Below are 57671 nucleotides of genomic sequence, written 5' to 3'. Positions count from 1 at the left end.
GCGGCGAGTTCGTGCTGACCGAGCAGCGCCCGCGCATGCAATCGCGCGCAGAGGTGGTGCCGCTCGCGCAGGGCGACGCGGTCGCCTTCGCTGTGCATCACCGCCCGGTGCAGGGGACACGCGGCGCCTATCGCGTTAATCTGCGCCATGGCGTCAGCCGGATCAGGTCCGGTCAGCGCCACACGCTGGGTGTGATCTTTCACGACGCGAAATGAGCGGAGCCATTGACGGCTGATTTGTTCGACAGCGTTGCCGAGGCGCAGCCGTCGCGCGAGGAGATCGCGGACGGCGCCGTACTGTTGCGCGGCTTCGTCACGCCGATCGAGAGCGAGCTGATCGACGCCGTGCGCGCCATCGTGGCGCAATCGCCGTTCCGCCGCATGACCACGCCCGGCGGCCATCTGATGTCGGTGGCGATGACCAATTGCGGCGAGCGCGGCTGGATCACCGATCACACCGGCTATCGCTACGATCCCATCGATCCCAGAACCGGCGCGCCCTGGCCGGCGATGCCGCCGGTGCTGCGCGATCTCGCTCGCCGCGCGGCGGAGCAGGGCGGTTTTACGGGCTTCGCGCCCGATGCCTGCCTCGTCAACCGCTACGAGCCCGGCACGCGGCTGTCGCTGCATCAGGACAAGGACGAGCTGGATTATGCGGCGCCAATCGTCTCGGTCTCGCTCGGGCTGCCCGCGACCTTCCTGTTCGGCGGCCTCGCCCGCGCCGACAGGCCGCGCCGTTTCCGGCTGGTCCACGGCGATGTCGTGGTCTGGGGCGGCCCGTCCAGGCTCGCCTATCACGGCGTCGCGCCGCTCGCCGACGGCGAGCATGCGTTGCTCGGGCGGAAGCGGATCAATTTGACCTTCCGCAGAACGCGCTGACGCGTTTCCTCGCCCGCTTGGCTCGTCTAAGCTCGGGACTGGGGAGGCGGGCTGACATGACGACCATCGAGCACACGGCGGATGCCGGGACGGCTAATCGCACCGGCCTTTATCTGGCCGCGCTGCAATTGGTGTTCACGCTGGGCTGGACAACTTACGTCATCTACCTGCCGAAGCTCGCCGCTGAGGTCGGCATCGCACCGGGCGCCGTCATCCTCATCCTGATGCTGGACCAGGCCATCTTCACCATTGCCGACACCGCGATGGGAATCGCCGCCGACAAGCTCTCGCCTTACGTCGGCCGGCTCGGCCTGTTCGTCGGGATCGTCACCGCGATCTCCTGCGCCGCGTTCGTGGCGCTGCCCTTCGTCGCCGGAACCGGTGCTGCGGCGCAGGGCTGGTTCATCGCCCTGATCGTGGTCTGGTCGGCGACCTCCTCGGCGCTGCGTGCGCCGCCGCTGACCTTGCTCGGCAAGCACCGCGCCAAGCCACAGGTGCCGTTCCTCGCGGCGCTGGCGATGCTCGGCTACGGCATCGCCGGTGCGGTCTCGCCCTATCTCGGCGTGGTGCTGCGCGAGCACGACGCGCGGCTGCCCTTCGTCATCTCCAGCGTGGTGCTGCTGCTCACGGCACTCGGGCTGTCGCGGATCGAGCACGACGTGGCGCGCGACACCATCCCGCCGAGGCCCGACGAGGCGGCAAAGCCGCTCGGTCTCGTGCCGATCGCCTTCATCGTCGCGATGGTCGCGCTGGCGCTCGGCTACCAGCTGCATTTTGCCATGAACAGCGCGCCGGCCTATCTGCGGTTCGCGGCATCCGGCGAACTGCAATGGCTGATGCCGGTGTTCTGGATCGGCTTCAACATCGCGATGTTTCCGGCGAGTCTCGTCGTCAAGCATCGCGGCGGCCTGATCGTGATGGGCGCCGCAGGACTGCTCGGCGCGGTCGCGATCGCGGCGGCCGAGCTCGCCGGCAACCTCAATACGCTGATCGCGGCGCAGTTTCTCGCCGGCGCCGCATGGGGCTGCATGCTGATGAGCGCGATCTCGGCTGCGCTCGCGATCGGCTCGACGGGTGCGGAGGGCAGGGTCACGGGCCTGGTCTTCTCCGCACTCGCCCTCGGCACCTTCGCGCGGATGGCGGCCGTCGCGGGCGGCCTGCAGAAGATGCCCGAGTACGCGCCGCTGCTGCACTGGGCCCCGGTCGCCTGCTGGTCGGTCGCAGGCGCGGGCTTGCTGGTGATCGCGGCGGCGCGGCTACAGGGCGGCGGTGCTCAGATCAAGGCTTCGGCGGGTGGATGAACGCCCACGGGCTGACTTCGGAATCCCGCGTCACTTCCACCGAAATCAAATACGGCCCGCCATGGCTAAGCGCCTTCTCCATCGCCGCCTTGAACTGGTCCGGTGCCGTAACGCGCGCCGCCGCGACGCCAAAGGACTCCGCGAGCTTGACGAAATCCGGATTGACCAGATCCGACGCCACCACGCGGCCGTCGAAGCGTTCGCGCTGGTCACGGCGGACATTGCCGTAGGCGTTGTTGTTGAACACCAGCGTCACCACGCCGATGTTGAACTGCACCGCGGTGGCAAGCTCCTGCACGCCGAACATGAAGCCGCCGTCGCCGGTGATGGCGACCACCGGCTTATCGGGATTGGCGACCTTGGCGCCAAGCGCGGTCGGGAAGCCCGAGCCGAGCGTGCCCTGGTAGCCCGACGTGATGAAGGTGCGCGGCTGGTAGATCGGAAAACCGTACCAGGAGGCGAAGCCGAACTGCGACAATTCATCGGTCACGATCGCATTCGCCGGCAGCACCTCGCGCAAAATGTTGAGATAGGCCATCTGCGGCTGGATGCGCTGGATCTCGGCCTGCGCGGCCGCGGTGGCCTCGCGGATCTCCTCCCGCCGCCCACGCGTCCGCGCAAAGCCGGCTTTCTTCACCGCCGTGACCAGGTCGGCCGTGCCGGCTTTGGCATCGGCGACGATGGCGGTATTGACGGCGAGACGGCGCATCTCTGCCGGGTCGATGTCGATGCGAATGGATTTGAGGCCGCTCGGCTGATAGGGCCAGCGGAAACCGGACGCCGGCAGCTCGGCGCGCGTGCCGATCGCGATCATCAAATCGGTCGTGGGCCACAGCTTGTAGGCCGCGGCCATGGTCAGGCCGAGCTCATGCGCGTTGGAGACGATGCCCCGCCCGCTGCGGAAGGCGACGACGGGCGCATCGATCATCTCGGCGAGCTCGAGGATTTCCTCGCCGGCCTCGATCGCGCCGCTGCCGACGAAGATCATCGGCGCCTTGCTGGCCTTGATCAGCGCAGCCGCCTGCTTGACCAGATCGGGATCGGGTTGCGGGGAGGGCAGCGGCTCCAGCACCCGGGCCGCCGAAGTTGCGGCGCGCTGCGTGAAGACGTCCCAGGGCATCTCGACCGAGGCGGGGCCACGCCGTCCCGAATTCATCTCCTGGAAGGCGCGCGCCACGATTGTCGGCGCGTTGGCTGGATATTCGATCCGGTCGGCCCATTTCACATAGGTGCGCAAGGTCGCGAGTTGGTCCGGCATCTCGTGCAGATGGCCGCGGCCCTTGCCCAGAAATTGCGTCGGCACCTGTCCGGTGACGCACAGCACCGGCTCGTTGCAGCCGAACGCGGTGAGCAGCGCCGCGCTGGCATTGAGCACGCCGGGGCCGGGCACCACGCTGAACACGCCGGGCCTGCCGCTGGAGCGCGCATAACCGAATGCCATGTAACCGCAGGCCTGTTCGTGCCGCGCGCCGATCACCTTGAGCTGGGCCTGGTGGAAGGCGTCGAACAGGCCGTAGACCTGGGCGCCGGGCAGGCCGAACACGGTGTCGACGCCGTGGGCGACCAGGCCGCTTACGATTGCTTCGCCGCCGGTGAGGGTGGTCATTGCGCTAAATCCAATTCAATTGACGGTCGGGTATTCTCGACACTGCCATTTTGACAGAACTCGGACGCCCGCGGCTTCGAAAAACATCAACCCGCTTGTGCATCCGCTTTCAGGGCGTCGTGGATGTTGTTGCGCTTCCAGCTGGTGTCCTTGTCGTTGATCTGCATGTCGAATGACAAAGCGAACTTGCTGGCGGCGAAGACGGGATCGAGATGGCGCGAGAGCGCCTGGAAGACGTGCTCGCCGGCCTGCTGTCGCGTCTTGAGGTCGCGGCCCTCGCCGATGCGGAGCACCATGTCCAGAAAGCCGTAATCCTGCCTGGCGTCGGCGATCGCATAATGCTCGCAGCGGATGGCGCGGACGCGGATGCCGCCGAGCGGGAAGATGCCGGTCTCGACCGCCGCCTTGCGCACGACTTCGCACACCAGCTTCATGTCGAGACGGCCGTCGAGATTAGCCGAGTATTCGATCGTGAAATGCGGCATCGCGTTTTCACTCCCTGTCGTCTTGTTGCCTTACGCGAAGTAGCAGCTCACCGAGCCATAGGCGCCATAATCGGCCTGAATTGTGTCGCCCTTGCGGGTCTCGATCGGACGGATGAAGGAGCCCGCGAGCACGATTTGGCCCGGTTCGAGCGCGAGCCCAAGCGGCGCGATCTTGGTGGCGAGCCACGCCACCGCGGTCGCCGGATGATTGAGCACGCCGGCGGCAAGGCCGGTCTCCTCGAGCTGGCCGTTCTTGAAACACAGCGCACCGATCCAGCGCAGGTCCGCGTCGAGCGGGCGGATCGGCCGGCCGCCGAGCACGATGCCGGCATTCGCCGCATTGTCGGCGATGGTGTCGAAAATCTTCCGCGTCGCTTTCGTGGCGGGATCGACGCGCTCGATCCGGGTGTCGAGGATCTCCAGCGCCGGCACGACGAAGTCGGTGGCGTTGAGCACGTCGAACAGCGTGCAGTCTGGGCCTGAGAGGCGCTTGCTCATGACGAAGGCGAGCTCGGCTTCGACCCGCGTCGCGATGAAGCGCTCGGTCGGCACCAAGCCGCCATCGGCAAAGAACATGTCGTCGAGCAGCACGCCCGAATCCGGCTCGTCGATGTTGAGTGCGCTCTGCATCGCCTTCGAGGTCAGGCCGATCTTGTGGCCCTTGACGGTGCGCCCCTCCGCGATCTTGACGTCGACCCAGGCCTTTTGAATCGCGTAGGCATCGGCAATGGTAATGCCGGGGAAATCCTGCGAGAGCTGCCGGATCTGCGTACGGGTCTTCTCCGCCTGGTGCAGACGCCTCGCGCAAGCTTGGATATCGTCGTCGGAAAGCGCCATTTGCGATCTTACAAATTGAGGTGCCGCGAGATGCTTAACATGTTAAATGAATGCGTCAAACCCCATTTCGGCTTGCTGCACCGCAAACTTCCTGCGGTTTGAAAGGGCATCATGGTGAAGAAACCGGCTGATCCAGCGAACGGAAGCGTGTCCGCCACACGTCAGGTGCCGATGCGCGATTTCTCGCGCTCGCTGCCGATGTCGCTGCTGCGGGCCCGCGAAGCGGTGATGCGGCAGTTTCGTCCCTCGCTGCGCGAGCACGGCTTGACCGAGCAGCAATGGCGTATCCTGCGCGCGCTGGCGGCGATCGAAGCGGTCGAGGTCACGGAACTCGCGCGCACGGCGTTCCTGCTCGGACCGAGCCTGTCACGCATCCTGCGCGATCTCGAGGCGCGCAATCTGATCGAGCGCAGAATCGCGAAAGCCGACCAACGCCGCAGCATGGTCTCGATCTCCAAAGAGGGGGTGAAGCTGATGGCCGCCGTGGCGCCGAATTCCGAGGCAATCTATGCCGAGATCACGCGACGCTTTGGCGCACGCAAGCTCGCCGAATTGCAGGACATGCTGAGCGAACTCGAACACAGTCTTGCCGGGCTCGGAAGCGCGGATGACACCCTCGCGGAGGGGTGAACCCAGATATGCGCGCGTGCGCGGCGAGAGCCATGGACATTCACGCTTTTTTTCGCTCAAAGTGCGGCCGAACCCGATCCGCGGCGAGTGAAAGCAACAGGGAAGGAAAGCAACGTGGGCAATAAGGTCAAGGACATCTGGAAGTCGGGCAAGGCCGTGGTCAACGCGTGGCTGGCTATTCCCTCCGGCTTCTCGGCCGAGATGATCGCGCAATGCGGCTTCGACAGCGTCACCGTCGACATGCAGCATGGCGTGCAGGACTATCTGTCGATGGTGCAATGCTTCCAGGCGATGGACAAGCATCCGGTCACCCCGATGGTCCGCGTGCCCTGGAACGAGCCCGGCATCATCGGCAAGGTGCTCGACGGCGGCGCCTATGGCGTGATCTGCCCGATGGTCAACACGCCGCAGGAAGCAAGGAATCTCGTCTCCTATTCGAAATATCCGCCGCAGGGCGTCCGCTCCAACGGCCCGATCCGAGCCGGCATGTACGGCACCGCGGGCTCGTACCAGAAGACCGCCAACGCCGACACCATCCTGCTGCCGATGATGGAGACCAAGACCGCGGTCGAGAACATGGAAGCGATCCTCGACGTCGAGGGCATCGACGGCGTCTATATCGGCCCGTCCGATCTCGGCTTCTCCTACGGCCTCGAGCCCAAGCTCGACCGCTCGGAGCCCGAGATCCTCGCGATCTACGAGAAGATCATCAAGGAGTGCGGCAAGCGCGGCCTCAATCCGGGCATCCATTGCAGCGGAGCCGAAGGCGCAGCGCGCGCCATCAACATGGGCTTCAAGCTGGTGACGCTGTCGAATGAGGTCGGCCTGATGACGACCTACGCCAAGATGCAGGTCAACGCGACCCGCAAGGATTCCGGCGGCAAGGCCTGAGCTTATGTGTCCCGGACGCGGCGCAGCACGAAGTGATGCGCCGCAGAGCCGGGACCCAGTAACTAACATCACGGATGGGCCCCGGATCTGCAGCGCACCGCTGTCGCGCTGCGCAGCGTCCGGGGCACGATACTTGAAGACCCAAGGAGACCTCCCATGACCATCAGCCCCGTCATCCGCCTGCATCCAGATGATGGCGTGCTGATCGCGCGCGCCAGCCTGCCGCCGGGGACATTGGTGGCCGACGGCGTGACTACGGTCGAGCGCATTCCCTCCGGCCACAAGGTCGCTATCAAGCCGTTCGCTGTGGGCGAACCCGTGATCCGCTACGGCCAGATCATCGGCTTTGCAACCCAAGCCATCGCACCGGGCCAGCACGTGCACGTGCAGAACATCGGCATGGGCGATTTCGCCAAGGACTATGCCTACTGCGCCGACGTCAAGCCGACACCGAATTTCGACCTGCCGGCAACGTTCGAAGGCATTCGCCGTCCGGACGGCCGCGTCGCCACCCGCAACTATATCGGCATCCTCACATCGGTGAATTGCAGCGCGCATGTCGCAAGCCTCGTCGCCGACGTCTTCAAGAAAAATCCCTTCACCGGCGACAATCCGCTGGTCGATTTCCCCAATGTCGACGGCGTGGTCGCGCTGACCCACAAGACCGGCTGCGGCATGACCCAGAACGAGCCGCTCGCGCTGCTCCGCCGCACGCTCGGCGGCTATGCGCGGCACGTCAATTTCTCCCACGTCATCGTGCTCGGCCTCGGCTGCGAGGTGAACCAGATCGGCGGACTCATGGAAGAGCAGAAGCTCGCCGGCCGCCTGCGCGCGATGGACATCCAGGAGGTCGGCGGCACCCGCAAGACGGTGGAGGCGGGCATCGCCTTCGTGCGCGAGGCGCTGGCGGATTCCAACAAGGTCAGGCGCGAAACCGTGCCGGCAAGCGAACTCACCGTGGCTCTGCAATGCGGCGGCTCAGATGGCTATTCCGGCGTGTCGGCCAATCCGGCGCTGGGTGCTGCCAGCGATCTCATCGTGCGCCACGGAGGCACCGTGATCCTGTCGGAGACGCCGGAAACCTACGGTGCCGAGCATCTCTTGACGCGCCGTGCCGTCAGCCGCGAGGTCGGCGAGAAGCTGGTCGATCTCATGCGCTGGTGGGACGACTACACCGCGCGCGAAGGCGCCGAGATGAACGCCAATCCGAGTCCCGGCAACAAGGCCGGCGGCCTCACCACCATTTTGGAGAAGTCGCTCGGCGCGATGGCGAAGGCCGGCACCACCAATCTCGTCGAGGTGTTGCGCTATGCCGAGCCCATCACCAAGAAGGGCTTTGTGTTCATGGACACGCCCGGTTACGACCCGGTCGCGGCGACAGGCCAGGTTGCGGGCGGCGCCAACCTCGTCTGCTTCACGACCGGTCGCGGCAGCGTGTTCGGCTGCAAGCCGGCGCCCTCGATCAAGCTCGCCACCAACACGCCGATGTACAAGCGCATGGAAGAGGACATGGATGTCAATTGCGGCACCATCCTCGAAGGCGAGGAGAGCGTGCAGGAATGCGGCCAGCGCATCTTCGATCTCATCCTGAAGACGGCCTCGGGCCAGCCGACCAAGAGCGAGAGTTTTGATTTCGGCGGCGCCGAGTTCGCGCCCTGGGTGCTCGGCGCGACGATGTAGTCGCGCTACGCACGGATGCAATCGCGATGCAGTCGCAATTGAATCAAGTGATAACGGCGGCGGGTGCAGTTGCGCCAGACGCAACGATCGCTCGCTAAGTAATGATACGGAGGCGCGTATCGCGCCCGCAAGTTCCCAAGCTTACACCTGATTAACACTGTTGCCGTAGACAGGGCGTGATGCGGCTCCACAGCGTGGTGGGGCCGGCCTTTGTTTAAGGATCAGACGATGCAAGCGATACGTCCTACTGGGGTGGAGAATCTCCTCGGTGAGGAGGAGCTGATCGTATCGAAGACCGATCTCAAGGGACGCATCACCTACGCCAATGACGTGTTCCTCCGCATGGCGAAATATCCCTGGAAGCAGCTGATGGGCGCGCCCCACAGCCTGATCCGCCATCCGGACATGCCGCGCTGCGTCTTCAAGCTGCTGTGGGATACGCTCCAAGCCAAGCAGGAAATCTTCGCCTACGTCGTCAATCTCGCCGGGGATGGCAGCCATTATTGGGTGTTCGCCCATGTCACCCCGACGCTGGACGATCGCGGCAACCTCATCGGCTATCATTCCAACCGGCGCAGGCCCGATCCGGCGCCGGTCGAGAAAATCAAGCCGATCTACAAGGCGCTCTGCGCCGAAGAGGCGCGCCACGCCAATGCCAAGGACGGCATGCGCGCGAGCTTCGACGTGATGGTCGGTCTGCTCAAGCAAAACGGTGTCGGTTACGATGAATTCGTGCTCTCTCTCTAAGGCGCAGGGAGCGACCGCGCTCGCGTGTGTTGTTGCCGTCGTTGCTTTCGTTCTCTCTGTTATCGGTGTGACCGGAGTGGCCAGCGCCGCATTGCTCGGCGCGACGATCGCGCTGCTCGGCTATGGGCTTTGGTGCCAGCATCGCGCGGCACTGGCCGTCGACGAAGTTGCAGATGTCTGCCGCAAGGCGGCGCGTGGCGATCTCGAAGCGCGGATCCTGACCGAGCGCCAGGCCGGGCGGATCGGCGCCATCCAGAAATCCGTCAACGACATGCTCGACATCACCGATGCCTTCGTGCGCGAGGCTTCGGCGTCGATGGACTATGCCAGCCGCGGCAAGTATTTCCGCAAGATCCTGGCGCGCGGATTGCCCGGCTCGTTCCGCCGCTCGGCCACCGTGATCAATGCCGGCACCGACAGCCTCGGCCGCCGCGTGGTCGAGATCGCGGGCCTCGCCCAGCAGTTCGGCACGCATCTCGACGACGTCGCAGGCAGCCTCATGAGCGCCGCGACAGATCTCGAATCCGACGCCGGCCAGATGGCGGCCGCGGCGGAGATGACGAGCCGCCAGACCTCCGGCATGCGCAACGCATCCGATCAGGCCTCGAGCAACGTCGCGACGGTGGCGAGCGCCGCGGATCAACTCACATCCTCGATCGCGGAGATCAGCCGCCAAGTGGCGGGCTCGACCACCAGCACCGGCCGCGCCGTCGATGAGGCTAATCGTGCCGGCAGCGAGATCCGCATCCTTGCGGATGCCGCGCTGCGGATCGGCGACGTCGTCAAGCTGATCAGCGAGATCGCCGAGCAGACCAACCTGCTGGCGCTCAACGCCACGATCGAGGCGGCGCGGGCGGGCGAGGCCGGCCGCGGCTTCGCGGTCGTCGCCTCCGAGGTCAAGAGCCTCGCCAACCAGACCGCGAAGGCGACCGAGGAGATCAGCGCCAAGGTCGGCGAGATGCAGCAATCGACGACCAATTCGGTCGCAGCCGTCGAGGCGATCGCACAGACCATCGCCGAGATCGACGGCATCACCGCGAGCATTGCGGCCTCGATCGAGCAGCAGGGCTCCGCGACCCGCGAGATCGCCCGCAACGTCCAGGAGGCCTCCGCCGGCACCTCGCAGGTCTCCTCCAACGTGACAGGCATCAGCGAAGCCGCCGCCGACACCGGCCGCGTCGCCAGCCGCGTCAACAACGCCTCCGAGCGCGTCCACGGCGAGGTCGAGACGCTCCGCCGCGAGGTGACGCAGTTTTTGCAAAGGCTGACCTCGGCGGCGTAGGCTTTCGCGGAGAGGACGGCGCCGTCTTTCCCTCCCTTCTTGTGGGAGAAGGGTGGCTCGCCGCGTAGCGGCGAGACGGGTGAGGGGTTCTATCCGCAAGTGATCCTGCACCGAGTCTGCAGAGACAGTCCCCTCATCCGGCGCCATAGCGGAAGCTTCGCTTCGGCGTTCTTAGGAACGGCGGCTGAGGGCCGCCTATGCCACCTTCTCCCGCAAGGGAAGCAGGAAGGGAGCACCAGGCCGCAACTTACCTAGGCACCCGCTGCCCGTTGTTAGTGCTTGATCGCACCCACATCAGGTGTTCTGCTCAAAAAAGCTGCTGGAGCACCGCACCCCGTGTCGATCTACGTCGCTTTGCATCATGTCACGCACTACAAATACGACCGCCCGATCGACCTTGGTCCGCAGACGATCCGCCTGCGCCCGGCGCCGCATACGCGTACGCCGATCCTGAGCTATTCGCTCAAGGTCACGCCATCCAACCATTTCGTGAACTGGCAGCAGGATCCACTGGGCAATTGGATCGCGCGTTACGTCTTCCCGGAGAAGACGACCGAATTGAAGATCGAGGTCGATTTCACGGCGCAGATGACCACGGTCAACCCGTTCGACTTCTTCGTCGAGCCCTATGCCGACAGCTTTCCGTTCGAATATCCCAGGGATCTCAAGACCGAGCTCGCGCCCTATCTCGAGACCATCAAGCCCGATCGCCTGTTTGCGAAATATCTCGATACGATCCCGCAGGACGCTCCGAACACCGTCAACTTCCTGGTCGAGCTCAATCGCGAGCTGCAGAAGAAGATCCGCTACATTATCCGGATGGAGCCGGGCGTGCAGACGCCGGAGGAGACGCTCGCCTCGGGTGCGGGATCATGCCGCGACTCCGCCTGGCTGCTGATCCAGATCTTCCGCCATCTCGGGCTCGCCGCGCGCTTCGTCTCCGGCTATCTGATCCAGATCCGCCCCGACATCGATCCGATCGAGGGTCCGCCGGAAGTGGAGAACGATTTCACCGACCTTCACGCCTGGGTCGAGGTCTATCTGCCCGGCGCCGGCTGGATCGGCTTCGATGCTACCTCCGGCATGCTGGCGGGCGAGGGCCACATCCCGGTTGCCGCCACGCCGCATTATCGCTCGGCCGCGCCGATTTCGGGCGGCGCCGGCTTTGCCGAGGTCGAGTTCGCCTTCGACATGAGCGTGAAGCGCATCCGCGAGGCGCCGCGCATCACAAAGCCGTTCTCCGACGAATCCTGGGCGCGGCTCAACGATCTCGGCGAGCAGGTCGACGGTGATCTCGCGAGCGCCGACGTGCGGCTCACCATGGGCGGCGAGCCGACCTTCGTCTCGGTCGACGATCTTGAAGCTGCGGAGTGGAATACGGAAGCCGTCGGCCCGACCAAGCGCGCGCTCGGCGATGATCTGATCCGCCGCTTGCGCACGCGCTTCGCGCCCGGCGGTCTGCTGCATTACGGCCAGGGCAAATGGTATCCGGGCGAGAGCCTGCCGCGCTGGGCCTTCGGCCTGTACTGGCGCAAGGACGGCGTGCCGATCTGGAAGAATGCGGACCTGATCGCCAGGATCGAACATCCGCGCCGCGCGGAGGTGAAAGACGCCGAGGCCTTCATGGAAGGCACCGCGGCCCGGCTCGGCCTCGATCCCGGCTACATCATGCCGGCCTATGAGGACACCGCCTACTGGCTGCAGAAGGAGGCCGAGCTTCCTTTCAATGTCGATCCCTCCGACGCCAAATTGTCCGATCCGGAAGCGCGCGCACGGATGGCGCGCGTGTTCGACGAGGGCCTCAACACGCCGCGCGGCTTCGTGCTGCCGGTGCAGCGCTGGAACGCGCCGCCGCGCTGGCGCAGCGAGCGCTGGCAATTGCGACGCAATCATCTGTTCCTGATGCCGGGCGATTCACCGTTGGGCTTGCGCCTGCCGATCGGCTCGCTCGGCTACGTCCCGCCGAACCAATATCCCTACATCGTCGAGCAGGACCCGATGGAGTCCCGCGGCAAGCTGCCGGTGTTCACGCTCGCGGCGCGTCCGGAATTACCACCGCGGGCCGCCCCTGAAAACCTCAATACGGCCGTCCCGGTGCGCACCGCGATGTCGGTGGAAGTTCGCGACGGCGTCATCTGCGCGTTCATGCCGCCGGTCGAGCGCATCGAGGATTATCTAGAGCTGGTCGCCGTGCTCGAAGCCACCGCCGAGGAGATGCAGCTCCCGGTTCACGTCGAAGGCTATCCGCCGCCGTTCGATCCGCGCATCGAGGTGATCAAGGTGACGCCCGATCCTGGCGTGATCGAGATCAACATTCAGCCGGCGAAGAATTGGCGCGAAGCGGTCGAGATCACCTCCGGTCTCTATGAAGACGCCGGCAAGGTGCGTCTCGGCGCTAACCGCTTCCTGGTCGACGGCCGCCACACCGGCACCGGCGGCGGCAATCACGTCGTGATCGGCGGCTCGAGCCCGCAGGACTCGCCGTTCCTGCGTCGGCCGGATCTGCTGAGGAGTCTCGTGCTGTATTGGCAGCGGCATCCCTCGTTGTCCTATTTCTTCTCCGGCCTGTTCATCGGCCCGACCAGCCAGGCGCCGCGCATCGACGAAGCCCGCCACGACAGCATCTACGAGCTCGAGATCGCGCTCTCGCACGTGCCGCCGCCGGGGTACCAGACGCCGCTGTGGCTGGTGGACCGGCTGTTCCGGCACCTGCTCGTCGACATCACCGGCAACACCCACCGCGCCGAGATCTGCATCGACAAGCTCTACTCGCCGGAGGGGCCGACCGGCCGGCTCGGCCTCGTCGAATTCCGCGCGCTCGAAATGCCGCCCGATCCGCGCATGTCGCTGGCGCAGCAGCTATTGATCCGCGCGCTGATCGCGAAGATGTGGCGCGAGCCGCAAGCTGGCAAGTTCGTGCGCTGGGGCACTGCGCTGCATGACCGCTTCATGCTGCCGCATTTCATCTGGGAAGACTTCCTCGACGTGCTCGGCGAGCTCAAGCAATTCGGCTACCCCTTCGAGCCGGAATGGTATCTGGCCCAGCTCGAATTCCGCTTTCCCGCCTTCGGCCGCGTCCATCACGGCGGCGTCACGCTGGAATTGCGCCAGGCGCTGGAGCCCTGGCACGTGCTGGGCGAGGAGGGTTCGGCCGGCGGCACCGTGCGCTATGTCGATAGCTCGGTCGAGCGGCTTCAGGTCAAGGCGGAGGGCTTCGTCGAGGGCCGCCACATCGTCACCTGCAACGGCCGCCGCCTGCCGATGACCTCGACCGGCCGCTCGGCCGAGGCCGTCGCGGGCGTCCGCTTCAAGGCCTGGCAGCCGGCCTCCGGCCTGCACCCGACCATTCCGGTCCACGCACCGCTGACGTTTGACCTTATTGATACCTGGAACGGCCGCTCGCTCGGCGGCTGCGTCTACCACGTCGCCCATCCGGGCGGGCGAAGCTACGATACCAAGCCGGTCAACACCTATGAGGCCGAGGCGCGGCGGCTGGCGCGCTTCCAGGACCACGGCCATACCCCGGGACCGGTCCAGCCGCCGCCCGAGGAACGCACAAATGAGTTCCCGCTGACCCTCGACTTGCGGACTCCGCTCCTGCAATGAGTATGATGGTGGGGCAGGGAGAGGCGCATGGCCGAGGGCGCAGCCGAAGAGAACGACAAGGCGGGTAGGGCGCCAAGTCAACGTGATGGCCAACGTGAGAGCCAGCGCCGCCTCGCGCAATGGGTCCGCGACTATCGCCGGCTGCCCGGCATTCCCGACGAGTTCTTGGGGTCGGACGGCGCCCCGCGCGGGGTCTGGAGCCGCTTCTTCGACGCCTTCGGCGCGCTCGCGCCCGACGAGATCGAGCGGCGATTCGGCATGGCCGACCGCCACCTCCGCGAGGCCGGCGTCACCTACCGCGCCCCCGGCGACAGCGCCGACCGGCCCTGGGCGATCAGCCATCTGCCGCTCCTGATCGACGAGACCGACTGGCGGCAGCTTTGCGCCGGCATCACCCAGCGCGCCGAGCTGCTCGAGCGCGTGCTGGCCGATATCTATGGCGAGGGCCGGCTGGTCGCCGAGGGCGCGCTGCCGGCGGCCGCGATCGCCGGCAGCCCGGAATACCTCCGCCCCGTCTGTGGCGTGCCGCCGCCGGGCGGGCGCTATCTCTCGCTCTATGCCGCCGATGTCGGCCGCGGTCCCGACGGCCGCTGGTGGGTGCTCAGCGACCGCACCCAGGCCCCATCGGGCGCGGGCTACGCGCTGGAGAACCGCCTGGTGCTGTCGCGCGCCTTCTCCGATCTCTACAAGTCGATGAACGTGCCGCGCGTCGCGCCGTTCTTCGAGGCCTTTCGCGACTCTCTTCGCGCACGCGCCGACCGCGACGAGCCGCGCATCGGCGTGCTCACCCCCGGCAGCTTCAGCGAGACCTATTTCGAGCACGCCACGCTGGCGCGCTATCTCGGCTTCCTCCTGGTCGAGGGCGACGATCTCGCCGTCAGCGACAACCGCATCCACATCCGCACCGTTGCCGGCCTCAAGCGGCTCGACGTGCTCTTGCGCCGGGTCGATTCCAATTCGCTCGATCCGCTCGAGCTCGATGCGTCCTCGCATCTCGGCGTGCCCGGCCTGATCGACGTGCTGCGCAAGGACGGCGTCGTCGTCGCCAACATGCCGGGTTCGGGCGTCCTGGAGGCGCGGGCGCTGCTCGGCTTCCTGCCGGCGCTGAGCCGGCGCCTGCTCGGCGAAGAGCTGAAGATGCCGCATATCGCGACCTGGTGGTGCGGCCAGCGCAGCGCGCGCGAGGAGGTGCTGGCGCGGCTCGACGAGGTCGCGATCGAAGGCGCCTATCGGCGCGGCGTGCCCGGTTTCGACCGCGCAGGGCCGGTGCTCGCGAGCGAGCTCGATGCAAGCGACCGCCAGCGCCTGGTCGACGCCATCACCACGCGCGGCATGGACTATGTCGGCCAGGAGGTGGTGCGGCTTTCGACCATGCCGGTGTGGGAGCAGGGCCAGATCACGCCGCGTCCTTTCGTGCTGCGCGTGTTCGCCGCCGCAACGCCCGACGGCTGGGCCATCATGCCCGGCGGCTTCTGCCGGATCGCCGAACAGCCGGACGCGCGCGCGGTGTCGATGGGCGACGGTGCGCGCGCCGCCGATGTCTGGATCGTCTCCGACAAGCAGGTCTCGACCGCGACCTTGCTGCCGGCGACCGACAAGGTCCGCATCCGCCGCATCGCCGGCGTGCTGCCGAGCCGGGCCGCCGACAATCTGTTCTGGCTCGGCCGTTATCTCGAACGCGCCGAGGCGACGCTGCGCCTGGTGCGCGCTTTGGGCTCGCCGAGCGGACCCAACAAGGGCACCGCGGCCTCGCTGCAATCGGCCGAGCGCATCCAGCGCCTGCTGGTGGCCTGGGGCGCGGTCTCGCAGACATCGCGCACCGCGTCCGGGCGCATCGTGGCGGAAGCGCTGCAGAGCCCTGATCGTTTCGGCTCGGCCCTGTCACTGGTCCGCGCGGCGCAGCGCACGGCGACCTCCTTGCGCGAGCGGCTGTCGCCCGATGCCTGGCAGGTCATCACCGAGATGGCCGAGCGTCTGGCTTACGAAGTCGAGGACGACGACAGCGTGCTGAGCGCGGCCGAACTGACCTTGCAGGAGCTCGCGAGCTTCGCTGGCCTCGCGCAGGAGAACATGAACCGCGCCGCCGGCTGGCGCTTCCTCGACATCGGCCGCCGCACCGAGCGCGCCATCAACACCACGCGCTTCACGCGCCAATTCGCCTATGACGAGGCCGGCGACGAAGACCTCGACATCCTGCTCACCCTGGTGGATTGCCAGATCACCTACCGCTCGCGTTATCTGCTGGCGCCGATCCTGGCGCCGGTGCGAGACCTCGCCGTGCTCGACGGCTACAATCCCCGGTCGGTGGCGTTCCAGGTGACGACGCTGAACGACCACATCGCCGCGCTGCCGAGCCTGAGGGAGCATGGCCTGATCGAGAAGCCGGAGCGGCTTGCGGTGGCGATGCAGGCGATGCTTGCGACGGCGGAGGCCGAGAAGCTCGAGGTCAAGACGCTGTTCGCGCTGGAGCAGGACCTGCTCAGCCTTGCGGATGCGATCGGGCAGCACTACTTCCCGCATGGTCCCAATGCCGCCCGGCCGGAAAAGCTGACGGGGCTGGCGTGATCTACGACATTCGTCACGTCACCACCTACGAATACGAGAGTCCGGTCAGCTTCGCCCGCTGCACGCTGCGGCTCGAGCCCAGAAGCGGCGCCGGCCAGGAGCTGATCTCCCACAGCGTCGAGATCCGTCCGGGTCCTGCCGAGCGCAATGTGCGGCGCGATTTCTTCGGCACGCTGACCGAGAGCGTGGTGATCGAAGCCGCGCATCGCAATCTGCGGATCGATTCACGGTCGCGTGTCTCTGTCTCGCGGCAGCCGCCGGCGCGCGATGCAGCGAGCCCCGCCTGGGAGAGCATTCGCGACATTGCCTTCGAGGCGACCAGCCTCGGGCCGTCCTCTCCGATCGGTTATGTCTTTGCGAGCCCGCTGGTGCCGGTGCTCCGTCCAGTCAGCGCTTATGCGGCGGAAAGCTTTCCGCCCGGCGCGGCCATCCTCGAATGTGCCGTCGATCTGATGCACCGCATCCGCGGCGAATTTCGTTACGACCCGAAGGCGACGGTGATCTCGACGCCGCTGACCGAGGTCTTCGACAAGCGCCACGGCGTCTGTCAGGATTTTGCCCATGTGATGATCGCAGGGCTGCGCGGGCTCGGTCTGCCGGCGGCCTATGTCAGCGGCTATCTGCGCACCATTCCGCCGCCGGGCCAGCCGCGCCTGCAGGGCGCCGACGCCACCCACGCCTGGGTCTCGCTGTGGTGCGGTGCGGTGCTGGGCTGGGTGGATTTCGACCCGACCAACGACCTCTTGATCGGCAACGACCATATCGTGCTCGCGGTCGGGCGCGACTTCTCCGACGTCTCGCCAATCGACGGCATCATCGTCGGCTCGCCCAAGCAGAAGCTCGGCGTCGCCGTCGACGTGTTGCTGGTGGAATGACCGCGATCACCGTCCCGCAGCCCGCTCCCGGGGTGTAGCGAGCCGTTAGCGCAACCGTGATGTCGCACAGCACAACTGCAACATTTTTTCGTGTTCTCGTTCCGGCATTTGGTTACTCGGCCCAAGATGGGCTATGCTGGCGTCGCGTCGAGAACAATAGAGACTTCGGGAGATGGCATGGGACACCAGCGGCGGACGGGGCTGCATCCATGATAACCTTACCGAGACTAGCGGCTGAATCCCTCGAGAACTTTCTCGGTAAGTTCATGCGTCGCCGGTACGATGAGACTTCTGCCAATATCGTCGAGAGCGCGACCCGCACCGCGATGGAATGTATCGGCAACAGCGATGCGCTCTATCACAATATCGAGCATACGATGCTGGTGACGCTGGCGGCCCAGGCGATCCTCGGCGGCCGAAGCCTTCATGCCCATCTGTCGGCCGAGGATTACGTCCACGTGCTGATCGCCTGCCTCGCCCACGACATCGGTTATGTGCGCGGACTGTTCGAGGAGGACGATGCCGAGGGCTTCGTGATCGACGCGGCCGACACCAAGATCTCGCTGCCGCGCGGTGCATCGGATGCCAGCCTGATGATGTATCACGTCGATCGTTCGAAGCTGTATGTGACTCGGCGGTTGCGGCATATTCCCGGAGTCGATCCGGAGCGCGTTGCCCGCGCCATCGAGGGCACACGCTTCCCGGCGCGCGAAGGGCAGGAATATGACGACGAAGCCTCGATCCTGCGCGCCGCCGACTTCATCGGCCAGCTCGGCGATCCCAACTATCTGCGCAAGGCCAACGCGCTCTACTACGAGTTCGAGGAGGTCGGCATCAACCGCCAACTCGGCTACGATTCGCCCGCCGATATCGTGAACCGCTATCCACAGTTCTACTGGAACAGCGTCGCACCGTACATCCAGACCGAGATCGGCTATCTCAACAAGACCGAGATCGGCCGGCAGTGGATCGCCAATCTCTACAGCAACGTGTTCCGCGCCGAGCGCGACATCTCGTTGTCGGGACCGCAGAAGTAGGGGTGCCTCATCCGGGCTACGCCCCCGCAAGCTCCGTGAGAACCATGCAACAAAAAACCGTCACCGCGGACATCCTCGACATCGCCTATCGCGAATACGGGGCGCCCGACGGCTGGCCCTGCATCATGGGCCACGGCTTTCCCTACGACGTGAACGCCTATGCCGAGACGGCGCCTGTCATCGCCGAGGCCGGTGCGCGGGTGCTGGTGCCCTGGTTGCGCGGCTACGGGCCGACGCGGTTTCGCTCTCCCGACACGCTGCGCTCCGGCGAGCAGGCGGCGCTCGGCGCCGATCTCCTGGCCTTCATGGATGCGCTTGGTATCGAACGCGCGGTTGTCGGCGGCTACGATTGGGGCGGGCGCGCCGCCTGCGTGGTCTCGGCGCTCCATCCCGAGCGCGTGATCGGGTTGGTCAGCGGCAATTCCTATAACATCCAGAACATCGCCCGCGCCATGGAGCCGGCCTCGCCGCCGGAAGAGGCGGCGCTGTGGTATCAATATCTCTTCCACAATGATCGCGGCCGCCGCGCGCTGGAGCGCAACCGGCGCGGCTTTGCGCGACAGCTCTGGGCCATGTGGTCGCCGACATGGAGCTTCGACGATGCCACGTTCGAGACCAGCGCGGCGTCGTTCGACAATCCTGATTTCGTCGACGTCGTGATCCATTCCTATCGCCACCGTTACGCGCTGGTCGCGGGCGATCCCGCCTATGCGGACATCGAGGCGAAGCTCGCCGCGCAGCCGGCAATCCGCGTCCCCACGATTGCGATCGACGGCGACAGCGACGGCGTCAATCCCGGCACGGCCCATCACGCCCGCAAGTTCGAGGCCTTCTTCGAGCGGCGCGTGTTCGCTGGCGCCGGCCATAATCTGCCGCAGGAGCGCCCGGCCGAATGGGCGCAGGCCGTGGTCGACGTGCGGAAGGCGTCCACCTCGCAATCCGCCTGACCGCCGTCCCCTTCCCAAATTTCCCTCACCTGCGGGAACCTTTTCCGATCGCAGCCGTCCAAGCTTTGGGCCCGCTTCTGGATCCGGGCTCGCTGCAGGGGAGGATCTCGATGAAGTCGCACGTGCGTAAGCTGGAACGGGTCGCGGTGGCGCAGGCGCCGGTCGAACGGCCCGACAGGGCGGAAGTCGAGCAGGCGATCCGGACCATGATCCGCTGGGCCGGCGATGATCCCGCGCGCGATGGTCTGCGCGAGACCCCTGATCGCGTTGCGCGGGCTTTCGAGGAGTATTTTTCCGGATACGCGCAGGACCCGACCGAAATCCTGCAAAAGACCTTCGAGGAGATCGAAGGCTATGACGAGATGATCGTGCTGCGCGGCGTTCGCTTCGAGAGCCATTGCGAGCACCACATGGCACCGATCGTCGGCCGCGCCTGGGTGGCCTATATCCCGCAGGGGCGCGTCGTCGGCATCTCCAAGCTCGCGCGCGTGGTCGACGTCTACGCCAAGCGGCTCCAGATCCAGGAGAAGATGACCGCGCAGATCGCCAACACCATCAACGACGTGCTCAAGCCCGAAGGCGTCGGCGTCATCATCAAGGCGACGCATCATTGCATGACCACGCGCGGCGCGCACAAGCCCGGCACCGATCTCGTCACCAGCCGCATGCTGGGCGTGTTCCGCGACAATGCGCTGACGCGCCAGGAATTGCTGGGGCTCGCCAATTCGAACGATTGATCTGCGCGCATGAAGGAGGCGTTGCCATGGCCGAGGACAAGAAGCCTAGCGGACCGGACCTGAGCAAAGGCGTGCCGCTGACCGCGTTCAAGGACGGCAAATTGCTCGGTCATGTCGGGGAGGACGACGTCCTGCTGGTGCAGGCCGGCGGCGAGATCTTTGCGATCGAGCCGGCCTGCAGCCATTATCACGGCCCGCTCGCCGAGGGCCTGGTGGTGGGCGATACCATCCGCTGTCCCTGGCATCATGCCTGCTTCTCCTTGCGCACGGGTGAAGCCAGCCGTCCGCCGGCTTTGAACGCGCTGGCGGTCTGGGAGGTCGAGCGCGATCGCGACAACATCATCGTCCGGCGCAAGCGCGAGGCACCGAAGCCGCCGACCGCGCATCGCAGCGCGCCGGCTCGGGAAAGATTCGTCATTGTCGGCGGCGGTGCCGCCGGCTTCACCGCCGCCGAGACGCTCCGGCGCGAGGGCTTTGCCGGCGCCATCACCATGCTCAGCAATGACGGCGCGATGCCGGTCGACCGGCCGAACCTCTCCAAGGATTACCTTGCGGGTAACGCGCCGGAGGATTGGCTGCCGCTGCGCGGCGAGGACTATTATGGAGATGCAGGCATCGATCTCAGGCTCAACACCGAGGTCGCCGCCATCGATGTCAAGTCGCGCAGCGTCACGCTCGGCAATGGCGACAAGCTGCCGTTCGACCGGCTGCTGCTCGCGACCGGCGCCGAGCCGGTCAAGCTACGGATTCCGGGCGCGGACCAGCCGCATGTTCACACCTTGCGCTCCCTCGCGGACAGCCGCGCCATCATCAAGGCTGCAGGCAGTGCCAGGCGTGCGCTGGTGATCGGCGCCAGCTTCATCGGCCTCGAGGTCGCGGCCTCCTTGCGGGCGCGCAAGATCGAGGTGCATGTCGTCGCGCCTGACGAGCGGCCGATGCAGAAGGTGCTGGGCGCCGAGATGGGCGATTTCGTCCGCTCCCTGCATGAGGAGAACGGTGTCATCTTTCACCTGAAGGACACGGTGGAGAAGCTCGACGGCATGCGTGCGACGCTGAAGAGCGGCGCGGTCATCGAGGCCGACCTCGTCGTCGTCGGCATCGGCGTCAAGCCGCGTCTCGCGCTTGCCGAGCAGGCGGGACTGGCGGCCGATCGTGGCGTCAGCGTCAGCGAATATCTGGAGACCAGCGTCGCGGGCATCTTCGCGGCCGGCGACATCGCGCGCTGGCCCGATCCGCATTCCCGGCAGACCATCCGCGTCGAGCATTGGGTGGTGGCGGAGCGGCAAGGCCAGACCGCGGCGCGCAACATGCTCGGCAGGCGCGAGCGCTTCGACGCCGTGCCGTTCTTCTGGAGCCAGCACTACGACGTGCCGATCAACTATATCGGCCACGCCGAGAGCTTCGACGACATCGCCATCGACGGCAGCATTTCCGGAAAGGACTGCCTGCTGAAGTACCGCAAGGACGGCCGCGTGCTCGCGGTCGCTTCAATTTATCGCGATCTCGACAATCTCAAGGCCGAATGGGAGATGGAGCGCTCGCAGGGCTGAAGCTGCCCGCTCGATCTTGATTTGCGTCAACGTTGCAGCAGGTGCGGGCTGCTCTGATCGCTGTGGTCCCGGTGCGGCGCGTGCTATCCTGGCGTGTGCCCCGGGCTTCGCATGCAGGAGTGGCCCATGACCAGTGCTTCAGATGCATCTCATCCTTCCAGTCTCGGCTCGGGTATCTCGGCGCTCCATGGCAAATGGGGCTGGATCGTTGCGCTTGGCGTCGTGTACCTCATCGCCGGCTTCGTCGCGCTCGGCAGCATGGTGATGGCGACGGTGGCGAGCGTGATCGTTGTCGGCGCGATGATGATCGTCGCCGGCGTGACCGAGGTCATAGGCGCCTTCCAGATGAAGACCTGGGGCAAGTTTCTGATCTGGGCCTTGCTGGGCGTGCTTTACATCATTGCCGGCTTCCTCACCTTCGAGAACCCGCTCTTTGCCGCGGTTCTGCTGACGCTGTTCCTCGGCGCCTCGCTGCTGGCCTCCGGGGCAGTCAGGCTGTTCCTCGCCTTCAGCATGAAGCGGGAAAGCCCGTGGGTCTGGGTGGCGCTGTCGGCGGTCGTCACCCTGCTGCTCGGGCTGCTGATCCTGGCGCGCTGGCCGGTGAACAGCGTCTACGTTCTCGGCCTGTTTCTCGGCATCGACCTGATCATGGCGGGTGCCGGCTGGGTCAGCCTTGGCCTCAGCCTGAAGCAGCGCCGCTAGGCGAAATGAGAGCAAACTGAATCGCTACGCGGCCAAGGGTTCGGCTTATCTCTCACCGATGGGAGAGGTGAAGCGCCGCCTCATGGTGCGAACGCATCATCAGCAACTCGACGCAAGACCGTCTGGCGGAACTCCGCTGATCTGACGTGCTGACTATAAAGCAGCACGCCGCGCGCCTCTTCGCGCGGACGATGATCATCGGGGAGAAACCATGAAAGCTGCCTTGGTCCTGGCCGCAGCATTGGCTGCCGCCTGCCTGTCGACGCCTGTCTCCGCGCAAAAATCCTATGGTCCCGGTGTCAGCGACACCGAGATCAAGATCGGCAACACCATGCCCTATAGCGGGCCGGCTTCGCCGCTCAGCATCACGGGCCGGGTCATTGCGGCCTATTTCGACGAGGTCAACGAGAAAGGCGGGGTCAATGGCCGCAAGCTCAATCTGATCTCGCTGGACGACGCATTCTCGCCGCCCAAGACCATGGAGGCGGCGCGGCGCCTCGTCGAGGGCGACGGCGTCGCCTTCATCTTCGCGACCATGGGCACGGCGCCGAGCTCGGCGATCGCAAAATATCTCAACAGCAACAAGGTGCCGCAGCTGTTCTTGATCAGCTCGGCCTCGAAGTGGAACGATCCCGCCAACATGCCTTGGTCGATGGCGCTGCCCTGGGCGCCGAACTACACCAGCGAGGCCGCGATCGACGTCGCCTATGCCCGCGCCAAGAACCCGAATGCGCGCTTTGCGGTGCTCTATCAGAACGACGATGCCGGCAAGGAATATCTGCGCGGGGTCAAGGAGGCGCTCGGCGCCGATGCCGACAAGGCGATCGCGATGGCCTCGAGCTTCGAGGTCACCGACCCCACCGTCGATTCCCAGGTGCTGACGCTGGCGAACACCAAGGCGGACGTGTTCATGATCTATTCGGTGACGCCGCGCGCCTGCGCGCAGGCGATCCGGAAAGCGCACGAGGTCGGCTGGCAGCCGACGCGCTTCCTCGCCAGCGGCTGCGCCAACAAGGCGACCGTGATGGTGCCTGCGGGGCTCGATGCCGGCAAGGGCGTGCTGTCGCTCGGTTCGCTCAAGCCCTTCGTCGAGCAGCCGAAGGACGATCCGGCGATGACGGCCTATATCGACTTCATGAAGAAGCGCCTGCCCAATGCCGACGTCAACAACGTCGCCGGTCTTTACGGCTACACCGTCGCCGAGGCCCTCGTGGTGCTGCTGAAACAATGCAAGGACAATCTGACGCGCGAGAACATCATGGCGCAGGCCGCGAATTTGAAGAACGTGCCGCTGTCGCTGCTGATGCCCGGCATTACGCTGAACACCACGCCGCAGGATTTCCGCCCGATCAAGGACGGTTACATGCTGCAGTTCGACGGCAACGACTGGGTGGTGGCGAGCGAGCTCTTGAAGGGGACGTGAGGGTCGAGATAGCGGCCCACGGGCGCTGTACCCTCTCCCCTTGCGGGAGAGGGTGGATCGCATCGAAGATCCGAGCCGGGTGAGGGGTATCTATCCTCACGAACGGTATCGCTAGCGGAGAGAACCCCTCATCCGGCGCATCGCGCCACCTTCTCCCGCAAGAGAAGGAAAGAGGAGACCACCATGGACTTTCAACACTCCGCCCGTTCGCTGGAGCTGCAGGAGCGCGTTCGGCAGTTCATGCGGACGCATGTCGAGCCGGTCGAGGAGCTCTATTACGAGCAGGTGAAGCCGGAAGCTGCGCGCTACAGGACGCCGCCGGTGCTGCAGGACCTGAAGAAGATGGCGCGCGAGCAGGGGCTCTGGAACCTGTTCCTGTCAGGTGAGCACGGACCGGGCCTGACCAATCTCGAATACGCGCCCGTGAAGGAGATCATGGGCCGCATCCTCTGGGCGCCCGAGGTGTTCAACTGCTCGGCGCCCGACGTCGGCAACATGGAGGTGCTGGCAAGCTACGGCACCAAAGCGCAGCAGGAGCGCTGGTTGAAGCCGCTCCTGGAGGGGCGCATCCGCTCCGGCTTCTCGATGACGGAGCCGCAGGTCGCATCCAGCGACGCCACCAACATCCAGTGCGCCATCACGCGCGACGGCGACGACTACGTCATCAACGGCCGGAAGTGGTTCACGTCAGGCGCGATGAACGAGGATTGCGAGATCCTGATCGTGATGGGCAAGACCGCCCCTGATGACCCCGACCGCCACCGCCAGCAATCCATGATCCTGGTGCCCCGGAACACGCCGGGCGTGCGCGTCGTCCGCGACATGCTGACCTACGGCTATGACGATGCCCCCAGCGGCCACCCCGAGATTTCTTACGACAACGTCCGCGTGCCCGCCGAAAACATCCTGCTCGGCGAGGGCCGCGGCTTCGAGATCGCGCAGGGCCGGCTCGGTCCCGGCCGCATCCACCATTGCATGCGGCTGATCGGCTGTGCCCAGCGCGCGCTGGAATTGATGTGCCAGCGCGCGGTGTCGCGTGTCGCCTTCGGCAAGCCGCTCGCCGAGCAGGGCTCGGTGCGCGAGGACATCGCACACTCCTTCTGCGAGATCGCGCAGGCGCGCCTACTGACGCTGCAAGCCGCCGACAAGATGGACCGCGAAGGCAACAAGGCCGCGCGCGACCTGATCGCCGCCGCCAAGATCGTCGTGCCCGGTATGGCCGCCCGCGTCATCGACCGCGCCATCCAGATCCATGGCGCCGCCGGCGTCTCGCAGGACACCTTCCTCGCCCGCGCCTATGTCTACGCCCGCTTCATCCGCATCGGCGACGGCCCGGACCAGGTGCACCTCGCTGCGGTCGGCAAGGAGCTGATCAAGCGGGGCGGGGTGATGGGATAGGCAGACAGATTTTCGGGCGCTCGCGCAAAAATTGGTGGTGGCATCTGGTCAGGCGGTAGCACGGTATGCTTTGATGAACCAGATGATTGGTGCGTCACTGCCGACGTTGTTGCGCTCGGCACTTGAGCGAGCAGGTCAACAATGTACAGTTTCGTCCCGATCAGCCGGGCGTCAGGCGTGCGAATCATCGCGGCCGTTCTCGTCTCCATCCTGATCCTCTTGAGCGGCCGAACCGCATTTGCGGCGATCGAGCCCTTTCCCGCGGATTTCAAAATCCAGCGCATCTCGGTCAACGGCGTCACGCTGCATGTCCGCGTGGGCGGACAAGGGCCGGCCGTCGTCCTCCTGCACGGCTTCGGCGACACCGGCGACATGTGGGCGCCGCTCGCCAAGGCGCTCTACAAGAACCACACCGTGATCGTTCCGGACCTGCGCGGCATGGGGCTGTCGTCGCAGGCCCCAGCTGGTTACGACAAGAAGACCCAGGGCGTCGACATCGCCATGGTCATGGACAAGCTCAACGTCCAGAAAGCCGATCTGGTCACGCACGACATCGGCAACATGGTGGGCTATGCACTCGCGGCGCAATACCCTGATCGCATCACCAAATGGGTCGTCATCGACGCGCCGCTGCCCGGCATCGGGCCCTGGGACGAAATCCTCAAGAGCCCCATGCTGTGGCATTTCAATTTCCGCGGTCCCGATGTCGATCGCCTGGTCAAGGGCCGCGAGCGCATCTATCTCGACCGCTTCTACAACGAGCTATCGGCCGATCCCAAGACCATCGACGAAGCGACGCGCAATCATTATGCGAAACTGTACGCTCGGCCCGGCAACATGCATTACGCCTTCGAGCAGTTCGCCGCGTTCGGGAAGGACGCCACGGACAACAAGGCCTTTGCCGCGACCAAGCTGAACATGCCGATCCTCGCCCTTGGCGCCGAAAAGTCTTTTGGCAATCAGCAGGCCGCGATCATGCGCGAGGTCGGCACCAAGGTCGAGGGCGGCATCATCACCGGCTCCGGACATTGGATCATGGAAGAGCAGCCGGCGCAGACCGTGAGCAAGGTGCGCGCGTTTCTCGATCGGAAGTGACGAGGAGGGCGATGGGGTGGGGCGGCGCCCGGTGCGGTCGCGCCGGGGGTGTGCACCAATCGGCGCCGGGATAAGACGTTGAAGCTAGGCCAGCACCACGCAATTGCGGCCGCCGTCCTTGGCGCGATAGAGCGCCGCGTCCGCGCGTGACAAGGCCTCTTCAGGTGTCTCGTGAAGGCGGAGCTGGGTAACGCCGGCCGACATGGTGACCCGCAAGTTCTTCGAAACAGAACTCCAATCCAGATCGGCGACCGCCTGGCGCAGACGGTCCAGGGCAAGCAGGGCCTGGTCCTTGCCGCTACTCGGAAGAATCAACAAGAACTCTTCGCCGCCGTATCTGCCGAGCTTGTCCACCACTCTCAGGTTTGCGGTGAGCGCTTGCGCAAAGCGTCGCAACGCTTCGTCGCCGACGAGGTGGCCGAATCCGTCATTGATGCGCTTGAAGTGGTCGAGGTCGATGATGGCGACCGAGCATGGCGCGCCAGATCGTTGCGCGCGCGCTATTTCATCGTTCAGCATGCGCATGATGGACCGGCGGTTGTTGAGCCCGGTAAGCTCGTCGATCTGAGCCAGAGCTTCGATTCTGGCCTGCGCTGCCTTGAGCTCGTTGCTTCGCTTGTACAGCGCTTCGCGGAGAGATGTCCCATACAAGCCGGTGAAGGCACAGCGGCCCAATGCCGTTACGAAGCAAAGCAACGCCAGCTGGCGTTCAGCGAACGTGCCCATTGGCATGGCGATCGGCTTATCCGTCAGCGCAAATATGACGGTCAGCCCAAAAGCGGCATACGCCCATACGATTCCGGTCTGTTGCGCTGACATGCGGAGTGCCCCAAAACCGAGCACGATGAAGATGATGCAAGCGAAATAGAAGCCGACCTCGGGTGCCAGGTAAATTGCGCCCAGCTGGATGGTGATGCTGCTCATGCTTTGAGGCACAGTGAGGTAGTGGTCCCGAAAGCGATCATTGAAATGCGCTTCCGACAAGGCCAGCACGATGCCCGTCCATAGCGATCCAGCCGCGAGGTATCCCGCAGCGGTCGAGAATGATGTCGTACCGGCGAAGTAATACAGAAGAAGAACCGCCGCATCGACCAGATAGCTGCAGAATTGCGCGAGGTACATCTGGCGGCGCAATTGGCCGCGCTTGGAGGATTCGGGCCGATGCGCGCCAGCCCGCGCCGCACCGCCAGCTCCGCTAATTGCAGTTTCCGCCATTGCCGCTTCTTCCCGGTTTCGCTCCAGGAAAGCGCAAATCCGTTAAAGATCGAGTGGGATAGACGGTTAAGTGAATATTAAGTTTGCGTCCTAGCTCTCCGCGCACGCTGGCGAAGCCCGAGTGGGCAAGATTCAACCCGGCACGATCTCGTCGAGCGGCCAGATCGGACGGCGGACGTTTCGGTACGTGAGCTTGCTGTGATCGAAGGTGGCAAGGCCGCCGCTGTCGGCCAGGATCACCTCCTTGGCCATGGGCGCGAAGGCCGCCCGGAAGTGGTGCGCCGACTTGACGGCGACGACCCGGAATTGAGCCGGCTCTGCCCCGAGGATCCGGAACATTTCCCGATCATAGGTCTGCAGCGTGTTGGTCGAAATCGCGATGGAGATGCCGTCGACCTCGAGCAGGGCGCTGGGCCCGAGCGTCATGGGCTGACCGGCATTCATCGGTCCCTCGCAGACGAAGGCGCCGTCCGACAGGCCGGTCACCCGCCCGGTCAGCATGAGCGGCGGTCCGTAGCTTTCGGGATGGCGCTTGGCCCCGAGAACGACATCCACGCTGGCCCCGAGGCCCGCAGCGTGGCAGTGGGAAGCGGCTTCGGGATCGCCGAGGACGCCGAACAGCACGCTGCGGATTTCGGCCTGCAGCAGCGCCTCCAGCAGGCGGATGCCATCGCCGTAGGCGCCCGAACCGGGATTGTCGCTGAAGTCGGCGATCACGAACGGACGGGTGTCAGCGACGTCAGTCGCGGCTGCGGCGGCAAGCTTCGTTGCATCAGGCAAGTCGAGCGCCGTGACCGTGACTTCGGCGCGCCGGCGGACCATCTCGTCCTCGAGCGCCGCCGCGGCCTGCCGCGCGGCCGCTTCGGCGGCGTTGTGGGAGGCATCGTAGGTGACCTGAATGCTGGGGCCGACCTCGGCAATGTCCGAGCGGCTGAAGCCCGCGCAGACATCGACGGACAACAGGCCCGGCGTCTGCGCCTCCATGTCCGCGGCACGCACCAAGAGATCGCTCATCACGCCGCCCTGGGTCCGTCCGTGATTGCATCCGTCGAGCAGAGGTGCTTGCGAGCGGAAGACCTTCGGGCGGGTCGTGCCGTCCATCGCCGCCTGCAGCAGCTCGGCGGCCCGGAACGCCGTCTCGTATTGGTCGATGTGCGGATAGGTGCGGTAGGGCAGCATGATGCTGGCCAGCCGGCCCATGCGTTCGGTGACGTTGGCATGCAGATCGAGCGTCACCGCAATCGGAATCGTCTCGCCGAGACGCTGGCGCAGTCCTTCGAGCAGTGCACCTTCGGCGTCGTCGTCGGTCTCGGTCACCATCGCGCCGTGCAAGGCCAGGATGACGCCGTCGAACGGTCCGCTCTCGCAGGCCGCGTAGACCAGGCGCTGCAGTTCGGCCCAGCACGCCGCCGTCACCTTGCCGGACGGGGTGGCCGCGGCGGCGAGCGGCTGCACCAGGGTCCAGCCGTAACGTTTGGCTGCGGCCAGGTGCGCGGCGATCTCCATTCTCGTGTCGGCCAGCGCCGCGGCGATCTCGCCGTCACGCAGAAACAGCCGCTTGCGGTAGTCCTCGAGCGTGGTCGGGATGACCGAGAAAGTGTTGGTCTCGTGGGCGATCTGCGCCGAGAGAACGCGCCGCGTCTGGCTCATGGGATTCCTTTGTTTTTTTCTTATGCAATCTCACAAGTCAGCCGCGCCGACACGCGCCGTCTCCTGCTCGGCACTGCATGACCGCATCGTGCCCCTGTTTTGCCCGACGAGTCAAAATCAATTGCGTAGGAGCTGCAGGTTTCGCGCGGGCCGCCAAGCCATTGAAAAACCTGCCCCCGGCTACTGTGCATGGGGTTGTTTTCCAGATTTTTGTTTGGAGGCCCCCACCGCCGCCCGGCGGTGGCGTTGGCGCGGTCACCCCGCCTTGGCGATGCGGCTGTCCGCGCGCAGGTTCTGGAAGAACGTCTCGACCTCGCGGGACAGCGTGTCCGCGGTCTCGGCTACGCTGCCCGCCGCCGTCAACACCGAGGCTGCTGCCGTATCGGTCTTGCCGATGGCGTCGCGCAGCGAGGTGATGTTGGCAACCAGCGTCTCGTTGCCTTGCGCGGCACTTTGCGCGTTGGACGAGATCTCGCGCGTGGCGGCGTCCTGCTGGCCGATGGCGCCGGCGATCGCCGAGGTGACCTCGTTGATCTCGCGCACGGCACCGCCGATCTCGCGCACGGCGTCGACCGCGTTGCGGGTCGAGGCCTGGATCATCGCGACGTTCTCGCTGATCTCGGCGGTGGCCTTGGCGGTCTGGCCCGCCAGCGCCTTCACCTCATGAGCGACCACGGCAAAGCCCCGGCCGGCATCGCCGGCGCGGGCGGCCTCGATGGTGGCGTTGAGCGCGAGCAGGTTGGTCTGCTCGGCGATCGCCTGGATCAGGTTGAGCACGCCGTCGATGCGCTGCGTGGCCGCGGCAAGGCTTTCGATCTCGGAGATCGACTTCTCGGTGCGCTGGCCGGTCTGCTCGACCGCGCCGGCGCTATGCCGCACCTGGCGGCCGATCTCCACCACCGACGCCGACAGCTCCTCGGCCGCGCCCGCCACCGCCGTGACGTTGTGCGAGGCCTGCTCGGTGGCGTTGGCCGCCGTGCCGGCGCGGCTGTTCGCATCCGCGGTGACGCGGGTGATGGTCTGCGCGGTCTCGCGCATGGTGGAGGCGTTGTCGCTGAGGCCGCGCATGATCGCGCCGATCGCCTCGCGGAACTGCTCGACGGACCGCTCGATATGGCGGGCGCGCTCCTCGCGCGCGGCGGAGTCCTGCGAGACCTGCGAGGCGAGGTTGCGGTTGCGGCCCATGGCCTCCTGGAAAACCTGGATCGCGCGGGCGAGCGCGCCGATCTCGTCGGCGCGGCCGGAGTGCGGCACCACGACGTCCTCGGCGCCGTCGGCGACCTGCTTGATGGCGTCGGTGATCGCGGCCAGCGGCCTTGCGATCGAGCGGGCGATGATGACGATGCCGATCACGACCAGGGCCAGCGCCACGCCGCCGAGGCAGGTCAGCACGAAGGACAGGGTGCGGTTGGTCTCCGTCTCGTGCGAGATCTGCTTGGCGCGCTCGGCATAGACCTTGGACAGTGCCTCGAGATCCTTGTTGAGCGCCGAGCGCACGGCGCGGTTGGCGTCGTTGTCGCCCCATTCGCGGCCCGCGGCCGCATTGATCTCGACGCCCCGGCGCACCAGCTCCTTGCGGAACTCGACGAATTGCTCGATGCGCTTCTTGAAGGTGGCGAACTGCTCGGCATCGTCGGCTTTGACGATGGTCTGCCAGCGCTTCACGACATCGAGGATCTGCTCGTTGAACTTGAGCAGGCCGTCGCCGTATTTCTTCACGACCTTCGGCTCGGTCGACATGTAGACGCCGCGGGATTCCATCACGACCGCATAGACCAGCGAGTTGACGCGCTCGACGTTCAGCGCGGCGGCGTTCGCCGTCTCGATCGCGCTCGTCAACTCGGCGCCGCGGCGGCTGTTGTAGTCGGACAGCCCGGCGATCGCCGCCGTGAGCAGCGCGAACAGCGCGAAGATCGCATAGAGCTTGGTGGCGAGCGTGAAGCGGCCGGCGAGACCGGCGGCATTCCCAGATCGGTCTGATGTCATGGTCATTCAGGGGCCCGGATTGGCCTGAAGCGGCCGGTGAGCGGAATTCTGCAAAATTGATGCAAAACTATGCAGAACGAAGATGGATGCGGCGTTAACGCGCCGCTCCGCCGCCTCCGTCCTTGGTCGAAGGAAAGGCAAGTTATTTCAGCGTCTTGATCAGAAGGTAGAGTTTCAGGATAGTCCCTGCGTCGGCCGTTGGCCGACCACCCTCGGAGAGGCCCTTGGTCTACCGCCACACCATCGACGCCACGACCCACATTTTCCCGGACCTGCGCGATCTCCTGGCCAAGGCGACGCCGCCGCGCTCCGGCGACCGGCTGGCCGGGATTGCCGCCGACACGGCCGAGCAGATGATCGCGGCGCGGATGGCGCTCGCCGACGTCCCGCTCGCAAGATTCCTGCAGGAAGCCGTCATCCCCTATGAGGCCGACGAGGTTACCCGCCTCGTCATGGACAGCCACGACGCCAAGGCCTTCGCCCAGGTGGCATCCCTGACGGTTGGGGCCTTCCGCGACTGGCTGCTGTCGGACGCCGCCACGCCGGAGGTCCTGAAGACGCTGGCCCCCGGCATCACCCCGGAGATGGCGGCAGCGGTCTCAAAACTGATGCGCAACCAGGATCTGATCCTGGCGGCACGGAAATGCGAGGTCACCACCGCCTTCCGCAACACCATCGGCCTCAAGGGCCGGATGAGCACGCGGCTGCAGCCCAACCATCCGTTCGACGACGCCAGGGGCATCACCGCCTCGATCCTCGACGGCATCCTGCTCGGGGCCGGCGATGCCTGCATCGGCATCAATCCGGCGAGCGACGATCCGGCCGTGATCGCGCAATTGCTGCGGCTGCTCGACGAGATCATCTCGCGGCTGCAGGTCCCGACGCAAGGCTGCGTGCTGACCCATGTCACGACGACGCTGTCGCTGATCGGGCAGGGCGTACCGGTCGACCTCGTCTTCCAGTCGGTCGCCGGCACCGAGGCCGCCAACCGCAGTTTCGGCATCGACCTTGCGCTTCTCAAGGAGGCGCAGGAGGCCGGGCTGTCGCTGCGGCGCGGCACCATCGGGCAGAACGTGATGTATTTCGAGACCGGCCAGGGCTCGGCGCTGTCGGCCGGCGCCCATCACGGCGTCGACCAGCAGACCTGCGAGGCGCGCGCCTATGCGGTGGCCCGCGCCTTTGCGCCTCTTCTGGTCAACAGCGTGGTCGGCTTCATCGGCCCGGAATATCTCTATGACGGCAAGGAAATCATCCGGGCGGGGCTGGAGGATCATTTCTGCGGCAAGCTGCTCGGCCTGCCGCTTGGGATCGACATCTGCTACACCAACCATGCGGAAGCGGACCAGGACGACATGGACAATCTGCTGACGCTGCTCGCCGCCGCCGGCGTTACCTTCATCATGGGCGTCCCCGGCGCCGACGACGTCATGCTGAACTACCAATCGACCTCTTTTCACGATGCGCTCTATGTCCGTGACGTCTTCGGCTTGCGCCGCGCGCCGGAATTCGACGATTGGCTGGCTCGGTCGGGCATTACAGGCGCCGATTTCCGGCTTGCCGGCGATGCAGGCCTGCTGCCCGATTTTGCCTCGCGGCTGATCGCGTGAGGCGGTGCGCAGCGCCAAACTCCCTTCGAGGAAACTATCTGCGCCTCCCGGAATTATGCTTGTGCCACAATATTGAGAAATTCCGGCGGCAGCATTACGCTATGTGTCTGGCTGGCAATTTCCGCAACATCAGTCGAGCGTGGCGGGGGAGCTTAGATGCGAGCTGAAAGTAACGGAACGTCCCGGCGGATTCTCTGTGTGTTTCCGCGCTACACCTCCTCGTTCGGCACGTTCGAGCATTCCTATCCGCTGACCGACGGTGTCCGTGCCTTCATGCCGCCGCAGGGGCTGTTGCTGATCTCGGCCTATCTGCCGCAGGATTGGCAGGTCAAATTCGTCGACGAGAACCTGCGTCGTACCACCAGGGAAGAGTTCGAATGGGCCGAGGCGGTCTTCGTCAGCGGCATGCACATCCAGCGCCAGCAGATGAACGACATCTGCCGCCGCGCCCATGAGTTCGATCTGCCCGTCGCGCTCGGCGGCCCCTCCGTCAGCGCCTGTCCCGACTATTATCCGTCGTTCGACTATCTCCATGTCGGCGAGCTCGGCGATGCCACCAACCAGTTGATCGAGATCCTGTCGCGCGACACGGCGCGTCCAGACGAACAGGTGGTCCTCACCACCAAGGACCGCGTGCCGATGACGGAGTTTCCGATCCCGGCCTACGAACTTGCCGACGTGAAGAAGTACTTCCTCGGCAGCATCCAGTATTCCAGCGGCTGTCCCTATCAGTGCGAGTTCTGCGACATCCCCGGTCTCTACGGCCGCAACCCGCGCATCAAGTCGCCGCAGCAGATCATCGCCGAGCTGGATCGTCTGCGTGAATGCGGCATGACCGACACGGTCTATTTCGTCGACGACAATTTCATCGGCAACCGCAAGGCGGCGATGGATTTGTTGCCGCACCTGATCGAATGGCAGAAGCGGACCGGCTACGTGGTCCGGCTCGCCTGCGAGGCGACGCTCAACATCGCCAAGCGGCCCGAGATCCTCGAGAAGATGCGCGAGGCCTACTTCATCACCATCTTCTGCGGGATCGAGACGCCCGATCCCGACGCGCTGAAGGCGATGCAGAAGGACCACAACATGATGGTTCCGATCCTGGAGGGCGTGCGCACCATCAACTCCTACGGCATGGAGGTGGTTTCGGGCATCATCATGGGGCTCGACACCGACAAGCCGAATACGTCGGAGGCACTGCTCGGCTTCGTCGAGGAATCGCGCATTCCGCTGCTCACGATCAACCTGCTCCAGGCGCTGCCGAAGACGCCGCTGTGGGACCGGCTGGAGCGCGAGGGTCGTCTTGTCCACGACGATGGCCGCGATTCCAACGTCGACTTCCTGTTGCCCTATGACGAGGTCGTCGCGTCCTGGAAGCACGCCATGGGCGTCGCCTATGAGCCCGAGAGGGTCTACGCGCGCTTCCAGTACCAATGCGACCACGTCTACGTGCACCGCCTGAAGATGCCGACACCGGACGAGATGAAGACCTGGCCCAATATTCGGCGCGGCCTCGTCATGCTGCGCAACATCTTCTGGAAGGTCGGCGTGCTCGGCGACTACAAGCGCGTGTTCTGGAAGTTCGCGCTGGGGCGCATCAAGCGCGGCGATCTCGAAGGTCTGATCGGCTGCACCCTCATCGCGCATCATCTCATCACCTTTGCGCGCGCGGCCTCCAGCGGCAGGCAGAACGCCTCGAACTACTCGATCCGGCTGCGCGAGGCCGCCGTTCCCGCCGAATGAGTGATCCGTCCGTTCCGGCTCGCCCGATCATCGACCTCAGGTCGTTCACGCCCGCGCGCGTTGCGCTCGGGCGCAGCGGGGCAAGCGTGCCGACCAAGGCGCTGCTCGATTTCACGCTCGATCATGCCCGCGCCCGCGATGCCGTGCATGCTGCCTTCGATGCGCCGCGTCTGGTCGCCGATCTCGCAGGCCTCGGCCTCGACGTCACCGAGGCGAGGAGTCAGGCGGTCGACCGCGGGGATTATCTGCGGCGGCCGGATCTGGGGCGACGGCTCGAGCCCGGCTCGGCCGATGTTCTGGCGCGAGCGGCTTCCGCGCCATGCCAGCTCGCGCTGGTGATCGGCGACGGCCTGTCCGCGGCGGCGGTCCACGCCCATGCGGTGGCCCTGGTGAGGCGGCTGCTGCCGTTGCTCGCCGAAGGCGATGCTGTCGCGCTCGGCCCTGTCGTCGTCGCCTCAGGCGCGCGCGTTGCGCTCGGCGACGAGATCGGCGCCCTTCTCGGCGCGCGCATGGTCGTGACGTTGATCGGCGAGCGGCCCGGCCTGTCGGCACCCGACAGTCTCGGCGCCTATCTGACTTTCGCGCCCAAGCCCGGCCGCACCGATGCCGAGCGCAATTGCGTGTCCAACATCCACCACGCCGGACTCAGCTATGACGAGGCTGCCTGCAAGATCGCCTGGCTGGTCCGCGAGGGGCTGGCGCGTCAGGTCAGCGGCGTGGCGCTGAAGGACGAAAGCGCGGACCGCGCGCCGCGTCGAATTGGCACATTCTCGGCCGGATGACCCGCGCAGGACCCAAAATCGCCGCATCTTGATCGATTCGCCCACACTTCGCCTGCTTGCGAAAAGACCAGTTGACCTGCTAAACCCCTCGCGGCGATTTTCCGCGCATTTTCAAAGGGCAAGCCTCCCATTGGTATGGCATTTTCAAGCCGTTCGCGGGGCGCAACAAGCTCTCAAGACCGAGCCGATTTAGGAACTGGATAAGGCATGCTCGAAAAGCACAGCGAGAATGAGGTTCATGTCGACAAGGTCGAGCAGGGACCTACGTCCTCGATCGCCTTCGGGCTGGAGCGTCTCGGGCTGATCGCCGTCCGGGCGCCGATCGTCTCCTGCATCGTCCTGCTCGTCCTGATCGTCGGCGCCGTGTTCGGCATCCACCGGATCAAGATCGACGATTCGCTGTCGCAGCTCTTCCGCTCCGATAGCCGCGAATTCCACCAGTATGAAGAGGTGACGAAGAAGTTCCCGGCCGAGGAATTCGACGTCCTCGTCGTGGTCGAAGGCAAGAACCTCCTGGCGCGGAATAATCTCGAGAAGCTGCGCGACTTCGTCACCGACATGCAACTGGTCGAAGGCACGCGCGGGCTGGTCTCGCTGTTCTCCGCGCGCCAGGCGCCTGCACCGGGCAAGCTGCCGGCGGCCCTGTTCCCGGCCGAGCTGCCCGAAGGCGCCGACTACGACAAGTTCATCGAGACGGTCAAAAACAACGAGATCATCCGCGGCAAGCTGTTGTCGGAAGACGGCACGCTGGCGCTGATCGTGCTGTCGCTCGATCCGGAGGTGGTGGCGTCCAGCAGGCTGACCAAGACCGTCGCCGACATCCGCGCGCTGATGAAGGAGGATCTCAGCGATACCGGGCTCAACGTGCAGCTTTCCGGCGTGCCCGTGATGCAGCTCGAGATCCGCAACGCCGTCGAGCGCGACGGTCTCACCTACAACATCCTCGGCATCCTCGCCGGCTGCATCATCGCCATCATCTTCTTCCGCAAGATCTCCTTCATGGTCGCCGCGGCGTTCCCGCCGATGATCGCGATCCTGCTGGCGCTCGGCGCGCTCGGCTGGGCCAATTTCAATCTCAACATGTTCCTGAACGTGATGACGCCGCTCATCATGGTCATCAGTTTCTCGGACTCGATGCAGCTCACCTTTGCCGCGCGTGACCGGCTGATCGCAGGCCAGGACAAGTTCACCGCGTTCAAGAACGCGGTACTGGTGGTCGGCCCGGCCTGCGTGCTGACGCATGGCACCGCCGGCATTTCCTTCATCGCGCTGCAGTTCTCCAACTCCGACCTGATCCGCAAGTTCGGCGAGGCGGGTCTGGCCGCCACCATCATCGCGCTGGTCGCGGTGCTGTCGCTGGTACCGGTGTTCGGCGTGCTCCTCGTGCGCAACGAGAAGACGTTCGCGGTCAAGTTCCAGGGGGCGGATGCCGGCGTCCAGGCGCTGCGCAATTTCTGCTACTGGATCGCGGTGCGCATGGTCGGCCGGCCCGGCCTGTTCAGCCTGATCGCGGTGCTGTTCGTCGGCGGCCTCGGCGTCATCTACGCCAATCTGGAGCCACGCTACCGGCTCGCTGACCAGGTGCCGGACAAGCGGCAGGCGGTCGCCGCCAGCGACCGGCTCGATGCCAAGCTCACCGGCGCCAATCCGGTCAACGTGCTGATCCAGTTCCCGAAGGGTGAATCGCTCTATTCGCCGGAGACGCTCCAGACCATCGCGGACGTGCATGCGACCGTGGAGAAGGCGGCCGGCGTCGGCAATGTCTGGTCGGTCGAGACCCTGCGCCGCTGGCTGGCGGAAAAGGCCGGCAGCGCCGACGTCGCGACGCTGAAGGAATATGTCAGCGTCATTCCCGAGCATCTGGTGCGTCGGTTCATCGACGCCGAGCAGGACGCCGTCGTGGTCGCCGGCCGCGTGCCGGACAAGGATTCCAGCCAGCTGTTGCCGATCGTCGACAAGCTCGATGCCGAGCTCGACGCCGTCCGCAAGAAGCATCCCGGCTATGAGGTTGCGGTGACCGGTCTTGCTGCGATCGCGGCACGCAATTCGGCCAGCATGATCGAAAAGCTGAACCGCGGGCTCACCGTCGAATTCGCGCTGGTCGCGATCTTCATCGGCCTTGCCTTCCGCTCCTGGGTGGTGATGTTCGCCTGCATCCTGCCGGGCATCTTCCCGGTGGTGATGTCGGGAACGGTGCTTTGGGCCATGGGCGAGGGCCTGCAATTCGCCAGCGTGGTCGCGCTCACCGTCTCGTTCGGCCTGGGCCTGAGCGCCACCATCCACTTCCTCAACCGCCTGCGCCTGGAGAGCAAACCGGGCGTCGGCTCGGCGCTCGCGGTGGAGCGGGCGACCGTGCTGGTCGGACCTGCGCTGATCCTGACCACGGTGGTGCTGGCCTGCGGCCTCGTCGTCACCGTGTTCTCCGACCTGCCGTCGCTGCGGCTGTTCGGCTGGCTCAGCGCCTTCTCGATGGTGATGGCGCTCGTCGCCGACCTCTTCATCCTCAGGCCGACGGCGATGTGGCTGATCAATTTGCACGGCAAGCTGCAGGGCACCGACAAGCCGGCGATCTGAGACTGGGACGGACGTCGCCCAGCGCTCACGCCTCGATCCGAACGATCCCGTACGGATTGAACTTGAAGTCGGCCTGAGCTTCGCGCGACAGCGTGAGCCTGCGATTGCGCAAGGTCGCATCGATGCCTTGCTCGGCCATGGCGTCGGCGATCTCATCCATCAGCAATGAAGACCACGCTTTCGGGAAGACACGGTCCCAGCAAACGCCGAACGAACGCGTCATGTTCGCATCGGGCCTTGCCTGCGAATGGGTGCGGTCGATCTCGAAGCCGAAATCGGCGATGGTCTTGGCCACCGCCTTCGGCGGCTGCAGCAGGTTTTCATTCTTGCCGAGGAAGCAGAGCACGTGACGCGGCTTCACGGACGAAGGCTGCATGCTCGCTCCAGGCGGGTCATCGGCGAAGGCGCGCGTGGCCATGAAGAGCCCGGCGGCCTTGAGCAGATGTCTGCGGATCGGGTCCATCTCGGCAAGCCGGTTCCGGGTGAGTTCATGTCAGCAAAAAGCCCCCGGCTCGGCAGAACCGGGGGCTTTGATCCTTTTCGAGCTGGCGAGATCAGCTCTTCGTCATGGTGATGTTGACGCCGCGGATCTCGCCCTTGGACGAGATCTGCACCGTCTGCTTGGTGCCGTTGGTGCGCAGCGAGAGGTTGGCGGCAAAGCCGTTGGCCTCGACGAACACGTCGATCTGGCCGCCGCCGGCGGTGCCCTGCAGATTGCCGAAGATGTTGCGGCTGGACTCGCTCCAATTGCCGGAGATGCGCTCGCCCTGGCTCGTCACGTCGCTGGTGAGGTCGAACTTGTAGCTGTCGGACGCGCAGTGCAGAGCCTGCTTCAAATTGAGGCCGCTGCCGGCGACCTTGTAATCGGCCTTGCAGCGAATGCGCTCGGTGGAGCCGTCGGACAGCGACACCGTGCCGGTGCCGGTCCAGGCGCCGTCGAAGCCGGCAAACGGGCCGGAGGACTGAGCGTGGCTTGCCGAAACCGAGAAGAGCAGTGCCGCCCCGATGCCGGCCGCCTTGATTGCCAGTCCAGATCGCCCAAAGAATTTCATCTCAAATATCCCGTTTTAGAACGACGCCCGCTCACGCTCGAGAACGTCTCGCCACATCGAAAGTTTAGTGCTCCGAGCCGGTGTCAGGTTCAAAGCCAGGCTGCCAGAGATGGCGGTTCACAACGCCTCGCGCCAGGCCTGGATCCGCCGATTTGCTCTGTTTCGGTATGTTTCCGGCGGAAAAGGCCGCGCGGAGAGATGCAGCTCTGCAACAGGTATGCAGTAAAACGCAGCGGTCCTGAATTATAACGTAGTATCAATCTCTTACATCTGCCAATGAAGGCTAAGGGAAGACCTGATTTGGTGGGCGCGGCGCCAATTTGGCCGCATTTGCCAGTGCTTGTGCCTTCTCCGAGGCCGCTACCGCGCGGCGACTTGCCATCAGAACAATCCGTTCCGGTCGTCCGCCCTGTGCAGTCCGGGTTCGGTGCGATTCTGCCGTCAGAATGAAGGAATACAATGCGTAAGCTTCTCGTCGCTCTCACCCTGCTGTCGGCATCTGTTTCGACGGTGGCGTTCGCCCAGCAGGGGCGTGGCACCGAGTCCGAGCAGAAGGCCTGCACGCGCGACGTGCAGAAGTTCTGCCGTCCGGTCATCGACCAGGGCGATTTCACCATCCTGGCCTGCCTCAAGGAGAACCGGTCCAAGATCTCGCAGGCCTGCGACCAGGTCCTGAAGAACCACAACCAGTAAGATCGGCCACTGGCCCACAAAGGCGGCCTCGAGGGCCGCCTTTTCGGGCCCGATTCGCGGAAGGGCAGCCATCGCCAGACAGGATTGGTTTTGCGGCCGTATTCCCCTATATGGGGGCCGCGGCGGATCGCCGGCATGAGCCCGCGAGAACAAGCCCTTTCTATCCAAACGATTGTAGCCAGCCCTCGATGACCTCTGCGAGCGAATTGCGATCCGGCAAGGGAGACCGCGACGAGAATTTTCCCGTCGCGTCCTGGATCATTCATCCGCGTCATCGCGCCCTGATCCTGGCGTATTACAATTTTGTCCGCACCGCCGACGACATCGCCGACCACGCGACGCTGCCGCCCGACCAGAAGCTGGCCTATCTCGACCTGCTCGAGGCGGAGCTGCTCGGCAAGGGCGACACCCAGGCCGAGGCCGTCAGCTTGCGCCGTGCGCTCGCCGAGCGCGGCATGGCGCCGCGCCATGCGCTCGACGTGCTGATCGCGTTCCGCATGGACGTGACCAAGCTGCGCTATGAGACCTGGGACGAGGTCATTCACTATTGCCGCTATTCGGCGATGCCGGTCGGCCGCTTCATGCTCGACGTCCATGGCGAGAGCACCTCGACCTGGGCGGCATCGGATGCGCTCTGCGCGGGGCTGCAGATCAACAATCATTTGCAGGATTGCGGCAAGGATTTCCGCGAGCTCGACCGCGTCTATCTGCCGCGCGATGCGCTGGCAGCACACGGCGCCTCGGTCGAGCAGCTCGGGCTTTCACAGTCGCCGCCGGCGATGCTGGCCTGCCTGCAGGCGCTCGCCGCGCGCAACGAAGCGCTGCTCGACGAGGGCAGGTCGCTGGCTGCGGAGATCCGGGATTTCCGTCTCGGCATCGACGTCGCGGTGATCCAGGCCTATGCCGACCGCATCGTGCGCCTCTTGAAGGTGCGCGATCCGCTGCGCGAGCGGGTGCATCTGAACAAGTTCGAACTGCTCGTCTTCAGCCTTGCCGGAATGCTCGGTGAGGCCGGCCGCCGCGCGATGGGACGCAAGGCCATTTCCAGACCGGGGACCGCACATGACGCTTGAGGCGACAGCGCCCGGCGCCAATTATGGCTCGACCGCATCCGGCAGCTCCTTCTACGCCGCGATGCGCATCCTGCCGCGCGACCAGCGCGAAGCGATGTTCCAGATCTACAGCTTCTGCCGCCAGGTCGACGACATCGCCGATTCCCATGGCCCGCGCGAAGAGCGGCTCGCCGCGCTGCAGGAATGGCGCAACGACATCGACGCGCTCTACCAGGGCAATCCGCCGCCGCGGCTGAAGGACTATGTCGCCTCGGTGAAGACCTTCGGCCTCAAGCGCGAGGATTTCCTGGCGATCGTCGACGGCATGGAGATGGACGTGCCGCAGGACATCCGCGCGCCCGACATGGCGACGCTGGATCTGTACTGCGATCGCGTCGCCAGCGCCGTGGGACGGCTGTCGGTGCGGGTGTTCGGCCTGCCCGAAGACGACGGCATCCAGCTCGCCTATCATCTGGGCCGCGCGCTTCAGCTCACCAACATCCTGCGCGACATCGACGAGGACGCGGGTCTCGGCCGGCTCTATCTGCCGCGGGAGGCGCTGCTGCATGCCGGCATCACCTCCGACGATCCGAACCGCGTGATCGCCGAGCGCGCGCTGCCGAAGGTCTGCCTGCCGCTGACGCAGCGTGCGAAAGCGCATTTCGAGAAGTCGGACGAGATCATGAACCGCAACAAGCGCCGCACCGTGCGCGCGCCGCGGATCATGTCGAAATACTATCATTCCATTCTGGATCTCCTGATTGCGCGCGGTTTCAATGCGCCGCGCCAGCCGGTACGTGTGTCGAAGATCACACGCATCCTGATCCTGCTCCGCTACGCTTTCATCTGATGCAAAAGACAGCTCACATCATCGGTGCTGGAATTTCCGGCCTCTCCGCCGCCGTGCGGCTCGCCAATGCCGGCTTCAAGGTCGCCGTGCACGAGGCGACGCAGCAGGTCGGCGGCCGCTGCCGTTCCTATTTCGACGGCGCCACCAACCTCACCATCGACAACGGCAATCATCTGCTGCTGTCGGGCAACAGCCACGCCCGCGCCTATGCGCGCGCGATCGGCACCGAGGCCGGCCTCGTCGGCCCGGAGAGCGCGCAGTTTCCGTTCGTCGACCTCAAGACCGGGCAGCGCTGGCAGATCGATCTCGGCACCGGCCGGCTGCCGACCTGGGTGCTCGACGAGGGCCGTCGCGTTCCCGATACGGGTCTCACCGATTATCTGAAGCTGGCGCCGCTGATCTGGGCGTCGGAAGAGACGCTGGTCGGCAAGTCCATTCCGACCGAAGGCATCCTCTATCAGCGCCTGGTGCAGCCGCTGCTGCTGGCAGCGCTCAACGTCGATCCGCCCGAGGGCTCGGCCGGGCTCGCCGGCGCGATCGTGCGCGAGACGCTGCTTGCGGGCGGGCAGGCCTGCCGTCCGCTGATCGCGCGCGACGGCCTCAGCGCCGTGCTGATCGAGCCCGCTGTGAAGTTTCTGCAGGATCGTGGACACACCGTTCAGCTCGGCCATGAGCTGCGTTCGTTTGCGAGCGGCGACGGCAAGGCCAGTGCGCTGCATTTCGGCGGCGAGGACGTGATCCAGCTCGCTGAGGGCGATGTCGTCGTGATGGCGGTGCCGCCGCGCGCCGCCGCCGGCCTGCTGCCGGGGCTGAAGACGCCGACCGAATTCCGCGCCATCGTGAACGCGCATTTCCGCATCACGCCGCCGGCGGGCTCGGCGCCGATCCTCGGCGTAATCGGCGGCGTCGTGGAATGGCTATTCGCGTTTCCGAACCGGCTGTCCGTCACCATCAGCAATGGCGATCGTCTGGTCGACATGCCGCGCGAGGAACTCGCGCAGACGATCTGGAACGACGTCTGCAAGGCGGGCGGGGTGTCGGGTGAGCTGCCTCCGTGGCAGATCGTGCGCGAGCGCCGTGCCACATTTGCGGCAACGCCGGCGCAGAATGCCCTGCGCCCGGGGCCGGTCACAGCGCTGAAAAACCTGTTCCTTGCGGGGGATTGGACTGCTACGGGATTGCCTGCAACCATCGAGGGATCAGTCCGGTCCGGTGATCGCGCCGCCGATCTGGTTCTGGCCGCCAAAGGATAGGCGGCCCTGACGGGCAAATGTCCCGGCCTATTTCAATCGACTATCGGAGCAATCGAGCGACATGGATTCCGTGACCGCGACCAGCCGCGAAGCTTTGGAATCGAGCATTGCATCGGCGACGCAGGGCGTCCTCGACGTCCAGCAATCCGACGGCCATTGGGTGTTCGAGCTCGAGGCCGACTGCACGATTCCCGCCGAATACGTCCTGTTGCGCCACTATCTCGCCGAGCCCGTCGATGTCGCGCTCGAAGCCAAGATCGCCAATTATCTGCGCCGCATCCAGGGTGCCCATGGCGGCTGGCCGCTGGTGCATGACGGCGAGTTCGACATGAGCGCCAGCGTGAAGGCCTATTTCGCGCTGAAGATGATCGGCGATTCCGTGGACGCGCCGCACATGGTGCGTGCGCGCGAGGCGATCCACGCCCGCGGCGGGGCGATCAACAGCAACGTCTTCACCCGCTTCCTGCTTGCGATGTACGGCGTGGTGACCTGGCGCGCGGTGCCGGTGCTGCCGATCGAGATCGTGCTGCTGCCGTTCTGGTCGCCGTTCCACCTCAACAAGATCTCCTACTGGGCGCGCACCACCATGGTGCCGCTCATGGTGCTCGCGGCGCTGAAGCCGCGCGCGAAGAACCCGAAGGGCGTCGGCATCGACGAACTGTTCCTGCAGGATCCGCGCTCGATCGGCATGACCGCCAAGGCGCCGCACCAGAGCATGGCCTGGTTCGTGCTGTTCCGCGCGCTCGACGGCATTCTGCGCGTGGTCGAGCCGATGTTTCCGAAGAGCCTGCGCAAGCGCGCCATCGATGCTGCGCTCGCCTTCACCGAGGAGCGGCTCAACGGCGAGGACGGCATGGGCGCGATCTATCCGCCCATGGCCAACATCGTCATGATGTACGACGCGCTCGGCAAGGACGAGAATTTCCCGCCGCGCGCGATCACGCGCCGTGGCATCGACAAGCTGCTGGTGATCCACGACAACGAGGCCTATTGCCAGCCCTGCGTCTCGCCGGTCTGGGACACGACGCTGACCGCACACGCGTTGCTCGAAGCTGGCGGCGACAAGGCGGTGCCCGCGGCCAAGCAGGGCCTCGACTGGCTGATCCCGCGGCAGGAGCTCGAGGTGAAGGGCGACTGGGCGGTGAAGCGGCCCGGCGTGCGCCCGGGCGGCTGGGCCTTCCAGTACAACAACGCGCATTACCCCGACCTCGACGACACCGCGGTGGTGGTGATGTCGATGGACCGCATGCGCCGGGAGCACGGCGCCACCGGCTATGACGCCGCCATCGCGCGCGGCCGTGAGTGGATCGAGGGCATGCAGAGCGACGACGGCGGCTGGGCCGCCTTCGACGTCAACAATCTCGAATATTACCTCAACAACATCCCGTTCTCGGACCACGGCGCGCTGCTCGATCCGCCGACCGAGGACGTCACGGCGCGCTGCATCTCGATGCTGGCCCAGCTCGGCGAGACCGCGAAGACCAGCAAGCACGTGGCCGACGGGGTCGCTTACCTCCGGAAGACCCAGCACCCCGAGGGGTCCTGGTACGGCCGCTGGGGCATGAATTTCATCTATGGAACCTGGTCGGTGCTCTGTGCCCTCAACATGGCCGGCGTCGACCATGGGGATCCCATGATTCGCAAGGCCGCCGACTGGCTGGCCTCGATCCAGAACGAGGACGGCGGCTGGGGCGAGGATGCCGTGAGCTACCGGCTGGACTACCGGGGCTGGGAAGCCGCCCCCTCGACCGCCTCGCAAACGGCATGGGCCTTGCTTGCCCTCATGGCGGCAGGCGAGGTTGATCACCCGGCCGTCGCCCGCGGGGTGGAGTACCTGATTGCAACACAGAACGAAAAAGGACTGTGGGACGAGCAGCGGTACACCGCCACAGGCTTCCCCCGCGTGTTCTATCTACGTTATCATGGTTACCCAAAGTTCTTTCCGCTGTGGGCGTTGGCGCGGTATCGGAACTTGCGGAACACCAACAGCAGGGTGGTAGGGGTCGGAATGTGACTTTGGGGACGGGGGACTATTTTACCGCGGGTCAGGCCATCGACCCGCGGCCGATATTGATCGTGACCGGACTGGTGCAGGAGGCCCGCATCGCGGCCGGGCCAGGAATGGCGGTCATCTGCTCATCCAGCAGCCCGACGCAATTGCGGGCGCTGCTGACGGTGGTCGATCCTGAGACGATTCGCGGCGTGATCTCGTTCGGCGTGGCCGGCGGGCTGGACCCGACGCTGCGCTCCGGCGACGTCGTGCTGGCGACCGAGGTGCTCTCCGGCGACACCCGCTGGGCCGCAGGCCTCTCGCTCGGCGACGATCTGATCGATCGCCTGACCTCGGGCCGCCGCCGCGTGGTGCGCGGCAGCCTCGCCGGCGCCGAGGAAGTGGTCACGAAGAGCTCCTGCAAGGCGGCGCTGCATTCGGAGACGGGTGCTGCCGCCGTCGACATGGAAAGCCACATCGCCGCCGCCTACGCCACGGAAGCCGGGCTGCCCTTCGCCGCGGTCCGCGTCATCAGCGATCCCGCCCACCGCGCCCTGCCGGCGCTCGCCCGCGCCGCCATCAAGCCGAACGGCCAGATCGACCTCGCCGCCGTGCTGCGCGGCATCGTCCGCAATCCGGCGACGCTGCATGCCCTGGTCTCGACCGGCATCGACTTCAACCGCGCGCTGCGATCCTTGCGCGGCTGCCGCGATTATCTGATCGGGACCGAGCTGATCGAGAGCGAGGCAATGGTGTCGAAGGCGGCGTGAGCGGGACGTCGATCCCTAGAATAAGGAAAGGCCCGGTCGCGCGATCGGGCCTTTTTGTTTGGTGTCCCTGATCCGGATGTAACTCGCTGACAGTACTGGACTGGTGCCGGCGAGAGCCGTCGGCAAAACACCGCAAACCCCGTCAACCCCTCCGTACAAAAATATTCCACTTTCCCGAATTTCGGATTTGTGGCATGGAGCGCCATCCCGGCCCTGCCAGAGGGGCGCTTCGCGATCGTCACGAAATGCGGGTCGGGGTGCGGTGGACGCGGTAGCGCCGGCGCGACAGGCGGTGACAGGGGCGGGCGACCGTTGAGTCATGCGCGGCGCGCTACGACACGGCGCGGTCACAGCGGCTTCGGTCGTCGTCGGAGGTGAGCACACGCGAGCTCCCGGCGATCAGGTCGAAACCGTCCGCGGACGGAGAAGTCGTGTGGTCCCGACGCCCGCGGTTCTGGCGTCAAACCTCGCGGTGATGTGGCGGCCAACCGGCACGTGCATCGATCAGCTGCGAGGTGACGGGGGCAATAGTGCAACGCTCCCCGAGGAGAGCACGAAGGACACCGTTAAAACCATCCGCGCAGGGAAGGCCGGGCGACCGGCAACACCTGTGATCCACCCCGTGTGCATTTTCCATTGCGCACGGACCGCGGGTGCCGCCGGCGCCCGGCCTTCCCTGCGTCCTCTGGTCTTTCGAGGGCGAACGAACAGCAAAACTCGGGCGAAAGAAGCCGCGGGAATGCGCAAGTGTGTCTGCAGTTACGAAGCCGATGAAGTGCGATCCGCTTGCCACTTGCTCCGTCTTTGCGAGCGCAGCGACTTGTCCGCCGAAGCCTTTGGCGAAGGCGGAAGCAATCCAGAATCTTTCCGCGGACGCAGTCTGGATTGCTTCGTCGCAAGAGCTCCTCGCAATGACGTGGAGAGAGCGATACACTCGCGTCCTGTGCCCCCGACGCAGCGCAGCGCGCACTTGCGCGGTGCGCTGCAGAGCCGGGGCCCATGCATCGACGCGCGGCACGCGGCTGCTGGGTCCCGGCTCTGCGCAGCAGCGCAAAGCGCGCTGCAGCGCGTCCGGGACACGGGCGGTTCATCTTGCGGCACACCAGCCCAAAGAAAAGGCCCGGTCGCGATCGCGGCCGGGCCTTCGTCGTGAGAGTTGATTGCGTCCGCTTACGCGGCGGTCGAAGCCTTCTGCGCGGCCTTCGCCTGCGCGGCTTCGGCCTCGTCCTTGCGGATCTCCGACAGGCGCTTCTGCACTTCCGCCGAGAAGATGTACTGGGCCGGACGCTGCTTGCTCATGTCGATCTCCGGCGCCATCGGGCCCGAGGTCCTGATGCCGCGCAGCGACACCCACATCGCCTTCAGCGGGTTGTTGAGCGCGGCAGTCGCAGCCGTCGGCTCGTAGCCGCAATGGGCCATACAGTCGGCGCACTTCTCGTACTTGCCGGTGCCGTAGGTTTCCCAGTCGGTGGTGTCCATCAGCTCCTTGAAGGTTTTTGCGTAGCCTTCACCGAGCAGGTAGCAGGGCTTCTGCCAGCCGAAGATGTTGCGCGCGGGCATGCCCCAGGGCGTGCACTCGTATTCCTGGTTGCCGGCGAGGAAGTCCAGGAACAGGCCGGAATGCATGAAGTTCCACTTCTTGCCCTTGCCCATCGCGAAGACGTCGCGGAACAGCTTCTTGGTCTTGGTGCGGTTGAGGAAGTGCTCCTGGTCCGGCGCACGCTCATAGGCGTAGCCCGGCGACATCGAGACGCCGACGCCGAGCTCGACGGTGAGGTCCAGGAACTTTGCGATCTCCTCGGCCGGATGGCCGTCGAAGATGGTGGCGTTGACGTTGACGGTGAAGCCGCGCGCCTTGGCCGCCTTGATCGCGGACACGGCGCGGTCGAACACGCCCTTCTGCGAGACGGCCTTGTCGTGATGGTCACGCAGGCCGTCGAGATGCACGGAGAAGAACAGGTACGGGGAGGGCTCGAACAGGTCGAGCTTCTTCTCGAGCAGCAGCGCGTTGGTGCAGAGCGAGACGAACTTCTTGCGCGCGACCAGGCCGCGCACGATCTCGCCGATCTCCTTGTGGATCAGCGGCTCGCCGCCGGGAATCGCCACCATCGGCGCGCCGCACTCGTCGGCCGCGTCCCAGCACTCCTGTGCGGTCATGCGGCGATTGAGGATCGCATCGGGATAGTCGATCTTGCCGCAGCCGACGCAGGCGAGGTTGCAGCGAAACAGCGGCTCCAGCATCAGCACGAGCGGGTAGCGCTTGCGGCCAAGCAGTTTCTGCTTGAGCAAATAGCCGCCGATACGCATTTCCTTGAAGAAGGGGATTGCCATTACAAGTTTCTTTCTGGGCTTTTCAATTCGGGTGGGTCAGCTCGCAGCCAGTTGGGCCGGAAGCCGGAATTCGATGTTTTCCTCGCGGCCCGGCAACACCTGGACCTTCACCGGTCCGATCCGCCGCATCGCTTCGATCACGTCATCCACGAGTACCTCAGGCGCCGAAGCGCCGGCCGTGATGCCGACGGTCCTGGCATTTTTCAACCACTCCGGATTGAGCTCGCTGCCGTCGGCAATCAAATAACTCGCGACGCCGGCCTCGGTGCCGATTTCGCGAAGCCGGTTCGAATTCGAGCTGTTGGCAGCGCCCACCACCAAGATCACGTCGACCAGCTTGCTCAAGTCCCTTACCGCAGATTGGCGGTTCTGTGTCGCATAGCAGATATCCCGGATATCCGGACCTTGAATGTCTGTAAAGCGGGCCTGGAGGGCCGCGATGATGTCCTTGGTGTCGTCGACCGACAGGGTGGTCTGGGTGATGTAGGCCACTGGCGTATCCGCCGGCAGGGTGAGCGCCTTAACCTCTTGAATGCTTTGAACAAGCAGCACGGGGGCGGGAACCTGGCCCATCGTGCCCTCGACTTCGGGGTGGCCGGCATGGCCGATCAGTATCAGCGTGCGGCCCCTGGTGATGTAGCGCTTCCCCTGATTGTGAACTTTCGTGACCAGGGGGCAGGTGGCGTTGAGCACCGGAAGGTCGCGCGCGGCGGCCTCTTCCTCGACGCTCCGGGCGACGCCATGGGCGCTGAAGACCGTCACCGATCCCGGCGGAACCTCGGACAGTTCCTCGACGAAGATGGCGCCTTTGTTCTTCAGGCTCTCGACGACGTATTTGTTGTGCACGATCTCGTGGCGCACGTAGACGGGCGGGCCGTACTTCTCCAGCGCCCGTTCCACGATCTCGATTGCACGCACCACGCCCGCGCAGAAGCCACGCGGTTGCGCCAGATAAACTTCCATAGGACGCCCATCACGCAAGTTGCACCAATCCGCTTTCCGCAAGTTCCCGGCGGCACCCCGATACTGACCAATGAGTTGCAATATCCGCACCATTGGTTCGCGCATGCGGTAGCCACCCACCCCCGTTGGGGCTCCGGCGCATGGAGGCACAATACTTTGTGTCAAAAAATCGGCAGCAAGGAAAGCTCGAATGAAACCCTGGGATACCCTGCCACCGGCTTGAAGGTATCATAGTATGGATTTCATCTCATGCGAAATGGCGACATTTGCGCTCACCCTTGGCCACTTTCCCGCCTCAACTCGCCGGCTATACCGGGCCGCCCCGCATGATTTTGCCCGGTCTCCCGCCGTTTACTTCGAACCTTGTTGCGGCGAGAACCACCCAAAACAGCGATAGGTTTCGCCCGGGAACTCCGATAAACAGCGGGCGTTTCCGGCAAGCTGTTAACCGCAGAAAGAAAAGAAGTGCTGCAAAGCGTAGTCGTTGCCATCGTCAGGGCCTGCACCCGGCTTGCCTCCCTCGTCGTCGTTCTCGGGCTCCTGCTGGCGGTGGGCGCGGGCTATTACGCGTCCCAGCACTTCGCCATCAACACCGACATCAATTCACTGATTTCTCAGAACCTTGACTGGCGCAAGCGTGACCAGCAATTCGACAAGGCGTTCGATCAGAATGAACTGATCCTCGCGGTGGTCGAAGCCCGAACGCCGGAGATGGCGAGCGCTGCGGCAGACGCGCTCTATGCCAAGCTGAAAGGCGACAAGACCAACTTCCAGTCGATGCAGCAGCTCGGCAGCGGCGAGTTCTTCGAGAAGAACGGCCTGCTGTTCCTGCCTACGGAAGAGGTCGGCAAGATCACCGGCCAGTTCGAATCCGCCGCGCCCCTGATCGAGATCATGGCCGGCGATCCCTCGATCCGCGGCCTGACCGGCGCGCTGGAAACCGGACTTGCGGGCGTCAAGCGCGGCCAAGTCAAGCTCGACAACACCGAGCGGCCCTTCAACCTGATCGCGCAGACGGTCGAGACCGTGCTCAACAAGGGCAATGCGAGCTTCTCATGGCGCGAGCTCGTCAGCGACGAGCCGCTGAAGGATTCCGACAAGCGCGCTTTCATCGAGTTCAAGCCGATCCTCGACTACAACGCGCTGGAGCCCGGCAAGGACGCCACCGACGCGATCCGCAAGGCCGCAACGGATCTGGATTTTTCAACCAAGTACCAGGCCCGCGTGCGGCTCACCGGACCGATTCCGATCGCCAACGAGGAATACGCCACCGTGCAGGAAGGCGCCGTCGTCAACGGCGTCGGCACCGTTCTCGTCGTGCTGGTCATCCTGTGGCTGGCGCTGCACTCGTCGAAGATCATCTTCGCAGTGTTCATCAATCTCTTCGTCGGCCTTGCGATCACGACCGCGGCCGGACTGATGATGGTCGGATCGTTCAATCTGCTGTCGATCGCGTTCGCGGTGCTGTTCGTCGGCCTCGGCGTCGATTTCGGCATCCAGTACAGCGTCCGCTACCGCTCGGAGCGCTACAAGCACAACGACCTCTCGGGTGCGCTGGTGCTGGCGGCCAAGCGCTCGGCGGTGCCGCTGTCGCTCGCGGCGATGGCGACGGCCGCCGGTTTCCTCTGCTTCATGCCGACCGACTACAAGGGCATCGCGGAGCTCGGCCAGATCGCCGGCGTCGGCATGCTGGTGGCGTTCCTCTCGTCGATCACCGTTCTGCCGGCCATGCTGAAGCTGCTGAACCCGCCCGGCGAGAAGGAGCCGGTCGGCTATGCCTTCCTCGCGCCGCTCGACAATTTCCTGGAGAAGCACCGCGTGCTGGTCGTCGGCGGCACGCTATTGCTGGCGCTCGCCGGCCTGCCGCTGCTCTATTTCATGAAGTTCGATTTCAACCCGATGAACTTGCGTAACCCGCGTGCCGAATCGATCGCGACCTTCCTCGATCTGCGCAAGGACCCCAACACCGGCGCCAACGCCATCAACGTGATGGCGACGTCCGAGGAGCAGGCAAGGCAGATCGAGGCGAAGCTGGAGAAGGTGCCCGAAGTGCTGCGGGTGATGTCGCTCAACAGCTTCGTGCCGCAGGACCAGCCGCCGAAGCTGAAGCTGCTCGCGCAGGGCGCCAAGGTGCTGAACCCCGCGCTCAACCCCGATCAGATCGATGCGGCGCCGTCCGACCAGGAGAACGTCGAGGCCCTGAAATCCTCGGTCGACAATCTCCGCCGAACCGCGGGCGACGCGAAAGGCCCGGGCGCGGTCGCCTCGCGCCGTCTCGCCGACGCGCTCGAAAAGCTCGCCAATGGCGACGAGGCGACACGCAACAAGGCGCAGGATGTGTTCGTCGCGCCGTTGAAGGTCGTGTTCGACCAGCTCAGGAACGCGATGCAGGCGGGGCCCGTCACCCTGAACTCGCTGCCGCCCGACCTCGCGAGTGCCTGGAAGAGCAAGGACGGCATCATCCGTGTCGAGGCGCTGCCCAAGGGTGATCCCAACGACAACGACACGCTGCGCAAATTTGCGGCGGCGGTGCTCGTTGCCGAGCCGACCGCGATCGGCGGGCCGGTCTCGATCTTGAAATCCGGCGACACCGTGGTGCGGGCGTTCATCCACGCCGGCATCTATGCGCTGCTGGTGATCAGCCTCTTGCTGTGGATCACGCTGCGCCGGTTCGTCGACGTGCTGATGACCTTGGTGCCGCTCCTGGTTGCGGGCGCGGTGACGCTCGAGATCTGCGTGTTGATCGGCCTGCCGCTCAACTTCGCCAACATCGTCGCGTTCCCGCTGCTGCTCGGCGTCGGCGTCGCCTTCAAGATCTATTATGTCGTGGCCTGGCGCTCAGGCAGGACAAACCTGCTCCAGACCAGCCTGACACGCGCGATCTTCTTCAGCGCGCTGACGACCGCGACGGCGTTCGGCAGCCTGTGGCTGTCGAGCCATCCCGGTACGTCCAGCATGGGCAAGCTGCTGGCGCTCTCGCTGGTGACGACGCTCGCAGCCGTGTTGCTGTTCCAGCCGGCCCTAATGGGCAAACCCCGCAATCTCAGGGAGTAGGCAGATGTCGCCGACCGGATCGGCGGCGCCCTTCTGAGCGGGTTTGGCGGCGCCGGCCGCCTTCGGGGCTGCGGGAGCAGGCGCGGGCGCGGCCGCAACCGTCGTGCCTGCGGCTTTCGGCGCAGCGCCGGCGGGCTTCGGCCCGCCCTTGGCCATGGCGTTGGCGGGGCTCAAGGGGATCGGCGGGCCGACCCGGGTCCAGGTCTCGCCGCCGCAGAGGAAGCCCATCACGCAGCCCTTGATTTCGAGCTGGTCGGTGCTGACAGGCGTGATGGTCGCGCTGTAGATCTGGCCGTCCTGGGCGTTGTAGACCTGTCCCTCCCACTGATCGGCGCCCGCCTTCTTCTTCATGTCGATCAGCGTCACCATGCCGAGCGTCGGCCTGTTCTTTTTCGAGACATCCGGATTGTTCTCGTCGCGCCCGCCGGGCTTCTTTTCCCAGGCAACGGCGCCCCACATGCTGCCATTGCATTGGGCGACGCGGATGTTGGCGACGCCGTCCGCGACCCGCCAGTCGCCGGTCGGGTCGGCGGCGAGCGCCGGGGTCAGGCAGGTGTAACCGCCTGCCAGTATTAGTCCGGTGTAAAGGGCTAAACGCATGATAGTTCCTCGGCAGTGCAACATGGTTTAAAGCTGTGCTTGCGAAGATGGTCCGAAAAAGGGCAAAAGGCCGCACAGACCGTTTTCAGTCACGGTCCCTTTTCAGTTGACGAGACGACCCTCAACCGAAGTATGTAACGGATGCACAGCCCAAATCCAGACATGTCTCAGCTATTCGCGGACCGTCAGGCCCAGCGCAGCACCCTGCATAATCGGTATCTGAACGAGCAGTTCGTTCGGGTCCTCAAGACCATCGGCTACGATGTCGGCTTCCAGAAGGGGCAGGGGCAGTATCTCTACGATCGCGACGGCGCGCGCTATCTCGACCTGCTGTCCGGCTTCGGCGTGTTTGCGATCGGGCGCAATCATCCGGTCATGCGCGATGCGCTCAAGAGCGTGCTCGATGCCGACCTGCCCAACCTCGTGCAGTTCGACGTCTCGGTGCTCGCCGGCGTGCTCGCCGAGCGGCTCCTGAAATACGTCCCCTATCTCGACAAGGCGTTCTTCGCCAATTCTGGCGCCGAATGCGTCGAGGCCGCGATCAAATTCGCGCGCGGCGCCACGGGGCGCCCCGGCATCGTCTATTGCGCCCATGGCTATCATGGCCTGACCTATGGCGCGCTGTCGCTGACCGGTGATTCGAATTTCCGCACCGGCTTCGAGCCGTTGCTGCCGGGCTGCACCTCGATCCCGTTCAACGATCTGGCGGCGCTGGAAAAGGCGCTGGCCTCGCGCGAGGTCGCGGCCTTCGTCGTCGAGCCGATTCAGGGCAAGGGCGTCAACATGCCCACCGACGAGTTCCTGCCCGGCGCGGCTGCGCTCTGCAAGAAATACGGCACGCTGTTCGTCGCCGACGAGATCCAGACCGGCATGGGCCGAACCGGCCGCTTCCTCGCGGTCGAGCACTGGAACGTCGAGCCCGACATGGTGCTGCTGTCGAAGTCGCTCTCGGGCGGCCACGTGCCGGTCGGCGCGGTGCTGACGCGCAAGGCCATCTTCGACAAGATCTTCAACCAGATGGACCGCGCCGTGGTGCACGGCTCCACGTTCTCCAAGAACGATCTGGCGATGGCCGCGGGCATTGCGACGCTCGACGTTATGGAGTCCGAGAAGCTGATCGAGTCCGCCGCCAAGCGCGGTGCCGAGCTGCGCCTCGCGCTGACGCGCATGGTGCCCGGCTACGAGCTGATGAAGGAAGTGCGCGGCAAGGGCCTGATGATCGGCGTCGAGTTCGGCCCGCCGAAGTCGCTGCGTCTGCGCGCCTCGTGGAACGTGCTGGAGACCGCCAACAAGGGCCTGTTCTGCCAGCTCATCACCGTGCCGCTGTTCAAGGACCACAAGATCCTGACGCAGGTCGCCGGCCACGGCAGCCACACCATCAAGCTGCTGCCGCCGCTCACCATCACGGAGGAAGACTGCACCTGGATCGAGAAGGCGTTCGACGACGTCATCGCCGGCAGCCACAAGGTCCCCGGCGCGATCTGGTCGCTCGGTAAGACGCTGGTGGACAACGCGGTGAGAAGGTCGGCCTGATCTTCGGCCGACGCGCCGATCAGCAGCGCCCGGCGTAGTCCCAGATATGAAGCATGTTCAGCGTGAACAGGCCGGCAAAGCCGGCAATGGCGGCGAGGAGCGCGAACCAAATCCATTGCTAGCGCTCCTTGAGGGCCAGCAATGCAGCGCAGCCCGCCGCGAACATCGACGGAAGCGTGGTGCAGATAATCAGTGACGGAATCATGTCTGTCCTCCCAATGGAGCTGCAATCTGTCGAATTGCGCTCGCGAGGACTGTGAGAGGCGTCACTTCTTCAAACCATGGTGCGGCGCTTCGCCCGCTGCCTGCAATTAACCCTCCACATTCGCCTTCATCGCCGCCTCGAACTTGTCGACGAACTCGGCGAGCTCGTCGGCGCCGATGTCGCTGACGGCCCAGAAGTTCAGGCCGCGATTGCCCCAGCGGCGGCAGTTGAAGCCCTGCATCGTCTCGGTCTTCGGCGCGCGATACTCGGCGTTCGAGGTCTGCGACACGAACAGGTTGATCACATGCTGCCGGCGCCGGTAGACGACGGCGCCGATGGCGCGGGCGTCGATATAGTCGAGCCGGCCGCCGACCAGCGTGAAGCCTTGCGCGGTGAGATCGATCACGGGCGGGGCGACGTCGAGCTTGCCGTTGAACCACGGCTTGACCGTGTGCTGGTCGGTCGAGACCACGTCTGTGAGGTGGCCCGCCTGGAGCGAGCGCAGATGCGCGGAGACGACCTCCGACAGGATGCGCTGCTGGTCGTCCTGGCGCAGCACAAATGCGACGACGCCGGAGGCGGCGAGCGCGGAGACGGCCGAGCCCATCGCAAAGCCGCGCAGCACGGAGCGGCGTGACGGCTGCCGACGCGGTGCCTGCGGCAGCGAGGCTTCGATCCGGTTGCGCAGGCTCGCCGGCGCCGTGTAGCGCAGATCGGCGTCGGCAAGCACGCGCTGCATCTCGCGCTGCGAGGCGAGCTCCGCGGCGCAGTCCGGGCAGGTTGCGATATGGGCTTCGACCTCGCGCGCATGGCCGGCATCGAGCTCGTTGTCGAGCAGCGCGTGAAGCAGGATCCTTGCTTCGTCGCAGGTCATTTCGCTTGCTCCTCTTCCGCCGTCCAGGCCGCGCGCAGCATGGCGCGGGCGCGGGCGAGGCGGGACATCACGGTGCCGACGGGGGCGCCGACGGCGTCGGCGATTTCACGATAGGACAGGTTGTTGATCTCGCGCAGCACGAAGGTTTCCTTGAACGGCTCGGCGAGCGCGTCGATCAGCTTGCGGATCGCGCCGGCATCGCGGCTGCGCAGCATCTCGGTTTCCGGGCTTGCCTCGTTCTCCTGCCAGATCGGCGTCTGCTCGGCGGCACCGGGCGTATCCTCGATCGGGCTGGGCCTCGACGCGCGCCGCGCATATTCGGCGTTGCAGACATTGCGCAGAATCGCGAACAGCCAGGGCTTCATGGCCGGCCCGCGATAGCTGTCGAAGTGCTTCAGCGCGCGCAGATAACATTCCTGCACCGCATCCTCGGCGTCGGAGGCATCGCGCAGCAGATAGCGCGCGAGCGTGTAGACGTCGTCGAGATAGGGCAGCGCTGCTTCGCGGAAGCGTTGCGCCTTCTGCAAATCGTCGGTGGCGGGCATCGCTCCTCGCTTTGCCTCTGCTTCTTCTGTTGTCGCGATCGAAGGCGCACGCGCCCGGCCGGCGTGGGACCACCGGCCGGGCAAGACGTTGATGCCTTGGTTGGAGAGGTTACTCAACCTTGATCATCCCCGTCATATGCGGGTGCAACGAACAAAAATATTTGTAGTCGCCCGCATTGGTGAAGGTGAACGTGAACTTGTCGTCGGTGTCCAGGGTCTTGGACCTGAACTTGCCGGCCGACACCACAGTGTGGGGGATGTCGTCCCGGTTGGTCCAGGTCACGGTGGTGCCGACTTTGATTGTGAGCTCGGGCGGCTGGAAGACGAAATTGTCGATATGAATCTCCATGTCGTCGGCGCGGGCGCTTGTTGCGGGCAACAGGATGGAAGCGGCCAAGGCGAGACCGAGATCGACGCCGAAGTCGCGGCGGTTGAGTGTCTTCATTGTCAGCTTCCACTCTAGCCCTGGAGCGGCGTGTCGATGATCGCGAGCAGCTGCTCGTTTTGCTTGAAGTTGACGCTGGCAACGCCGAGCATGCTTCGGAGCCTGGCGTCCTCGACCTTCATCGGGCCGGGCGAGGGAGCGGCGCCCGGCGCCGGCTGCGGGAAAGCGGTGGAGCGCGCGGTGTGGAAGGTGACGTTGCCCTCGACCTTCTGCATCACCTGGTGGATGTGGCCGTTGAGCACGGTGACCGAGCCGAAGCCCTTGACGTATTCGAGCGCGCGGCCGCCGTCCTCGGTGCCCCAGCCCCACTCGGGATAGACGGTCCAGAGCGGAATGTGCGCAAACAAGACGATAGGCGTCGATTTCGACTTGCCGCGCAGGTCGTCCTCGAGCCATGCGAGCTGCTCGGCGCCGAGATTGCCGAGACCGCCGGCCTTGAGATCGACCACGTTGACGAGGCCGATGAAGTGCACACCGCCGGCGTCGAACGAATACCAGCCGTGGCCCTTGGTGCCGCGGCCGTAGCGCTCGCGATAGAGCTTCACCTCCTCATCGATGAAGTCGTGCTCGCCGGGCACGTAATGCACGTCGAGCTTGGTCTGCGAGATGATGCGCTCGGCGTTGTCGAACTCGGCGGCCTTGGACAGATGGGTGATGTCGCCGGTGTGGATCATGAAAGACGGCTTGACCGGCATCGCGTTGATCTTGTTCACGGCCTCCTCCAGCGTGCCGAGCGCGTTGGGATTGGCCGGCTTGTCGAAGCCGACATGGCTGTCGCTGATCTGCAGGAAGGTCATGCCGGGGGCGGCCGCGGTCGCAGCTTGTGCGGAATCGATGATGCCGAGCGAGCGCGGCACGCCGCCCGTGACGGTCCAGAGCACCCCGGTGCCGGCCCATGTCATGCATTCCAGCACCTTGCGGCGGTTGACGCCGTCGTTCCCGTGATCGTGTCCGCTCATCGCGCATCTCCGCTCGCCCTGAATTGGGCTTCGGGGAGGTGATTGCGGGAGAGGGAAACTTATTCCCGGGTGGGATGACGTTTTCGTGAGCAGAACGATTTCGTGTTCTGGACGCGCTGCAATGCGGAGCGTTGCTGCGCAGAGCCGGGCCCAGCAAGCTGCACTATGGGCCCCTGTGTATCGAAATCCTGTCATGGTGGAGTGGGCGGGAAGCCGTTGGGTCCTTGGCGCTTGACGCCGTGAGCCGGCTCGGTCTCCCGCCCGTTCCATCTATCAACCTGAACAGTTGCACGAGGCTGCGCCAACAGACCTCGCATCACAGGGACAGGCACCATGATCATACGCCCTCGTTACGTCGGAATCGACGTCTCCAAACGATATCTCGATATCTTCGATGAGAGCCTGGGCGTGCCGGAGCGCATCGCCAACGCGCCGCAGGCCATCACACAGATCGCGGCGCGTTGGCGATGCGATGTGCTGGTCGTCTTTGAAGCCACGGGCGTCTATGACCTTGAGCTTCGTGAGGCGCTCAGCCAGGCCGGCATCCGCTTTGCCCGGATCAACCCGGCCCGGGCCCGGGACTTTGCGCGCGCCAGCGGCCAGCTCGCCAAGACCGACCCGATCGATGCCCGGATGCTGGCGAGCTTTGCCCGGGCCATGCAGCCTGCCGCTA

The 57671-nt window shown here is 65.3% G+C and carries 47 protein-coding genes (1 of these 47 cut by a window edge); 32 read left to right on the top strand and 15 right to left on the bottom strand.

The features are described from left to right. The 3 genes in view from RPS27_RS35345 to RPS27_RS35335 are tightly spaced (at most 56 nt apart) and all read left to right on the top strand, a layout consistent with a single transcriptional unit that may run on beyond the window. On the top strand, window positions 1–215 hold the end of the coding sequence (locus tag RPS27_RS35345; RefSeq protein ID WP_212065269.1) for a 2OG-Fe(II) oxygenase. The gene continues 532 nt to the left of window position 1, outside the view; only the last 215 of its 747 coding nucleotides appear in the window; its start codon lies beyond the left edge, outside the window; the stop codon is at window positions 213–215. Between the two features lie 9 nt (window positions 216–224). Beyond that, entirely contained in the window at window positions 225–878 is a 654-nt protein-coding gene (gene alkB, locus RPS27_RS35340) for a DNA oxidative demethylase AlkB (protein ID WP_212065268.1), read from the top strand. 56 nt (window positions 879–934) lie between these two features. Next, window positions 935–2179: an MFS transporter gene (locus RPS27_RS35335; RefSeq protein ID WP_212065267.1), complete on the top strand. Its 1245-nt coding sequence runs from the start codon at window positions 935–937 to the stop codon at window positions 2177–2179. On the opposite strand, the gene RPS27_RS35330 is transcribed toward RPS27_RS35335, so the two are convergent. From RPS27_RS35330 to hpaH, 3 genes are all read right to left on the bottom strand, one after another. After that, on the bottom strand, window positions 2157–3785 hold the full coding sequence (locus tag RPS27_RS35330) for a thiamine pyrophosphate-dependent enzyme (RefSeq protein ID WP_212065266.1): 1629 nt from the start codon (window positions 3783–3785) through the stop codon (window positions 2157–2159). The genes RPS27_RS35335 and RPS27_RS35330 overlap by 23 nt on opposite strands. Before the next feature lie 86 nt (window positions 3786–3871). Continuing rightward, entirely contained in the window at window positions 3872–4270 is a 399-nt protein-coding gene (locus RPS27_RS35325; protein WP_194407057.1) for a 5-carboxymethyl-2-hydroxymuconate Delta-isomerase, read from the bottom strand. 30 nt (window positions 4271–4300) lie between these two features. Beyond that, window positions 4301–5107 carry a 2-oxo-hept-4-ene-1,7-dioate hydratase gene (gene hpaH, locus RPS27_RS35320; protein WP_212065265.1) on the bottom strand — a complete coding sequence of 269 codons (807 nt, stop codon included), beginning with the start codon at window positions 5105–5107 and terminating at the stop codon, window positions 4301–4303. A gap of 111 nt (window positions 5108–5218) precedes the next feature. Between hpaH and hpaR the strand changes: the two genes are divergently transcribed. The 16 genes from hpaR to RPS27_RS35240 all read left to right on the top strand — a co-directional run bounded on the left by hpaR (window position 5219) and on the right by RPS27_RS35240 (window position 26272). Beyond that, the gene (gene hpaR, locus RPS27_RS35315; protein ID WP_194407059.1) at window positions 5219–5737 is read left to right on the top strand and encodes a homoprotocatechuate degradation operon regulator HpaR; all 519 of its coding nucleotides are present in this window, start codon (window positions 5219–5221) and stop codon (window positions 5735–5737) included. Between the two features lie 114 nt (window positions 5738–5851). Then, on the top strand, window positions 5852–6628 hold the full coding sequence (locus RPS27_RS35310) for an HpcH/HpaI aldolase family protein (protein WP_194407060.1): 777 nt from the start codon (window positions 5852–5854) through the stop codon (window positions 6626–6628). A 156-nt stretch (window positions 6629–6784) separates the two neighbouring features. Then, window positions 6785–8308 carry a UxaA family hydrolase gene (locus tag RPS27_RS35305; protein WP_212065264.1) on the top strand — a complete coding sequence of 508 codons (1524 nt, stop codon included), beginning with the start codon at window positions 6785–6787 and terminating at the stop codon, window positions 8306–8308. Between the two features lie 228 nt (window positions 8309–8536). Continuing rightward, window positions 8537–9055 carry a PAS domain-containing protein gene (locus RPS27_RS35300; protein ID WP_212065263.1) on the top strand — a complete coding sequence of 173 codons (519 nt, stop codon included), beginning with the start codon at window positions 8537–8539 and terminating at the stop codon, window positions 9053–9055. After that, on the top strand, window positions 9033–10337 hold the full coding sequence (locus RPS27_RS35295) for a methyl-accepting chemotaxis protein (RefSeq protein WP_212065262.1): 1305 nt from the start codon (window positions 9033–9035) through the stop codon (window positions 10335–10337). Before RPS27_RS35300 ends, RPS27_RS35295 begins: the two co-directional genes overlap by 23 nt. 336 nt (window positions 10338–10673) lie before the next feature. Then, a complete protein-coding gene (locus tag RPS27_RS35290) occupies window positions 10674–13943 on the top strand; it encodes a transglutaminase family protein (protein WP_313754994.1) in 3270 nt (1089 codons plus the stop codon). A gap of 27 nt (window positions 13944–13970) precedes the next feature. Next, the gene (locus RPS27_RS35285) at window positions 13971–16508 is read left to right on the top strand and encodes a circularly permuted type 2 ATP-grasp protein (protein ID WP_212065260.1); all 2538 of its coding nucleotides are present in this window, start codon (window positions 13971–13973) and stop codon (window positions 16506–16508) included. Further along, window positions 16505–17383: a transglutaminase family protein gene (locus RPS27_RS35280; protein ID WP_212065259.1), complete on the top strand. Its 879-nt coding sequence runs from the start codon at window positions 16505–16507 to the stop codon at window positions 17381–17383. The genes RPS27_RS35285 and RPS27_RS35280 overlap by 4 nt, the downstream gene beginning before the upstream one ends. Before the next feature lie 209 nt (window positions 17384–17592). After that, window positions 17593–18420 (top strand): HD domain-containing protein, encoded by an 828-nt coding sequence (locus RPS27_RS35275; protein WP_194407067.1) that lies wholly within the window; start codon window positions 17593–17595, stop codon window positions 18418–18420. 44 nt (window positions 18421–18464) lie between these two features. After that, complete coding sequence (locus RPS27_RS35270; protein ID WP_212065258.1) at window positions 18465–19367, top strand: alpha/beta fold hydrolase; 903 nt, start codon at window positions 18465–18467, stop codon at window positions 19365–19367. A 110-nt stretch (window positions 19368–19477) separates the two neighbouring features. Continuing rightward, a complete protein-coding gene (gene folE / locus RPS27_RS35265; RefSeq protein ID WP_194407069.1) occupies window positions 19478–20104 on the top strand; it encodes a GTP cyclohydrolase I FolE in 627 nt (208 codons plus the stop codon). 26 nt (window positions 20105–20130) lie between these two features. After that, window positions 20131–21654, top strand: coding sequence for an FAD-dependent oxidoreductase (locus RPS27_RS35260; RefSeq protein WP_212065257.1), 1524 nt, complete (start codon window positions 20131–20133; stop codon window positions 21652–21654). A gap of 126 nt (window positions 21655–21780) precedes the next feature. After that, the gene (locus RPS27_RS35255; protein WP_212065256.1) at window positions 21781–22356 is read left to right on the top strand and encodes an HdeD family acid-resistance protein; all 576 of its coding nucleotides are present in this window, start codon (window positions 21781–21783) and stop codon (window positions 22354–22356) included. A 211-nt stretch (window positions 22357–22567) separates the two neighbouring features. After that, complete coding sequence (locus RPS27_RS35250) at window positions 22568–23779, top strand: ABC transporter substrate-binding protein (RefSeq protein ID WP_212065255.1); 1212 nt, start codon at window positions 22568–22570, stop codon at window positions 23777–23779. Window positions 23780–23962: 183 nt separating this feature from the next. Next, the gene (locus RPS27_RS35245; protein ID WP_212065254.1) at window positions 23963–25177 is read left to right on the top strand and encodes an acyl-CoA dehydrogenase family protein; all 1215 of its coding nucleotides are present in this window, start codon (window positions 23963–23965) and stop codon (window positions 25175–25177) included. Window positions 25178–25318: 141 nt separating this feature from the next. Beyond that, on the top strand, window positions 25319–26272 hold the full coding sequence (locus RPS27_RS35240; protein WP_212065253.1) for an alpha/beta fold hydrolase: 954 nt from the start codon (window positions 25319–25321) through the stop codon (window positions 26270–26272). A gap of 84 nt (window positions 26273–26356) precedes the next feature. Here the strand turns inward: RPS27_RS35240 and RPS27_RS35235 are convergent, their stop codons facing one another. From RPS27_RS35235 to RPS27_RS35225, 3 genes are all read right to left on the bottom strand, one after another. Then, window positions 26357–27487 carry a GGDEF domain-containing protein gene (locus tag RPS27_RS35235; protein ID WP_313754993.1) on the bottom strand — a complete coding sequence of 377 codons (1131 nt, stop codon included), beginning with the start codon at window positions 27485–27487 and terminating at the stop codon, window positions 26357–26359. A gap of 132 nt (window positions 27488–27619) precedes the next feature. Next, entirely contained in the window at window positions 27620–29137 is a 1518-nt protein-coding gene (locus RPS27_RS35230) for a M81 family metallopeptidase (protein WP_212065252.1), read from the bottom strand. A 255-nt stretch (window positions 29138–29392) separates the two neighbouring features. Beyond that, window positions 29393–31123 carry a methyl-accepting chemotaxis protein gene (locus tag RPS27_RS35225; RefSeq protein WP_212065691.1) on the bottom strand — a complete coding sequence of 577 codons (1731 nt, stop codon included), beginning with the start codon at window positions 31121–31123 and terminating at the stop codon, window positions 29393–29395. Window positions 31124–31347: 224 nt separating this feature from the next. On the opposite strand from RPS27_RS35225, the gene RPS27_RS35220 reads away from it, so the two are divergent. The 4 genes from RPS27_RS35220 (at window position 31348) to RPS27_RS35205 (ending at window position 37829) form a co-directional block, all read left to right on the top strand. Continuing rightward, on the top strand, window positions 31348–32730 hold the full coding sequence (locus RPS27_RS35220; protein ID WP_212065251.1) for an ethanolamine ammonia-lyase subunit EutB: 1383 nt from the start codon (window positions 31348–31350) through the stop codon (window positions 32728–32730). Window positions 32731–32886: 156 nt separating this feature from the next. After that, window positions 32887–34473 carry a B12-binding domain-containing radical SAM protein gene (locus tag RPS27_RS35215; RefSeq protein ID WP_212065250.1) on the top strand — a complete coding sequence of 529 codons (1587 nt, stop codon included), beginning with the start codon at window positions 32887–32889 and terminating at the stop codon, window positions 34471–34473. After that, entirely contained in the window at window positions 34470–35255 is a 786-nt protein-coding gene (eutC, locus tag RPS27_RS35210; RefSeq protein ID WP_211417709.1) for an ethanolamine ammonia-lyase subunit EutC, read from the top strand. Before RPS27_RS35215 ends, eutC begins: the two co-directional genes overlap by 4 nt. A gap of 207 nt (window positions 35256–35462) precedes the next feature. Then, window positions 35463–37829, top strand: a complete 2367-nt coding sequence (locus tag RPS27_RS35205) for an RND family transporter (RefSeq protein WP_212065249.1) — start codon at window positions 35463–35465, stop codon at window positions 37827–37829. A 25-nt stretch (window positions 37830–37854) separates the two neighbouring features. Here the strand turns inward: RPS27_RS35205 and RPS27_RS35200 are convergent, their stop codons facing one another. Together RPS27_RS35200 and RPS27_RS35195 are read right to left on the bottom strand one after the other, a co-directional pair. Further along, entirely contained in the window at window positions 37855–38205 is a 351-nt protein-coding gene (locus RPS27_RS35200; protein WP_249131460.1) for a hypothetical protein, read from the bottom strand. A gap of 178 nt (window positions 38206–38383) precedes the next feature. After that, window positions 38384–38881 carry a hypothetical protein gene (locus RPS27_RS35195; protein ID WP_211417707.1) on the bottom strand — a complete coding sequence of 166 codons (498 nt, stop codon included), beginning with the start codon at window positions 38879–38881 and terminating at the stop codon, window positions 38384–38386. Between the two features lie 459 nt (window positions 38882–39340). On the opposite strand from RPS27_RS35195, the gene RPS27_RS35190 reads away from it, so the two are divergent. The 6 genes from RPS27_RS35190 to RPS27_RS35165 all read left to right on the top strand — a co-directional run bounded on the left by RPS27_RS35190 (window position 39341) and on the right by RPS27_RS35165 (window position 45489). Next, on the top strand, window positions 39341–39574 hold the full coding sequence (locus RPS27_RS35190) for a hypothetical protein (protein WP_194407084.1): 234 nt from the start codon (window positions 39341–39343) through the stop codon (window positions 39572–39574). A gap of 188 nt (window positions 39575–39762) precedes the next feature. Beyond that, window positions 39763–40647: a squalene synthase HpnC gene (hpnC, locus tag RPS27_RS35185; RefSeq protein ID WP_212065247.1), complete on the top strand. Its 885-nt coding sequence runs from the start codon at window positions 39763–39765 to the stop codon at window positions 40645–40647. Continuing rightward, complete coding sequence (hpnD, locus tag RPS27_RS35180; protein ID WP_194407086.1) at window positions 40637–41476, top strand: presqualene diphosphate synthase HpnD; 840 nt, start codon at window positions 40637–40639, stop codon at window positions 41474–41476. The genes hpnC and hpnD overlap by 11 nt, the downstream gene beginning before the upstream one ends. Next, window positions 41476–42729, top strand: coding sequence for a hydroxysqualene dehydroxylase HpnE (gene hpnE, locus RPS27_RS35175; protein WP_211417705.1), 1254 nt, complete (start codon window positions 41476–41478; stop codon window positions 42727–42729). The genes hpnD and hpnE overlap by 1 nt, the downstream gene beginning before the upstream one ends. Before the next feature lie 61 nt (window positions 42730–42790). Then, window positions 42791–44743, top strand: a complete 1953-nt coding sequence (gene shc, locus RPS27_RS35170; RefSeq protein ID WP_212065246.1) for a squalene--hopene cyclase — start codon at window positions 42791–42793, stop codon at window positions 44741–44743. After that, window positions 44740–45489 (top strand): phosphorylase, encoded by a 750-nt coding sequence (locus RPS27_RS35165; protein WP_211417703.1) that lies wholly within the window; start codon window positions 44740–44742, stop codon window positions 45487–45489. The genes shc and RPS27_RS35165 overlap by 4 nt, the downstream gene beginning before the upstream one ends. A 1170-nt stretch (window positions 45490–46659) precedes the next feature. Here RPS27_RS35165 and hpnH read toward each other — a convergent pair. Together hpnH and ispH are read right to left on the bottom strand one after the other, a co-directional pair. Then, window positions 46660–47820, bottom strand: a complete 1161-nt coding sequence (hpnH, locus tag RPS27_RS35160) for an adenosyl-hopene transferase HpnH (protein WP_212065245.1) — start codon at window positions 47818–47820, stop codon at window positions 46660–46662. Window positions 47821–47856: 36 nt separating this feature from the next. After that, window positions 47857–48783 carry a 4-hydroxy-3-methylbut-2-enyl diphosphate reductase gene (gene ispH, locus RPS27_RS35155; RefSeq protein ID WP_212065244.1) on the bottom strand — a complete coding sequence of 309 codons (927 nt, stop codon included), beginning with the start codon at window positions 48781–48783 and terminating at the stop codon, window positions 47857–47859. Window positions 48784–49248: 465 nt separating this feature from the next. On the opposite strand from ispH, the gene RPS27_RS35150 reads away from it, so the two are divergent. Continuing rightward, entirely contained in the window at window positions 49249–51837 is a 2589-nt protein-coding gene (locus RPS27_RS35150) for an MMPL family transporter (RefSeq protein WP_212065243.1), read from the top strand. Here the strand turns inward: RPS27_RS35150 and RPS27_RS35145 are convergent. After that, window positions 51805–52437 (bottom strand): DUF2147 domain-containing protein, encoded by a 633-nt coding sequence (locus RPS27_RS35145; RefSeq protein ID WP_194407093.1) that lies wholly within the window; start codon window positions 52435–52437, stop codon window positions 51805–51807. The two genes, RPS27_RS35150 and RPS27_RS35145, sit on opposite strands and share 33 nt — an antisense overlap. A gap of 141 nt (window positions 52438–52578) precedes the next feature. On the opposite strand from RPS27_RS35145, the gene hpnO reads away from it, so the two are divergent. Further along, complete coding sequence (hpnO, locus tag RPS27_RS35140; RefSeq protein WP_194407094.1) at window positions 52579–53970, top strand: aminobacteriohopanetriol synthase HpnO; 1392 nt, start codon at window positions 52579–52581, stop codon at window positions 53968–53970. Window positions 53971–54281: 311 nt separating this feature from the next. Here the strand turns inward: hpnO and RPS27_RS35135 are convergent, their stop codons facing one another. From RPS27_RS35135 to RPS27_RS35120, 4 genes are all read right to left on the bottom strand, one after another. Further along, complete coding sequence (locus RPS27_RS35135; protein WP_211417699.1) at window positions 54282–55049, bottom strand: anti-sigma factor family protein; 768 nt, start codon at window positions 55047–55049, stop codon at window positions 54282–54284. After that, window positions 55046–55594 carry a sigma-70 family RNA polymerase sigma factor gene (locus RPS27_RS35130; RefSeq protein ID WP_194407097.1) on the bottom strand — a complete coding sequence of 183 codons (549 nt, stop codon included), beginning with the start codon at window positions 55592–55594 and terminating at the stop codon, window positions 55046–55048. The genes RPS27_RS35135 and RPS27_RS35130 overlap by 4 nt, the downstream gene beginning before the upstream one ends. Before the next feature lie 109 nt (window positions 55595–55703). Beyond that, window positions 55704–56039: a cupredoxin family copper-binding protein gene (locus RPS27_RS35125; RefSeq protein ID WP_194407098.1), complete on the bottom strand. Its 336-nt coding sequence runs from the start codon at window positions 56037–56039 to the stop codon at window positions 55704–55706. Between the two features lie 14 nt (window positions 56040–56053). After that, on the bottom strand, window positions 56054–56998 hold the full coding sequence (locus RPS27_RS35120) for a metallophosphoesterase family protein (protein ID WP_212065242.1): 945 nt from the start codon (window positions 56996–56998) through the stop codon (window positions 56054–56056). A 333-nt stretch (window positions 56999–57331) separates the two neighbouring features. Between RPS27_RS35120 and RPS27_RS35115 the strand changes: the two genes are divergently transcribed. After that, on the top strand, window positions 57332–57671 hold a 340-nt coding region (locus RPS27_RS35115), incomplete at its 3' end, for a transposase (protein ID WP_313754992.1).

The organism is Bradyrhizobium sp. WYCCWR 12699, assembly GCF_032144035.1.
Classification (GTDB): Bacteria; Pseudomonadota; Alphaproteobacteria; order Rhizobiales; family Xanthobacteraceae; genus Bradyrhizobium.
Note: the sequence above shows the minus strand (reverse complement) of the source record. Positions and strands in the feature narration are given on the sequence as shown.

Bases quoted from the DNA above. Each gene is read 5' to 3' on its own strand.
- RPS27_RS35335 (WP_212065267.1), top strand. From the start codon at position 935: ATGACGACCATCGAGCACACGGCGGATGCCGGGACGGCTAATCGCACC.
- RPS27_RS35330 (WP_212065266.1), bottom strand. From the start codon at position 3,785: ATGACCACCCTCACCGGCGGCGAAGCAATCGTAAGCGGCCTGGTCGCC.
- RPS27_RS35325 (WP_194407057.1), bottom strand. From the start codon at position 4,270: ATGCCGCATTTCACGATCGAATACTCGGCTAATCTCGACGGCCGTCTC.
- hpaH (WP_212065265.1), bottom strand. From the start codon at position 5,107: ATGGCGCTTTCCGACGACGATATCCAAGCTTGCGCGAGGCGTCTGCAC.
- hpaR (WP_194407059.1), top strand. From the start codon at position 5,219: ATGGTGAAGAAACCGGCTGATCCAGCGAACGGAAGCGTGTCCGCCACA.
- RPS27_RS35305 (WP_212065264.1), top strand. From the start codon at position 6,785: ATGACCATCAGCCCCGTCATCCGCCTGCATCCAGATGATGGCGTGCTG.
- RPS27_RS35300 (WP_212065263.1), top strand. From the start codon at position 8,537: ATGCAAGCGATACGTCCTACTGGGGTGGAGAATCTCCTCGGTGAGGAG.
- RPS27_RS35295 (WP_212065262.1), top strand. From the start codon at position 9,033: ATGAATTCGTGCTCTCTCTCTAAGGCGCAGGGAGCGACCGCGCTCGCG.
- RPS27_RS35285 (WP_212065260.1), top strand. From the start codon at position 13,971: ATGGCCGAGGGCGCAGCCGAAGAGAACGACAAGGCGGGTAGGGCGCCA.
- RPS27_RS35275 (WP_194407067.1), top strand. From the start codon at position 17,593: ATGATAACCTTACCGAGACTAGCGGCTGAATCCCTCGAGAACTTTCTC.
- RPS27_RS35270 (WP_212065258.1), top strand. From the start codon at position 18,465: ATGCAACAAAAAACCGTCACCGCGGACATCCTCGACATCGCCTATCGC.
- folE (WP_194407069.1), top strand. From the start codon at position 19,478: ATGAAGTCGCACGTGCGTAAGCTGGAACGGGTCGCGGTGGCGCAGGCG.
- RPS27_RS35260 (WP_212065257.1), top strand. From the start codon at position 20,131: ATGGCCGAGGACAAGAAGCCTAGCGGACCGGACCTGAGCAAAGGCGTG.
- RPS27_RS35255 (WP_212065256.1), top strand. From the start codon at position 21,781: ATGACCAGTGCTTCAGATGCATCTCATCCTTCCAGTCTCGGCTCGGGT.
- RPS27_RS35250 (WP_212065255.1), top strand. From the start codon at position 22,568: ATGAAAGCTGCCTTGGTCCTGGCCGCAGCATTGGCTGCCGCCTGCCTG.
- RPS27_RS35245 (WP_212065254.1), top strand. From the start codon at position 23,963: ATGGACTTTCAACACTCCGCCCGTTCGCTGGAGCTGCAGGAGCGCGTT.
- RPS27_RS35240 (WP_212065253.1), top strand. From the start codon at position 25,319: ATGTACAGTTTCGTCCCGATCAGCCGGGCGTCAGGCGTGCGAATCATC.
- RPS27_RS35235 (WP_313754993.1), bottom strand. From the start codon at position 27,487: ATGGCGGAAACTGCAATTAGCGGAGCTGGCGGTGCGGCGCGGGCTGGC.
- RPS27_RS35230 (WP_212065252.1), bottom strand. From the start codon at position 29,137: ATGAGCCAGACGCGGCGCGTTCTCTCGGCGCAGATCGCCCACGAGACC.
- RPS27_RS35225 (WP_212065691.1), bottom strand. From the start codon at position 31,123: ATGACATCAGACCGATCTGGGAATGCCGCCGGTCTCGCCGGCCGCTTC.
- RPS27_RS35215 (WP_212065250.1), top strand. From the start codon at position 32,887: ATGCGAGCTGAAAGTAACGGAACGTCCCGGCGGATTCTCTGTGTGTTT.
- eutC (WP_211417709.1), top strand. From the start codon at position 34,470: ATGAGTGATCCGTCCGTTCCGGCTCGCCCGATCATCGACCTCAGGTCG.
- RPS27_RS35205 (WP_212065249.1), top strand. From the start codon at position 35,463: ATGCTCGAAAAGCACAGCGAGAATGAGGTTCATGTCGACAAGGTCGAG.
- RPS27_RS35200 (WP_249131460.1), bottom strand. From the start codon at position 38,205: ATGCAGCCTTCGTCCGTGAAGCCGCGTCACGTGCTCTGCTTCCTCGGC.
- RPS27_RS35195 (WP_211417707.1), bottom strand. From the start codon at position 38,881: ATGAAATTCTTTGGGCGATCTGGACTGGCAATCAAGGCGGCCGGCATC.
- RPS27_RS35190 (WP_194407084.1), top strand. From the start codon at position 39,341: ATGCGTAAGCTTCTCGTCGCTCTCACCCTGCTGTCGGCATCTGTTTCG.
- hpnC (WP_212065247.1), top strand. From the start codon at position 39,763: ATGACCTCTGCGAGCGAATTGCGATCCGGCAAGGGAGACCGCGACGAG.
- hpnD (WP_194407086.1), top strand. From the start codon at position 40,637: ATGACGCTTGAGGCGACAGCGCCCGGCGCCAATTATGGCTCGACCGCA.
- hpnE (WP_211417705.1), top strand. From the start codon at position 41,476: ATGCAAAAGACAGCTCACATCATCGGTGCTGGAATTTCCGGCCTCTCC.
- shc (WP_212065246.1), top strand. From the start codon at position 42,791: ATGGATTCCGTGACCGCGACCAGCCGCGAAGCTTTGGAATCGAGCATT.
- hpnH (WP_212065245.1), bottom strand. From the start codon at position 47,820: ATGGCAATCCCCTTCTTCAAGGAAATGCGTATCGGCGGCTATTTGCTC.
- ispH (WP_212065244.1), bottom strand. From the start codon at position 48,783: ATGGAAGTTTATCTGGCGCAACCGCGTGGCTTCTGCGCGGGCGTGGTG.
- RPS27_RS35145 (WP_194407093.1), bottom strand. From the start codon at position 52,437: ATGCGTTTAGCCCTTTACACCGGACTAATACTGGCAGGCGGTTACACC.
- hpnO (WP_194407094.1), top strand. From the start codon at position 52,579: ATGCACAGCCCAAATCCAGACATGTCTCAGCTATTCGCGGACCGTCAG.
- RPS27_RS35135 (WP_211417699.1), bottom strand. From the start codon at position 55,049: ATGACCTGCGACGAAGCAAGGATCCTGCTTCACGCGCTGCTCGACAAC.
- RPS27_RS35130 (WP_194407097.1), bottom strand. From the start codon at position 55,594: ATGCCCGCCACCGACGATTTGCAGAAGGCGCAACGCTTCCGCGAAGCA.
- RPS27_RS35125 (WP_194407098.1), bottom strand. From the start codon at position 56,039: ATGAAGACACTCAACCGCCGCGACTTCGGCGTCGATCTCGGTCTCGCC.
- RPS27_RS35120 (WP_212065242.1), bottom strand. From the start codon at position 56,998: ATGAGCGGACACGATCACGGGAACGACGGCGTCAACCGCCGCAAGGTG.